This window comes from Mesorhizobium sp. CNPSo 4684 (genome assembly GCF_057784315.1).
Genome location: NZ_JBWLUX010000024.1, coordinates 1 through 57671, shown reverse-complemented (window position 1 = coordinate 57671; position 57671 = coordinate 1). Strand labels below are relative to the sequence as shown.

The following is a 57671-nucleotide window of genomic DNA, read 5'->3' as shown; positions in this document are numbered from 1 at the left end:
CCTGGGCGAAGTTCTGCTTGAAATAGGTGTAGAGCAGCTTCGACTTGTCCGACATCGCCGAGATCGGCGTGTCGGTGCCCATCGAACCCACGGCTTCCTGGCCGGTGGTCGCCATCGGCGACATCAACAGCTTGGTGTCTTCCTGGCTGTAGCCGAACGCCTGCTGGCGATCGAGCAGGCTGACATCCTTGCGCAGCGCGCGCGGTTCAACCGGCTTCAGATCCTCCAGGATCAGTTGCGTGTTGTTGAGCCAGGTCTTGTAGGGGTGCCTGGTCGCGATCTCCGACTTGATCTCCTCGTCGGAAATGATGCGGCCCTTGGCGAGGTCGATCAGAAGCATGCGGCCGGGCTGCAGCCGCCACTTCTTGACGATCTTTTCCTCCGGCACCGGCAGCACGCCGGCTTCCGAGGCCATGATGACGCGGTCGTCGTCGGTGACGATGTAGCGCGCCGGACGCAGTCCGTTGCGGTCGAGCGTGGCGCCGATCTGGCGGCCGTCGGTAAAGGCGACCGCGGCCGGCCCGTCCCACGGCTCCATCAGCGCTGCATGGTATTCGTAGAAGGCCTTGCGGTCGGCATCCATGAGCTTGTTGCCGGCCCAGGCTTCCGGGATCAGCATCATCATGGCGTGGCTGAGGCTGTAGCCGCCCTGGAACAGGAATTCGAGCGCATTGTCGAAGCACGCAGTGTCGGACTGGCCGTCATAGGAGATCGGCCACAGCTTCGAGATGTTGTTGCCGAACAGTTCGGAATCGACCGAGGCCTGGCGCGCCGCCATCCAGTTGTTGTTGCCGCGCACCGTGTTGATCTCACCATTATGCGCGACCATGCGGTAGGGATGCGCCAGCTTCCACGACGGGAAGGTGTTGGTCGAGAAGCGCTGGTGGACGAGGATTAGCGCCGTCTCGAAACGCGGATCCGACAGATCCTTGTAGTAGGCGCCGACCTGATAGGCCAGGAACATGCCCTTGTAGACGATGGTGCGCGCCGACAGCGACACGCAGTAGGCGCCGATATCCCTGTTGTTGTTCTCGGCATAGATGCGGCCGGAGATGACCTTGCGCAGCAGGTACAGCCTGGCCTCATACTCCTCGTCGTCGGTAATGTCGGCCGTGCGGCCGATGAAGACCTGGCGATGGAACGGTTCGGAGGCCGCGATATCGGGCGCCTTCGACAGCGATGAATTGTCGACCGGCACGTCACGGAAACCGAGCAGCGGCAGCCCCTCGGACTGCGCCGATTCGGCGATGATGTCTTCGACATGAGCGCGCAGTGCAGCGTCCTGCGGCATGAACCAGTGGCCGACGCCGTATTGGCCCGCCGCCGGCAGTTCGACGCCCTGGGCCGCCATCTCCTCGCGGAAGAAACGGTCCGGAATCTGCACCAGCACGCCGGCGCCGTCGCCCATCAGCGGATCGGCGCCGACGGCGCCGCGATGCGTCAGGTTTTCGAGCACGAACAGCCCGTCCTTGACGATCTGGTGCGACTTGACGTTCTTCATGTTGACGATGAAGCCGACGCCGCAGGCGTCATGCTCGTTGCGCGGATCATAGAGACCCTGCGCGGCCATACCATCGGTGGTTCGGCCGCCATTGGTCAGGCCAGTGGTAATGGATGGATTTTTAACGACTGCCGCTTTCGTCTGCGCGGCCTGGCCGGTAATCGCAGATGGCGTCAGTTCCGTCATCGTCCTGTCCTCCGTTCCGGCCCCTGTCACTTCTTGCGTTTGGGGCGCTGGTCTACCTTGGGAAGCGACTGGCTTCCGCTCTCATTCTTGCGGCACGTCTTGCGAAATCCTTGGCGAACCGAGCGATGCGCCGCCGGCTCGTATCCGGTATCGTACAGGCCACAGCCGAGCCGTCTACCCGTCGCTCGCGGCAACGGCCGGAGTGGCCCAAATGATACGCCAATCCAGCCTGACTTGTGCGACAAAATAAGACAGCACTACTGTCCTAAATTTTTATGGCAGAAATCCCGGGCACACACAAGACCGATTCACAAAAATCTTGGACGTTTGGCGACAGAAAATTACGCGACGCGCCGTCGAAACGAAAACTTCGGTCCCTGCACGCCTTCGTGATCAGCCGCTGGCTTTACCGCTTTTTCAGCTCTTGGCCCTTGCACGTCAAACCCCGAAGCAGCCATGGTCGCGCTCCTTTTCGCAATCAGACATGGACTTTCCGAATGTTCTTTGCATCCGACAACTGGGCGGGCGTCCATCCCGATATCTCGGCCAACCTGACCCGCCATGCTGCCGGCATCGCCACCGCCTATGGCGATGGCGACCTCGACCGCGCCCTCTACAAGCGCTTCAACGAGATTTTCGAGCGCGAGGTCGCGGTCTTCTTTGTTGCCACCGGCACGGCGGCCAACGCGCTGTCCATGGCGTCGTTGAACCGGATCGGCGGCGTCGCCTTCTGCCATGCGGAAGCGCATATGAATGTCGATGAATTCGGCGCCACGGGTTTTTACACCGGCGGCGCGCGTATGTCGCCCGTCCCGGGGCCTCTGGGGCGCATCAATCCGCAGGCGCTCGACCGGGCCATCAAGCGCTATTCGCGGGATCTCGTCCCTGCCGGCCAGCCGATGGCGGTGACAATCACCCAGGCGACCGAAGTCGGCACCGTTTACACCGTCGACGACGTCAAAGCTGTCTCGGAGGTGGCTCGCCGTCACAAGCTGCCGCTGCATATGGACGGCGCGCGCTTCGCCAACGCCGTCGCGGCGACTGAGATCAGCCCTGCCGAAATGACCTGGAAGAGCGGTGTCGACATCATCTCCTTCGGCGGCACCAAGAATGGCTGCTGGATGGCCGACGCGGTCGTCGTCCTCAACCCCGACGTGGCGCGCGACCTGCGCCTGCTTCGCCAGCGCGCCGGGCAAACCTTCTCCAAGGCGCGCTTCATCTCGGCCCAGTTCGAGGCCTATTTTGCCGACGATCTGTGGCTGAGGATGGCGCGCCACGCCAATGCGATGGCCGCAAGGCTGGCCGCGGCGATCGAGGACGCGCCGTCCGGCCGGCTGGCCTGGCTGCCGCAGGCCAATGAAGTGTTCGCCATTCTCGACCGCAGCAAGGCGGAAAAAATGCTAGGCGACGGCGCCAAATTCTACGAATGGGGCGTGCCGCAAAGCTTCGACGGCCACCTCGGCGACAATGAAGCGATCTACCGCTTCGTCGCCAGCTTTGCCACGACCGCTGAGGAGGTCGACCACCTCGGCCACACGATTGCCTGAGCTTTTCCGATGACCAAGCCACCTCTAGGCTCGACCATGCGGCTGGTTCGCCCGGCGCCAAACGTGCTGGGCTTTTACGATGGTCGCATCGACGGCGTTCGCGCCTGGTCGGACGAGCCGAACTGGCTGGACGACGGTGCCTATGCCCTCGGCATCTGCACCTATGCCGTTGTCGACGGGCCGCACGCGCTTGTCTATGACACCCATATTTCACTGCCCCACGCGCGCTATATCAGGCAGACGCTCGAAGCCATGGGCGTCAGCTCGATCCGGGTCGTGCTCAGCCACTGGCATGACGATCATATTGCCGGCAATGAGGTGTTTCAGGATTGCGAGATCATCGCCAACGCCCTCACCGCTTCGGCGCTGGCGAACAACCGGGCCGAGATCGAAGGCGGCATTCCGCCGATCAAGCCTCTCGTGCTGCCGAACAGGACCTTCGAAGGCAGCCTCGACCTCACGGTTGGATCGATCGCCGTCGAGTTGCGCCAGGTCGAAATCCACAGCCATGACGGCACGGTGCTGTTCATGCCCGAAACCGGCCTGCTCCTGGCAGGCGACACACTCGAGGATCCGATCACCTATGTCAGCGAGGCGGATCGTCTGGCGCAACATCTGGTCGATCTCGAACGCATGTCCGGCTGGCCGATAGACTGCATCCTGCCCAATCACGGTTCGCTCGAAGCGATCGAACGAGGCGGCTACGACAAAGGCCTCATCGCCGCCACGCAAGCCTACGTCCAAAAACTGCTCCGCTGCCGGCACGAGCCCGATCTGGCGAAGCAGGATTTGAAAACCTTCGGCGCCGACATGTTCGCCGCCGGTGCGGTAGAGTACTTCGCGCTATACGAACCCGTTCATCGGCAAAACGTCGAGGCCGTGCTCGCAACCGGCACCGGCCGCTAGGCCAAGAAAGGCCGCACCAACAACTCCAGGCCAAGCAGGATCAAAAAAATCAGGAACCAGCGCCGGAATGTCGCCGGGCTGATCCGCTGCCGCAGCAACTGTCCCAGCCACATGCCGAGCAGCGCCGGCAGGACCGCCAGCGACGACATCGCGATATGCTCGACCTGGAAGGCGCCATGCGAGGCAAGGCCGGCGGCAAGCGCGATGGCCGATACGGTAAAGGAAAGACCGAGCGCCTGGATCAGGTCCTCGCGGTTCAACCCCAATGCCTGGATGTAGGGCACCGCAGGGACGACGAACACGCCGGTGCCGCCGGTAACGAGGCCGGTAAGAAAACCGACAATGGGCGACGACCACCGCTCGGCCGACATCGGGACCGTCAATTGCCGCGCCAGCAGCGTATAGACGGCATAGACGATCAGCGCGGCACCGAGGCCGGCGGTCGTCCATTTGACGTTGTCGCTGGCCAGCAACCATGAGCCGGCCAGCGTGCCGGTGACGATGCCGATCATCATCAGCCATAGCCGCTTGAGGATCGAGGCAAAGCTCGGTCCGGCGAACAGCTGCCAGAAGTTGGTGACGAAGGAGGGCACGATTAGCAGCGAGGCCGCGGCGACCGGCGGCATGATGGTGCCGAGCAGGCCCATTGCCAGCGTCGGCAGGCCCATGCCGGTAACGCCCTTGACGAGGCCGGCGAGCAGGAAGGTGGCGGCAACGGTGGCTGTCAGTGTCAGCGAGAAATCAGACATCGCCCTTCATGGGAAGACAGCGCCTGTTCCAAAAGAGCCAGAACTCCCGGTTCTGGGTGACACAGATTCCGCGCAACAAAAAAAGCGGCGCCTCGCGGCGCCGCTTTCGTCTCGGGAGGAGACGCTTCTATTTCTGGGCGTTACCCACGTCCCTTGGGCGTGACCCGCCGTCTTGATTACGCGGCGTTCTTGGCCTCGATCTGCTTGGCCTTCTCGGAGCTCGCGGTAATCGCGATCTTACGCGGCTTCAGCTCCTCGGGGATGTTGCGGGTGAGATCGACGAAGAGCAGGCCATTCTTCAGCGTGGCGCCCACGACCTCGACATGGTCGGCAAGCTGGAAGCGGCGCTCAAAGGAACGCGAGGCAATGCCGCGATAGAGCAGTTCGGAGCCTACGCCATTGCCCTCTTCCTTGCGCTCGCCCTTGACGGTCAGCACGTTGCGATGGGCTTCGATCGAGATCTCTTCATCCGAGAAGCCGGCAACCGCCATCGAGATGCGATAGGCGTTCTCGCCGGTGCGCTCGATATTGTAGGGCGGATAGGTCTGCGCACCATCGGGCTGGGCCAGCGAGTCGAGCATGGTGAACAGGCGGTCGAAGCCGACGGTCGAGCGATAGAGCGGGGAAAAATCAACGTGACGCATGAGGTGTTCTCCTGTTGAGCAACATGGTTTGCGTGTGGCCGTTACGAAACCCTGAAAAAGGCGTTCCGGGTGGACCAGCAGCCCCGACATCGGCGGCTGCATCAAACATTTGGGGAGCGCAAAAGCGCATTTCAAGGATTTTTGAACAGCTGTGAATTGAGGCGTCGATGAACGGCAGATGAACCGCCGCTTCGGCGCCCGTTCAGCCGGCCGGCGCTAGAGTGCAGCCAGGATCAAGAACCAGGCGGCGCCGGACCAAGGCGCCGCGACGAGGCCGAACCGGGTGCAACGTCCCTTCCTCCCGGATCGACAGAGGCCGGAAGCACGCCGCCGCAGGCTGCTTCCGGCCTTACTCGCTGTTCGTCCGCCCCCTTGGCGCCCCTCCCTTTGCTTTTCATCCATTGGCGTCTATCACCATGCCGACGCCCTGCCGGGCGAGACACCACCAAACGCAAGCGCCGAATGACGGACCTCTTCCACCCCACGCCAGGCAATCCGCCGCCGCAAAATATCGCCGGCGGCTTCTTCACCACGCGCGACGGCAAGAAGATCCGCTACGGCCTTTTTGCCGCGGTCACCCGGCCGCTGAAGGGCACGGTCGTCCTGCTGCCCGGCCGCAACGAGTGCATCGAGAAATATTTCGAGACCATCCGCGACCTTACCGATCGCGGCCTCGGCGTCGCCACGCTCGACTGGCGCGGCCAGGGCGGTTCGGACCGGCTGATCCGTGACCGGCAACGCGGCTATGTCCGCTCCTTCTACGACTACACCGGCGACCTTGAACAGTTCTTCGAGGACATCGTGCTGCCCGACTGCCGCGGCCCGTACTACATCCTCGCCCATTCGGCCGGAGCCGTGATTGCGCTGCTCGCCGCGCCGTCGATGGTCAACCGGGTGCGCCGCATGGTGCTGATCGCGCCATTCCTGACGGTGCCCGATTTTCCGCTGTCTGTAAAAACGGTGCGCCGCGTCTGCTCGCTCTTGTGCTTTCTCGGCCTTGGCCGGCTCTATGCCGCCTGGGGGCCTAGACCCAGGCAGACCCTGCCCTTTGCCGTCAACAAGGTGACATCGGACCCTGGGCGCTATCAGCGCAACACGAAAATCTACGAGGACTATCCACAATTGGCGCTCGGCGGCCCGACGATCCGCTGGCTGCGGGCCGCCATCAAGGCAAGCGAAGCCATCAGCGAGCCGGACTTCATGGCGAAGATTCAGGTCCCCCTCCTCATGATCGCCGCCGGCGCCGATCAGGTCGTCTCGACCAAGGCCGTGGAAGCCTACACCAGGCGTCTGCGCGTCGGCTCGCTGCTGATGATCGATGGCGCCAAACATGAGATCCTGCAGGAAGCCGATGTCTATCGCGAGCAGTTGCTCGCCGCCTTCGACGCCTTCATTCCAGGCCAGGACGACCCCACTGCCTGATGCCGCCAGCGCCGCAGGTTGCGACGCCTTGAGCTTACGCCTGCTGACAGCCTTCTGTCAGGAGGACCGCCCGGCAGCGCCAACCGCACACAAAGAGCTAAAGATTCTGACAGCCGGTGCCGCCCCGGAATGCTCATCTCTCCGCGTCGAACTGAACGTCAAGGAGATGACATCATGACCGAGAAGACCTGCGCTGCCTGCGATTGCCAGCTGGACGCCAACCCGATCCGCGTCAAGGTCGGCGGCAAAACCGTCGAGGTCTGCTGCGAGGAATGCGCGATTGCATTGAACGAAGCCGGCGCCTCGGTGGCCGGCGCCTCAGTCGTCGGCAACAGGGAGGCATGAGCGATGCGCCCCGATCATGCAATGATGGTGCACTTGGCACAGGCACCCACAACCCAATCCGCGACCTTCTGGCGGTCCTTGCAAACACAAGGCATCGCGGCGGCCAATTGGGTCGGCCGTCAGTTGGAGAGACGTCGAAGCCGGCTTGCCTTGCTCGAAATGACCGACGAACAGCTCAAGGACATTGGCCTGTCGCGCGGAGAGGCCCACACGGAATATATGCGCCGCTTGTGGGACTGAGCCAGGCCGTTGCGAAGACGCTGACAGGTGAAGTCTCCTGACAGGTCTGGGCAGGCCGATCGCCTAAAGTGCCGGGACAGCTTTCGGCGCAAAGGGGAACGCAGCGCCATGTCGCAGTTCACGGTACAGACGCTCCTGGACACCGGTACCGTCAGGGTAAGGGACGTCGTCTAAGAGCGAAGAGGAATGCACCGCCGCCACCCATCTGGTGTTTCCCTATCGCGGTGTCTTCGTGCGCCATGTCGGCCGCAACGATGCGGTCGCCGAAGCCAACCAGCTGCTGTTCTTCAATGAGGCCGAACCCTACCGGATCAGCCACCCGGTCGAGGGTGGCGATTCCTGCCTCGATCTCGTCATCGAGGAGGCGCAACTGCAGGAACTGACGCCGAAGGAGCAATTGCGCTCGGGCAGCGCGTTGGCGTTTCGCCGCCAGCGCCGCCGCATCGACCCGCGGGCCCAGGCGCTGGTGGCAGTGCTGCGCCACAGCCTGAGCCGCAACATTGCCGAAATGCTGGAGGCCGAAACCCTGGCGCTGACGCTGGTGCGGCGTTCTCTCGGCGAACGCACCTCGCATGCCGCAGGTGCCAGCGCCGGCCGGCAGAAGCTGGTCGACCGCGCCAAGCTCGTCCTGTCTTCGGATCTGTCGCGGCGCTGGACGCTCGCCGAGATTGCCGCCGAAGTCGGCGTCTCGCCGGTTTATCTCACACAGGTTTTTCAGCAGGTCGAGGCGATGCCGCTCTACCGCTATCATCTGCGCCTGCGCCTGGCGCGTGCGCTCGACCTTCTTGGCCGCTACGACAATCTGACGACGCTCGGCCTGGACCTCGGCTTCTCCAGCCACAGCCATTTCAGTTCGTCATTCAGGCAGGTCTATGGACGAACGCCGGCGGAATTCCAGCGCTCGATCAAGCCGCGCTGACAGGGACAAAGTATCAGCCGCGCAGGGCCGCCATCGCCGCCGCGTGAAGTTCCGGCGTCGCCGCGGCCAGTATGTCGCCGCCCTTCTCCGCCGGGCCGCCTTCGAATGTGGTGACGACGCCGCCGGCCTTTTCGATGATCGGGATCAGCGCCACGATGTCGTAAGGCTTCAGTCCGGGATCGGCGACGATGTCGACGCTGCCCGAGGCGATCATGGCAAAGGCGTAGCAATCGGCGCCGTACCGGGCGAGCTGGATCTGCTTTTCAAACTGATCGTAGCGCGTGCGCGCTTCGCCCTTGAACAGCGCCGGCGTGGTGGTGAACAAGGTCGCCTGGTCGAGCTTCGTCGTCTTGCGGGTCGCGAGCTTCCGCGGTCCGCCGGGGCCCTCATAGTGGGAGCCGGAAGCGTTGGCGTAGAACAGCTCACCGGTGAAGGGCTGGGCCATCATACCGGCGACGGCGTCGCCGTCGACCGTGAGACCGACCAGCGTCCCCCATACAGGCAGGCCGGAGATGAAGGCGCGGGTGCCGTCGATGGGATCGATCACCCAGACATGCCGGCTGGAGACGTTCTCGCTGCCGTGCTCTTCACCCAAAATGCCGTGATCGGGATACTCGGCCGATATCAGCGCCCGGATGGCGCGTTCCGTCTCGCGGTCGGCTTCCGTGACCGGATCGAAACTGCCTTTTTCCTTGTTGGCCACCGCGCCCTGTGCGCGGAATCGCGGCAAGGTTTCAGCCGCCGCCGCTTGCGCGATCCGGCGCATGAAATCGATGCTGATGTCCACCTGATTCTCCCGCATTGCAGAGTGCCCAACCCGGTCTGCCGGCACTTTCCCGCCAAAACAAGCCGGTTTATCGATTTATCACTGAGATAAGTGTTGCAGAAATGTCGCATCGGCGCTGTTCAAACGCAATTTCCACATCAGAGTGAATTAAATAAGCCCGAATTCGATTGACATTTGTGCATCGCACAATAAATTTGTTCTCGGACAGGTTTTCCTGTCCATGCCCTCCTTGGGCGTTTCCTCCCTAGACTTCGACCGTGTCGTGCAAACGATGCGGTCTTTTTTTACGCCGCCGCATGGCTGGCGCGGGATTTCATGAATAGCCGACGCTCCGGCGTCATTCGGCAGCCAGCGGCAGGTCGATGAAATGGTGGTCGGGCATCGCCATCAGATCCGCCGAAAAGCGCGCCATGTCGTCGGCCAGCGCATCGAAACCAGCCGATTTCTGGAACGTCCGCTCATTCATGTAGAGCCCGCGATTGACTTCGATCTGCAGCGCATGCAGATGGCGCGCCGGCCGGCCGTAATGCTCGGTGATGAAGCCTCCGGCATAGGGTTTGTTGTGGGCGACGGTATAGCCCATGCCGATCAGCAGGCCGATCGCCGTCTCGGTCAGCGCAGCCGTTGCCGAGATGCCGAAACGGTCGCCGACGATGAAGTCCGGCCGCAGGCCGCTGTCGCCCACCCTGATGCTCGCCGGCATCGAATGGCAGTCGATCAGCACGGCATAGCCGAACCTGGCATGGGTCCTGGTCAAAAGCCGCTTCAGCGTCTCGTGATAGGGCTTGTAGACGGCCTCGATGCGCTGCACAGCCTCCGCCAGCGGCAGGCGGCCGGAATAGATGTCGAGCCCCTCGCCCACCAGCTTGGGCACGGTGCCGAGCCCGCCAGCGACGCGGGCCGAGCGGATGTTACAGAAGGACGGCACCGGCTCGGCGAACATGCGCGGGTCGAGTTCCCACGGTTCGCGATTGACGTCGAGATAGGCGCGCGGAAAATTCGCTGCCAGCATCGGCGCGCCGAGCGCCACCGCGCCGCCGAACAACTCGTCGACATAGCAATCCTCGGAACGGCGGATGGCGTTGCGGTCGAGCCTGGCCATGGCCAGGAAGCGGTCGGGATAATAGCGGCCGCTATGCGGTGAGTTGAAGACGAAGGGAACGCGCTGCTCGGCGCCCGATCGGATTTCGAAGGGTGGAACGACCGAAAAATCCTCGGCTGCCGTCGTCAATTTGAACGAACCCGGAAACAGCAATGCATCATGATGGGAAACTGCCACCTCATCGGCCGCATGTCCAGCATTTCGGCATGTCAGGACCCCCGTCAAATCAGGATTAATGCCGCCAGTGTTCACTTGATGTTTACCGTCACCTCCTCATATACAGGATGGTTAACGGGTTTGCCGGACGGCAGGCTTGGGTGGGTGATTCGGACGGGATAAGATGGCACGCATTCTGCTGGCGGAAGACGACGACGACATGCGCCGGTTCCTGGTCAAGGCACTGGAGCGGGCCGGCTACCATGTCAGCGATTTCGACAATGGCGCCAGCGCCTATGAGCGGCTGCGAGAAGAACCGTTCTCCCTGCTGCTGACCGACATCGTCATGCCGGAGATGGACGGCATCGAGCTCGCCCGCCGCGCCACCGAGATCGATCCCGACCTCAAGGTGATGTTCATCACCGGTTTCGCGGCCGTCGCGCTCAACCCCGATTCCAAGGCGCCGAAAGACGCCAAGGTGCTGTCGAAGCCCTTCCATCTGCGCGATCTCGTCAATGAGGTCGAAAAAATGCTGCAGGCCGCCTGAAGCACTTCGGGCGCGATGCCGCCGTTCGTCTGGCGGCGCGACAAAACGAACCTTTCTTTCCCTTTTCCGGCTATTGACGCGCTGGATCAAAAATGGTGTATGCGCGGCTTCGGATGGGCGTGTAGCTCAGCGGGAGAGCACTGCATTGACATTGCAGGGGTCACAGGTTCAATCCCTGTCACGCCCACCATCCAGACCAAAGCTTCGTCTTAGTTGATCCGGCATGCGCGTCAGCGATCCTTGCGGAACGGCATCGTCGCCGGTCATTGCTTCCAGAACATCCATTTCGGCTTCTTGCGCTTTAGTGCCCCGGTCGGGATGATCGTTGCCGGAAAGCTGCTCTGGTCGCCGGCCTCGGCGAGAAACAGCCGCCGCCAATCATCGTTTTGCGCGTCGCGTTGCTGCTCCATGTCCACATCCCCCGTCGATGGTACGGGTGCGGCCAGACCCAGCCGAGTGCCTATGCGTTGGCACACATTGTCGACTTCGTCGCCAATGTCTTCGTAGAAGACTCGCAACGGCTCGATTCCGGTTCGGGCGAAATAGGCCGCCCAGCGCCCGTTGCTGGCAACTATCTTGGCCAATGACGCCTCGATCGCCCATCTTGAATATAAGGCATCTTTCATGGGTTCCTTGCCGCTGCTCCAAACCCCATCCTGCATGGCCCTGGCGAGCGAGATTGCCTGGCCGAGCAGGTCCTTCCTCTCAAGATGAACCCATATCGGATCGGGGAACCATTCCGAGAGACGAATGTCTTTTTGGAGTCTGTCGAAATGCTCCGGGAAGAGCTTGAAGGCCACCACACCGTTGTCGGTTCTGCCTTTCTCGGCCGCCAGCAGACAGCGTTCAGCCGTAGCCACATCAGGCGTGTCCCAATGTCGAAAATACTCGGTGGGGTTGCCTAGCACGCCAGTGCTGCGCAGCTTCCTGCAAAAAAAATTGCTCCCGCTACGTGGTGTGCTGGCAATGATAAGCGTCTTGTGCGGACGCCTCCAACTGGCAGGCGGACTGATCGACATGGTAGACAGATACCAACGAGGTCATTGCCGAGTCCACTTGCTAAATTAGAGGCGCAAGAACCCCCCCCCCCCCCCCCCCCCCCCCCCCCCCCCCCCCCCCCCCCCCCCCCCCCCCCCCCCCCCCCCCCCCCCCCCCGCCGCAGCATTGTCCGTACTGGTCGAGGTTCGGCTTGCCCTTGTCGCATTCCCTTGGAGGTACCGTCTGACACCCGCCAGCACCGAAACGGCGATGGCGGCGAGAAAGACGTTTCTTGAATTGATAAAGATGGACGTTCTCCTTGATGGACGGCGTTTGCTACACGGCGCTTGGTCGCGGGCGGCAACGAAATGGTTCACGGGCAAACTGAACTTGCCGGCAAAGCCTTCGGGGCGCAGGCCGGCGAGCGGGCACGACAATGCCTGGGACAAATTTTCAGTCGTGACGCCCGGGCGCGATGGCTTTAAGGCTGGGGACAGACGCGATGTTCGGGGGGAACAATGCGAGTGACGACATCGATGATCTCAGACCACTGGCGCGCTCGCTTCGGCGGGTGGCCATGACGTCAACTCCGGCGGAGCGGAAGTCGACCTGGCAACGCATCTACCTCGAGCTCAAACGGGCGAGGAAATATCTCCAATCGCCAGGTTCAAGCCTTGGCGGCGTGCTGGTTGCGGCAAAGCGAACGCTCGAACACAGGCGCGATGTCAGGCTTCGCATCAGGGCGGCGCGTCACGCATACCCTGCCTTGCCGATTGCGCCGGCGAAGGACAGCTTCATGCTCGTCCGCATCATTGGCAACGATCTCGAGCCACGGCACCGCAAAGGCCAGTCCTTCGACAATGCCAGCTTCATCCTCGACAATGAGCCTGCCTTTCCTGACTGCGACAAGTTCTGGATCGTCAATCGGATAGCCGATCCGGATGAGGAGGCCCGCATCGTCAGGCTGCTGGAGGGCCGCGGCCAGAGCTTTGTGCGCATCCCTTTCGACCTCGAGGCCTATGGCCGGATTGCGTGGGACATCGACAGGCTGGCGGCAAAGGAACTCCGGTTTTCCGGCAAGAGCGGCCAATCAGTTGAACTCACGCCGGCGCGCTACGAAACGCTCATCAGGCACAGCAAGAACCGCTATCTGATGAACAACAACGGCGCCCGCAACAAGGCGCTTGAGATCGCCCGCACGCGGGCGAAGTGGCTGATGCCGTGGGACGGAAACTGCTATCTGACCGAGCAGGCATTCCGGCAGATACGCGGGGCAATCGAGGCAAGGCCGTATCTGCCCTATGTCATCGTGCCGATGGCGCGCATTGTCGAAAACCTGGCTCTGCTCGACGAGAATTTCAAACCGCCGGCCAGGGAAGAGCCCCAGATCATCTTTCGCGCCGATACGACCGAACTGTTCGACGAAGATTATGCCTATGGCCGCCGGCCCAAGGTCGAAATGCTGTGGCGGCTCGGCGTTCCCGGATCATGGGATCGCTTCCGCGACGACCCGTGGGATTTCCCACGTCCGTCGCTGGCTCCCGATGCCGGGCTTTTCCACAAGGCCGGCTGGGTGGCGCGCCTGGATTCCGGGCGCTCGCATCTGGAAATCGGCAAGGCCGGTTTCGTCGCCCGCTGGAGCAGCCGCGACGAAGCCATCGTCGATATGATCGACCGCTGCGATGCCCTGGCGACCGCCGCCAGGCTCGACCCGTCGCGCCTGGTTTTTTACGACGACGCTGTTCTTGCAGCAGTATCCCAAGGCAATGACGTCGAGCTTCGCCGCCATCTCGAAACTGCCGCGAGCGAGGTGCTCGCCCGCGCTCGTCGCACCGATCTCCATCAGGCGGGCGATCCTGCCCGCCTGCGCCATGTCCTGCACGACGCCACCGTGCTGGCGCTGGCGGCGGCCCTGCTCGGTGAGCAGCGCTTTGCCGCCGATGCCGCGCAATGGATCCGCACATGCTTCATCGACACAAGGATGAACCCGTCTCGCGCAAAGCAAGGTGTCTTCGAGCTCGGTGGTCTCCACTTCTTTCTCGATGCCGTCCGCCTTGTCGAGCGGGCCGGGGCGCTGACCGGGCGGGAACGGGAGGACTTCCGGACCTGGCTTGGTACCTACGGCAAATGGCTAGCCACCGTACCGGCGACAGAGTTTGGCAAGCACGGTGTCCTCAGTGATCTTCAGCGTACATCGATCGCAATGTTTCTGAACGACGGCGCAACGCTGGCCAGGGTCCGCCTCCACACCCGCGAAAGGCTGGCAGCGGAGATCGCACCCGACGGCTCGTTTTTGAACGAAACGTCCAGCCTGCACGACGCCATGTTCGCCTTGCAGGGCTGGACAGCCCTGGCGCGGGTCTTGTCCGCGGTCGGCGACGGTTTGTGGCGGCACCAGGCTGCCGAGGGACAGGGCCTGGTCACGGCGCTGCGCCGGTTTGCAGCCGATATCGGCAGGCAAGATATTGAGACCATCGATCGGGATCTGGCTCGGCCACTGCTGTTGGATCTCGCATGCCACGACCCCGCGACGCCAGCGCTTGATGTCAGCCCCGGGAGATCGCTTTTCCATCCCGACCAGGGCATCGCACCGTTCTGGGTCTGGCGAAGGCAGTGATAGACTAGATCCTGATCCCGGCTTTCCAGAGCCGCAGCCGCGCTTTCAACAGCGGGCTGGATTCACGGGTCGCGATCGGCCGGATGTAACGCCTGATCGTCCTGAACAATGCATTGGCCGGTTCGGCAGCCTGCGATCTGGCGATCATCTCAAGCGCCTGTTTCAGTTCGCCAAATCCGTCATGCAGAATATGGGCCGCACAGGCCGTGGCATAGGGATGACCGGCCTTCGCCGCGGCAAAAAAGGACGCGAAATCCTTGCCCATGGCGTGGCCGTGCACTGTCTTGCGCGACAAGGCCAAAAGCATTGGCAGCGGTGCCTTGGGACGCGCCTCGAATTGCGCCGTCATGCGCGACTTCAAAATGGCTTCCCCTGAAGCGTAGTCCTTCTCGCGAAAATAGGAGGCCACGATCTTCAGCGCATAGGCGTCGTTTTCAGGATCGAGCGCGTAGCCTTTGCCGAGAATGTCCCTTGCCTGCGCCGGGCTGATGTCGTCCTCAATGTTCAGGAACGCCGACAGATAGCCGAACGCCGCTTCGAATGGATGGTAGTCGGACTGATGCCGCTCCAGCTCTTCGAGCATGAGTTGCGCCGCCAGGGGCGGGCTGAACAGCGCCGTGGTCCTGGTGCGTGGAATGCCGCTCATCACCGACGACACGGATGCGAACACGCTGCTGCCGGCGTAGATCCGCTGGCAACGCGCCAGAAGACCCATCTCGAAAAATGCCCTAAGCGTCTCATCCTCGAATTCGTTGGCGCCGAAATCGTCGGTCAGCAACGCGCCGGTTTCCGACCTCAGATAGTCGAGCGTCGCACGATCCTGGCCAACCAGCAGGGTCGCAATACCCTGTGACGCGAGCTCGGCCACAATCGCCTTGGCCAGCGTGGAAGGGATTACCTTGCCGTTGAAATTCAGCATCGAACGGTATTTGCCGCGAACGATATCGCCGCTGCGCAGATGCAGCCCGGCCATTTGCCCCGGAAATTGACAGGACTGGGCCGCGTGCAGCGCATGGTCCACCGGCTCGGCAAAGCCGAGAGTCCTGATCGTTTCGGATGTCGCGATCCGCTTTCCCTTGTCGCGAAAAGACTCCAGAACGTTGAAGTCGTTGCAGAGCCAGCCCCGAAAGAAGCTTCGGCCGGCTGATGCATTCAGGCTTGCGCGGGTGAATTTCCCTTTCTTGAGAACCTCGAGATCCGTCTCTCTGATCTTTTCGCCCAGCCAGTGTTTCTCGATGAATTCGGGATTAAATATTTTGTCGACCGTATCGACGATGTGAAACGTCTTGTCCGAGACGGCTCTCTTCCAGGTGAATCCGAAGTGGTGGCCTGTCGCATCGGCAAGCGCCTTCGCATTGACCATGGCCAGAAGCCGGCCGCCTAGCCCGTCATCCCTGGTCGCGGCAATCAACTTTGCATGCTGAGGATTGGGATCAGGCCGCGCCGAGGCGGACGTCACCCTTCTCAACATGGCTGAGAAACCACGCATATGTCTGTTCCAATCCACTGCGAAGCACGTAGCGCGGGCGCCATCCCGTTGCAAACAGCCGCGACACATCCATCAGTTTGCGCGGCGTGCCGTCCGGCCTGGTCGTATCGAAGGCGATCGTAGCCTCGACGCCGGCGACGGATGCGACGGTTTGGGCAAGCTCGGCAATGGTGACATCCTCCCCCGAACCGACATTGACGTGGCCGTCGCCGGTATAATTCTTCAACAGCCAGACCAGCGCATCGGCAGCGTCGTCGACATGCAGGAATTCGCGCCTCGGCGTGCCCGAGCCCCAAACCTCGAGGCTGGTGGCGCCGCTCAGCGCCAGCGCATGCGCCTTTCGCATCAGAGCCGGCACCACATGGCTGCTCTGAAGGTCGAAATTGTCGCCTGGGCCGTAAAGGTTGGCCGGCATCGCCGAGATGTAATCGACGCCGTACTGGCGCCGATAGGCCTGGCACAGTTTAAGCCCGGCGATCTTGGCGATCGCATACCATTCATTGGTGGGCTCGAGCGGGCCGGTCAGCAGTGCATCTTCCGGAATCGGCTGCGGCGCGAGCTTGGGATAGATGCAGGACGAGCCGAGAAACAAAAGCTTGCCGACCTCGCTGCGAAAGGCGCTGTCGATGACATTGCTCTGCATGACCAGGTTGTCCTGCAGGAAATCGACCGGGAACCGGTCATTGGCCAGGATGCCGCCAACCTTGGCGGCCGCCATCACCACCGCATCCGGCCGGTGCTCGGCCATCCAGCGCCGCACGCAGGTCTGGTCGAGCAGGTCGAGCCTGTCGCGCGATACGGTGAGCACCTCGCAATCCTCGCCCGCCAGCCGTCGCACGACGGCCGAACCGACCATGCCGCGATGCCCGGCGACGAAGACACGCTTGCCTTTCAGCTCAAATGTCACGTCCATCGGCCTGCCTCACGCGGAGCGGCTGTTCTGCCGCGTGCCGCCGGCCGCGCGCGCCAGATCGGCCTGCACCATTTCCGCCACAAGATCCCTGAACCCGGTCGTGTGCGACCAGCCAAGTCTCGCCTTGGCCTTGGCGGGGTCGCCGAGCAAAAAGTCGACCTCGGTCGGCCGAAAATAGCGCGGATCGATACGCACCAGGACCGTGCCCGAGCCGGCATCGACACCAACTTCGTCGACACCCTCGCCTTGCCAGCGGATGCTCCGTCCGGTCTCGGCAAAGGCCAGGTCGACAAATTCGCGCACCGAATGCGCCTCGCCGGTCGCCAGCACGAAATCGTCGGCTTCGCTGTGCTGCAGAATGCGCCACATGCCTTCTACGTAGTCGCGCGCATGGCCCCAGTCACGCCTGGCGTCGAGATTGCCGAGATAGAGCGTGTCCTGCAGGCCGTGTTGGATCGAGGCGACGGCTCGCGTGATCTTGCGGGTGACGAAGGTTTCGCCGCGCGTCGGGCTTTCGTGGTTGAACAGGATGCCGTTGGCGGCGAACATGCCGTAGGCTTCGCGGTAATTGACCGTGATCCAGTAGGCGTAGAGCTTGGCCGCGGCATAGGGCGAGCGCGGATGGAACGGCGTCGTCTCGCTTTGCGGGACCTCGCGCGCCTTGCCGTAAAGCTCCGAGGTCGAGGCCTGATAGAAACGCACCGATTTTTCCATGCCGAGGATGCGGATCGCCTCCAGCAGCCTGAGCGTGCCCAACGCATCGGCATTGCCGGTGTATTCGGGCGTCTCGAAACTCACCTGGACATGGCTCTGGGCGCCGAGATTGTAGATCTCGCTCGGCCGCGTCTCCTGCACGAGGCGAATAAGATTGGTTGCGTCGGTCAGATCGCCATAGTGCAGGAAAAAGCGCGCACCGCGCTCGTGCGGATCGACATAGATGTCATCGACGCGCTCGGTGTTGAACGAGGACGAGCGGCGTTTGACGCCATGGACAATATAGCCCTTCTGCAGAAGCAAATCTGCAAGATAGGCCCCGTCCTGCCCGGTTACACCGGTGATGAGCGCCACTTTTTCCGTCATTGCCGCATTCGTCCGCATCTAATCCCGGCAACGGAATACAGATTTGACGCGAGAACGCAAATCCCCCACACGGGGGATACTTTTCAGTCAACGATTGCGTTGTGCTCAGACACCCGCGACCGCGCAGAAATGCTTCATCCTGGCCAACGCAAGCGCGGGATCGGCGAGCAAGCCTGCCTGGTCGGCAAGGCGGAAGATATCGGCATAGTGCAGGATACCGCGCGCCGACTGCATGCCGCCGACCATTGTGAAATGATCCTGATGGCCGTTGAGCCAGGCCATGAAGACAATGCCGGCCTTGTAGTACTCGGTCGGCGCCTCGAAGATTTTGCGCGACAGTGGCACCGTCGGCGCCATCAGCGCGTCATAGCCGGTGCGGTCACCGTCAGCCAGTTTCGACAGGGCGGCATTGGCGACCGGGGCGATGGCGTCGAATATGCCGAGCAAGGCATGCGAGTGACGTTTCCCGTCGCCTGCGATCAGTTCAGGGTAGTTGAAGTCGTCGCCGGTGAACATGACGACGCCGTCAGGCAACCGGTTGCGCAGGGCGACTTCCTTGCCGGCATCGAGCAGGGAAATCTTTATCCCCTCGACCTTGCCGGCATGGCGCTCGATGATGGCAACGACGGTGTCGAGCGCAGCCTCGAAATTTCCGTTGCCCCAATAGCCCTTCAACGACGGATCGAACATGTCGCCCAGCCAATGCAGGATGACCTTGCCGGCGGCCTGACTGAGGATGCGGTCGTAGACCCTGATATAATCATCCGGGCCTTTGGCGACCGCCGCCAGCGCCCGGCTGGCCATCATGATCGCCTTGCCGCCCTGCCCTTCGATGAAGGTGAACTGTTCCTCATAGGCGGCGATCACGTCATCGAGCGTCCTGGCAGCCGCCGGCATCAGATGATCGGTGCCAGCGCCCGATGCCAGATCGGCGCCTTCGACACTGCGCGCCTCGGCGATCGAGCGTCGGATCAATTCCTTGGCGTTCGTCCAGTCGAACCCCATGCCGCGCTGCGAGGTGTCCATCGCTTCGGCGATGCGGAAGCCGAGTCGCCACAGATGGTGGCGAAACGCCATCGTCCTGTCCCAGTCGACCACAGGCTTCGACCACGGATTGGTCATGGCGAAAGGATCGGCGACGACATGCGCCGCGGCATAGGCGATGCGCGGGAAAACAGCACCTATTCTGGGCTCCACCGGGTCGCCCACGAGCTTGTAGCTGACGCGGCCGCCATTCTCCGCAGGCAGGGCGATGTCCATGGCAACCTCCGTTTCCGGCATCCTATAAATGGAACGTTCCAATAAATCAAGAACCTTTATGATTCCGGAGATTGAACCGGTCCAAATGCCGAAAAGGGGCCAAGAGCCTTGCCGGGCAGCACATCCATCAATTTTTCGATCTTCCCCAGAATCCCGATTGACTCTCGTTTGGCACAGCGATTAGAACGTTCCAATAGATTTTCCAATTCAAGCGGAGGAAACCGCCCGTATGGCCAGCCGGCCCAAGGCAACGATCCTGGACATCGCCCGCGAGGCCGGTGTGTCCAAATCGACGGTGTCGCTCGTGCTGCAAGGCTCAGGGCTGATCCGGCCTGAAACCGCGCTCAAGGTTCGCAAGGCGATCGAGGATGTCGGCTATGTCTACAACCGCGGCGCCGCCAATCTGCGCAAGGCCCACTCCAACGTCATCGGCATGGTCATCAACGATCTCACCAACCCCTTTTTCGCCGAGCTGGCGGTCGGCATGGAGCGTGTCTTCCAGTCAGCCGGCATCGTGCCGTTCATCGCGAATACGGCGGAGAATCCGGTGCGCCAGGAGGAAGTGCTGAAGTCGCTGATGGAACAGGGCGTCGCGGGCCTGATCGTCTCGCCGGCGCGCGGCACGACCCCGGGCGCCTTCCGCCGCCTCGAGACGGCCGGCGTGCCGGTGGTCTTCGCGATGCGCCGCCTGCCGGACAGCCGCATCCCTGTGATCGCGCCCGACAATCATCGCGGCGCGTATCTCGCCGCCGCCCATCTGATCGGCAAGGGCCATCGCTGGCTGGCTTTCTTCGGCGGCACCTCCGATCTGGTCGTCTATCAGGAGCGCCTGGGCGGTTTTCGCGAGGCATGCGAAACGCTTGGCATTGCCAGGCGCGACGTGCTTGTCGTCGAAGGCGAGACCAGCCGCAGGGGCGGCATCGCCTGCCTTGAAACCGCCCTTGCCATGCCCGAGCCGCCGACGGCGGCGCTGTGTTTCAACGACGCCGTTGCCTTCGGCGTCATGCTGGCGCTGCGCAAGCGCGGGCTGGAGCCCGGCGCGGATTTCGCCGTTGTCGGTTTCGACGACGTGGTCGAGGCCGAGCACTACATGCCGGCGCTGACAAGCGTCTCGGTGGACACGGCAGGCCTTGGCGAGCGCGCCGCGCATGTCATGCTGAAGATGATCCAGTCGCGCACCACACGTGCCGAGGACCATATCGGCGCCGTCAATCTGGTCGTCAGGGAAAGCTGCGGTCCCGATCGCCGCGCCCGGAACATGCCTGCAGGAATGGGAGACGCCGCATGAGCGTCAGATGGGGATTGATCGGCGCCAGCACGATCGCCAGACAGTTCATGATCAACGCCATCCGTGCGCAAGAGGGTGGCGAGATATCAGCGGTGATGAGCTCCAGCCCGGAGCGGGCCAAGGCCTATGCCGCGGAAAACAGCATTCCGCTCGCCGTCTCGACACTCGACGACCTGCTCGGCGCCGGCATCGACGCCGTCTACATCTCGACCACCAATGAACTGCATCTCGAACAGGCGCAGGCCGCGATCAAGGCGGGAAAGCATGTTCTGTGCGAAAAGCCGCTGGCGCTGACCAGCGCCGATGCGCGCACCATGGTCGCCGCCGCCAAGGCAGCCGGAATCGTGCTTGGCACCAACCATCATCTGCGCAATGCCGGCGCCCACCGCACCATGCGCGATACCATATCAGCCGGCCGCATCGGCAAGCCGATCGCCGCGCGTGTCTTCCATTCCGTCTACCTGCCGGAGAACCTGCAGGGTTGGCGCATCACCAAACCTGAGGCCGGCGGCGGGGTGGTGCTCGACATCACCGTGCACGATGCCGACACGCTGCGTTTCGTGCTTGGCGACGACCCGATCGAGATTTCCGCCTTCACCCAGTCGGCCGGCATGGCCGGCAGTGGGCTGGAAGACGGCGCCATGTGCATCTGGCGCTTCAAGTCCGGCGTCATTGCCCAGTCGCATGAAGGCTTCACCACAAAGTTCGCCGACACCGGCTTCGAAGTGCATGGTTCGGAAGGCTCGTTGATCGGCAAAAATGTGATGACGCAAAAGCCGGTCGGCACGGTGCTGCTGCGCACAGCCAAGGGCGAGGAGGAACTGAGTTTCGACCACGAAGACCTCTACGTCCGGTCGCTGCGCCAATTCCACGCCGCCATCAGCGGCAAAGGCCAGCCCTCCGCCACCGGCGAGGACGGCGTCTGGTCGCTTGCGTCAGCCGAAGCGGCGTTGCAGTCGGAGAAATCCGGCAAGGCGGTCGCAATCGATCCCAAGCTCGGGAGCGCCAAGTGAGCAAACTCGTTTCCGCCGCGGAAGCCGCCGGCCTGATCAAGGACGGCATGACAGTATCCGTCTCGTCATCGAGCGGCCTCGGCTGCCCGGATGCGGTGCTGGCCGCCATCGGCGAGCGCTTCGACACCGAAGGCCATCCCAAGGGTATCACCACGCTGCACCCGATCGCCGCCGGCGACATGTACGGCATCAAGGGCATCGACCATCTGGCCAAGCCCGGCCTGTTGAAGCGCACGCTGTGCGGCTCCTACCCCTCAGGCCCCTCCTCGTCCGAGCCGCCGCAGATTTGGAAGATGATCGGCGACAATTCGGTTGCCGCCTACAACGTCCCATCAGGCATCCTGTTCGACATGCATCGGGAGGCCGCCGCCAAGCGGCCGGGCGTGCTGACCAAGGTCGGTCTCGACACTTTCGCCGATCCGCGCCACCAGGGCTGCGCCATGAACGCGGCCGCCAGCGAGCCGATCGTCTCGGTGCAGCAGTTCGACGGCGAGGAATGGCTCTATTTCCGCTCGATCGTACCCAACATCTCGATCATCCGCGCCACCACCGCCGACGAACGCGGCAACCTCACCTATGAGCATGAAGGCGCCTATCTCGGCGGCCTCGAACAGGCGCTCGCTGCCCGCAACAATGGCGGCATCGTCATCGCGCAGGTCAAGCGCGTGGTCGAGAACGGCACGCTGAAGCCGCATGATGTGCGCGTGCCCGGCGTTCTGGTCGACCATATCGTGGTCGCGCCGGATCAGTTGCAGACGACGCTGACGCCTTATGATCCGGCGATTTCAGGCGAGATCTTCCGGCCGCTGTCGAGCTTCCGCAACGCCGAGATGAACGTCCAGAAGGTCATCGCACGCCGCGTTGCCATGGAATTGCGCGACGGCATGGCCGTCAACATCGGCTTCGGCATCTCCGCCAACGTGCCACGCATCCTCCTCGAGGAAGGCCAGCACGGCAAGGTCACCTGGGTGATCGAACAAGGCGCTGTCGGCGGCGTGCCGCTGCTCGACTTCAAGTTCGGCTGTGCCTCGAACGCCGAGGCGATCATGCCCTCGCCGCACCAGTTCATCTATTTCCAGGCCGGCGGCTTCGACGCCTCGCTGCTGTCGTTCCTGCAGATCGACCGCCACGGCTCGGTCAATGTCTCCAAGCTGTCGGCACGGCCGCATGTCACCGCCGGCGCCGGTGGCTTCGTCGACATCACGGCGCGGGCGAAGAAGATCGTCTTCTCCGGCTTCTTCAATGCCGGTGCGAAACTGTCGCTGGCCGAAGGCGGCATCCGCATCGACGCCGAAGGCAAGGTCAAGAAGGTGGTCAACGAGGTCGAGCACATCTCCTTCTCGGGAAAACGCGCCGTCGCGCAGGGACAGGACATCACCTATGTCACCGAACGCTGCGTAATGAAGCTGACGCCGGACGGCCTGATGGTGACGGAACTGGCGCCGGGCATCGACCTCGAGCGCGATGTGCTGGCGCAGTCCGAGACACCGCTCGGCGTCGCCAACGACCTCAAGGTCACGCCGACGGCCCTCTATCAGGATCGGCCGATCGGCCTGTCGCTCAATGGCGGCGCTTCGCTCGGAGGCGCAGATGGCTGAACGCCTCGTCAGCTTCGAGCAGGACGGCGCCATCGGCATCGTCACGCTGCGTCGGCCGGAAAAGTTCAACGCGTTGGACATTCCGATGTTGCGGGCGCTTGAAACAGCGCTCGACGAAGCCGAGATAGCTGACGGCGTGCGCGTCGTGCTCGTCCGCGGCGAAGGCAAGGGCTTTTGCGCCGGCGGCGATGTCGAGGCCTGGGCGCAAATGAGCGCCGCCGATTTCCAGGTGCAGTGGGTGCGCTATGGCCACCGCGTCTTCGACCGACTGGCAAGGCTCAGGCAACCGACCATTGCGGTGCTGTCCGGCCATGCGCTGGGCGGCGGGCTGGAATTGGCAGTCGCCTGCGACTTCCGCGTCGCCGAAACGCAGGTGAAGCTCGGCTTCCCCGAAACATCGATCGGCGTGGTCCCCGGCTGGTCCGGCACACAGCGCGCCGTGCGCCGCCTCAGTGCGCAGGTCGTGCGCCGCATGGCGCTTGGCGGTGAGGTCTTTGCCGCCCCCGACGCGCTTGCCCTCGGCATCGTCGACCGCGTGGTGGAGACCGGCCAGGCGCTGGCAGAGGCCAAGACGTGGGCCGAAAAAATCGCCGAGCGCGGGCCGCTCGCAACCGAAGCCGCCAAGCTGATGATCGCAGTCGCCGAAGGCGAGGAAAGCGCTGCCGCGACCGAGGCGCTGGCCAGCGGCTTTATTGCCCTGACCGGCGACCTCAAGGCCGGCGTCGGCGCCTTCAAGACGAAGCAAAAGCCGGCCTTTTCGAGATCCTAGAGAAAGTATGATGAACGCACCGCTCAACATTTCCATGCCGACTGAGGCGTCCAAGGCGCCAAAGGCTTACAAGCTCCTGATCGACGGCAAGCATGTCGATGCCCGCGACGGCCGTACGCTGGAGCGCAACAGTCCCGGCCACGGCTTCACCGTTTCGCGCTATGCACAGGCCGGCGCGGCCGAGGTGGAAGCGGCGATGCAGGCGGCGCACAAGGCTTTCGAGACCGGCCCGTGGCCGCGCATGAAGGCGGCTGAACGGGCCGCGATCCTGCTCAAGACGGCTGACCTCATCGAAGCCCGGTTGGAAGACATCGCCCGGCTCGATGCGCTGGAATCCGGCAAGCCGATCGCCCAGGCACGCGGCGAGATTGGCGGCGCCGTCGACATCTGGCGCTATGCCGCTTCGCTTGCCCGCACGCTGCATGGCGAGAGCTACGCCAATCTTGGCGACGCCATGCTGGGCGTGGTCGTGCGCGAGCCGATCGGTGTCGTCTCGATCATTACGCCGTGGAATTTCCCTTTCCTCATCGTCAGCCAGAAACTGCCCTTCGCGCTTGCCGCCGGCTGCACGGCGGTGGTGAAGCCCAGCGAAATGACCTCGGCCTCGACCTTCCTGCTCGGCGATATCCTGATGCAGGCCGGCCTGCCTGCCGGCGTCGTCAACATCCTGGCCGGTCTCGGCGCCGATGTCGGCGCACCGATGGTCAGCCATCCCTTGGTCGAGATGGTGTCCTTCACCGGCTCGACCCGCGTCGGCAAGATGACCATGGCTGCAGCCGCGCAGTCGCTGAAGAAAGTCTCGATGGAGCTCGGCGGCAAGAACGGCCAGATCGTCTTCCCCGACGCCGACCTTGAAGCGGCCGCCGACGCCGCGGTGTTCGGCGGCTTTTTCAACGCCGGCGAATGCTGCAATGCCGGCAGCCGGCTGATCGTGCATGAGGCGATCGCAGACGATTTCCTCGCCGCCGTGAAGGCCCTCACCGCTAAAGTGACGGTAGGCGATCCGCTCGACGACCGCACCAAGGTCGGCGCGATGATTTCGTCGGACCATCTGGCCAAGGTGGCCGGTTACGTCACGGCAGCTGCAAGCGGTGGCAGCAATATCTACAGCGGCGGCAAACAGCTGGCCTCGAATGCCGGCCAATATCTCGATCCGACCATCATTCGCGGCGTCACAGAAGACATGGCCATTGCGCGTGAGGAAGTGTTCGGACCGGTGCTGTCGGTGCTGACTTTTGAATCGATTGATAAGGCGTTGCACATCGCCAACAACACGCCCTATGGTCTGTCGGCGGGTGTGTGGAGCGCCAGCATCGACACTTGCATGTCGGTGGCGCGTGGTGTGCGTTCGGGGACGGTTTGGGTGAACACATTCATGGAAGGCTATCCCGAGCTGCCTTTCGGGGGCTACAAGCAGTCCGGCATCGGACGCGAACTCGGCAAACGCGCTGTCGAGGACTATACCGAGGAAAAAACAATCCAGTTTCATCGCGGCCAGCGCACCGGTTGGTGGGTCGGCTGAGTTTGGAAGAACCCGGCGGGCATCCGTCGGTTATGTGAATGCAACAAGGGAGGTAGTAGATGTTGCGCAAACTGCTTATCGGAACGGCTCTGGCGACGACCTTTGCTTTCTCGGCCCATGCCGAGGACGTCAAGGAAGTCCAGATGCTGCATTGGTGGACGTCGGGCGGCGAAGCGGCTGCTCTCAACGTCCTCAAGGGCGACCTGGCCAAGGAAGGCTATGCCTGGAAGGACGTGCCGGTGGCCGGCGGTGGCGGCGACGCCGCCATGACCGCGCTGAAGGCAATGGTCGCGGCCGGCAATTACCCGACGGCGTCGCAGATGCTCGGCTACACCGTGCTCGACTATGCGGCGGCCGGCGTCATGGGCGACCTCACCGAGACGGCGAAGAAGGAAGGTTGGGACAAGTCGGTTCCGGCAGCCCTGCAGAAGTTCTCCGTCTATGACGGCAAGTGGGTCGCGGCTCCGGTCAACGTCCACTCGGTCAACTGGCTGTGGATCAACAAAGCGGTGATGGACAAGATCGGCGGCGCCGAGCCGAAGACCTTCGACGACTTCGTCGCCCTGCTCGACAAGGCCAAGGCGGCTGGTGTCATCCCGCTCGCTCTCGGCGGCCAGAACTGGCAGGAAGCCACCATGTTCGACTCGGTCGTACTGTCGACCGGTGGACCTGAGTTCTACAAGAAGGCCTTCAACGACCTCGACGACGAGTCGCTCAAATCCGACACGATGAAGAAGTCGTTCGACAATCTTGCCAAGCTCGTCACCTATGTCGATCCGAACTTCTCGGGCCGCGACTGGAACCTTGCCACGGCCATGGTCATCAAGGGCGACGCCCTTGTGCAGGTCATGGGCGACTGGGCCAAGGGTGAGTTCAACGCCGCCAAGAAAACGCCGGGCACGGACTTCCTGTGCTATCGGTTCCCGGGCACCGACGGCTCCGTGATCTACAACTCCGACATGTTCGGCATGTTTAACGTTCCGGACGATCGCAAGGCCGCCCAGGTCGCATTGGCCACCGCCACCCTGTCGAAGAGCTTCCAGTCGGCCTTCAACGTCGTCAAGGGCTCGGTTCCGGCCCGTACCGACGTTCCGGACACCGACTTCGACGCGTGCGGCAAGAAGGGCATCGCCGACCTGAAGGCTGCCAATGAAGGCGGAACGCTGTTCGGCTCGCTGGCCCAGGGCTATGGCGCGCCTCCGGCGGTCGCCAATGCCTACAAGGACGTCGTTTCGAAGTTCGTCCATGGTCAGATCAAGACCTCGGACGAAGCCGTGACCGAACTGGTCAAGGCAATCGACGACGCCAAGTAAGCCTAAAAACACCTTCCCCGCTTCGGCGGGGAAGGTTTCACCTCAGGATTGGCCGGCCTGAACACCATGCCGACCAAAGACCCGTATGCACGGGGCCGCCTTGCCGCCTGACGCCAGAGCACGGACGACCCGAAACGGGAGGAGCCTCATGAGCAGTGTAGCGACAACCCAGATCAAGCTGACGCCGGAGCGGTCGCGCCCCTCGGTGCGCTCGCGCCTGCAGGACGCGCTGCCGAAGATCGTGCTGGCGCCGAGCTTCGCCATCACCATCGTGTTCGTTTACGGCTTCATCCTGTGGACGATCTATCTGTCCTTCACCAATTCCAAGACCTTCCCGTCCTATGTCATCACCGGCTCGCGCGCCTATCAGCGCCTGTGGGGCTGGACCTTCGACACCGACCCGCCATCGAGCTGGTACACGTCGATCACCAATATGGGCATTTTCGGCTTTCTCTATATCGCCATCTGCCTAGCGCTCGGCCTGTTCCTGGCCATCCTGCTCGACCAGAAGATCCGCGGCGAAGGCGTGTTGCGGCCGATCTATCTCTACCCGATGGCGCTGTCCTTCATCGTCACCGGCGTTGCCTGGAAATGGTTCCTCGATCCCGGTCTCGGCCTTGAGCAGACCCTGCATCAATGGGGCTGGACGAGCTTCCATTTCGACTGGATCAAGAACAAGGATTTCGTCATCTACACCGTGGTCATTGCCGGCGTCTGGCAGGCCTCCGGCTTCATCATGGCGATGTTCCTGGCCGGGCTGCGCGGCATTGACGGCGAGATCATGAAGGCGGCGCAGATCGATGGCGCCACAACCTTCCAGCTCTACCGCCGCATCGTCATTCCGCTGCTGCGGCCGATCTTTCTGTCGGCTTTCATCGTGCTCGCCCATCTCGCCATCAAATCGTACGATCTGGTGGTGGCGCTGACAAGCGGCGGGCCCGGCGGCTCGGCCTGGCTGCCGTCCAACTTCATGTATGAGTACACGTTCAAGCGCAACGAAATGGCCGTCGGCTCGGCCAGTGCGGTGATCATGCTGATGACCATCGTCGCCATCATCGTGCCCTATCTCTATTCGGAACTGCGGGAGAAGCCGCGATGAGCGCTGTCGCCACCCCTGCCCGCCCCACTGCTTCCCGGCAGGCCTCCGGCGGCATGAGCACCAAGACCCTCAACCGCATCGTCATCTACGGGCTGCTGGCGCTGTTCGCGCTGTTCTATCTGATGCCGCTGTTCGTCATGCTGGTGACGTCGTTCAAGACCATGGACGAGATCCAGAACGGCAACATGCTGGCACTACCCAAGGCGCCGACCTTCGACCCGTGGCTGAAGGCCTGGGGCGAGACCTGCGTCGGCCTCACCTGCGCCGGCATCAAGGGCTATTTCTGGAACTCCATCAAGATGGTGGTTCCGGCCGTGCTGATCTCGACCATGCTCGGCGCGCTCAACGGCTATGTGCTGACCAAATGGCGCTTTCGCGGCGCCACGCTGGTGTTCGGGCTGATGCTGTTTGCCTGCTTCATTCCGTTCCAGTCGGTGCTGTTGCCGATGGCGACCATCCTGGGCAGCATCGGCCGCTTCGGCGTGACGTTGCAGAACTCGATCGGAACGAGCTTCGGTCTGGGCAATTCGACAGTCAACCTCGTCTTCGTCCACGTCGTCTACGGCATTGGCTTCACCACTCTGTTCTTCCGCAACTACTACGAGGCGTTCCCGAACGAGCTGATCAAGGCCGCACAGGTCGACGGCGCCTCCTTCTTCCAGATCTTCCGCCGCATCATGCTGCCGAACTCAATGCCGATCTTCGTCGTCACCGTGATCTACCAGTTCACCAACATCTGGAACGACTTCCTGTTCGCCTCGGCCTATGCCGGCACCGGCGACTCCATGCCGATGACGGTTGCGCTCAACAACGTCGTCAACACCTCGACCGGTGTCGTCGAATACAATGTCAACATGGCGGCCGCGATGATCGCGGCGCTCCCCACCCTTCTCGTCTATGTCGTCGCCGGCCGCTACTTCGTGCGTGGCCTGATGGCGGGCGCGGTCAAAGGATAATCTGATGGCTTTTCTGGAAATTGCTGGTCTGAAGAAGCGTTTCGGGAATGTTGAGATCCTGAAGGGCATCGATGTTGAGCTCGAAAAGGGCGGCTTCCTGGTGCTGGTCGGTCCGTCCGGCTGCGGCAAGTCCACGCTGCTCAACACCATTGCCGGCCTGGAACAGATTACCGAGGGCGAGATCCGTGTCGACGGCCGCGCCATCAACGATCTGCATCCTTCCAAGCGCGACATCGCCATGGTGTTCCAGAGCTATGCACTCTATCCGAACATGACGGTGGCCGGAAACATCTCCTTCGGCATGGAGATGCGCGGCGTGCCGGCCGACGAGCGCCAGAAGGCAATCGACAAGGTGGCCAAGGTGCTGCAGATCGGCCACCTCCTGCAGCGCAAGCCGAGCCAGCTTTCCGGCGGCCAGCGCCAGCGCGTCGCCATGGGCCGGGCGCTGGTGCGCGACCCCAAACTGTTCCTGTTCGACGAGCCGCTGTCCAACCTCGACGCCAAGCTGCGCGTCGACATGCGCATCGAAATCAAGCGCCTGCATGCCACCACCGGTACCACTATCGTCTACGTCACCCACGACCAGATCGAGGCGATGACGCTGGCGACCAAGATCGCCGTCATGCGCGACGGCGAGGTGCAGCAGTTCGGCACCCCGGCCGAAATCTATAACAACCCCAGCAACCTGTTCGTCGCCGACTTTATGGGCTCGCCGGCGATGAACCTGATCCCGGCGACCATCGCCACATCGGGCAACGCGCTGTCCGTGGTGCTGCAGCGCGAGGCGCGCGAGCCGATCACGCTGCCTATGGCCAATGCACCTGCGGGTCTCTCGGCCTTCCAGGGCAAGCCGATCATCTTCGGCGTCCGGCCGGAAGCGCTGACCGATCCGGAAGGCGCCGAACGCAACGCTTCCAACATCGCCACTGCCGACCTGCACATCGAGGTGGTCGAGCCTGCGGGCTCCGACACGTTCGCGGTGACCAATCTCGGCGGCAAGCCCGTTGTGGCGCGGCTGCGCGCCGACGCCAACATCCAGCCGGGCACCAGCACGCCGCTGGCCTTCAACCTGACCAAGGCAGTGTTCTTCGATCCGGCGACCGAGAGCCGCATTCGCTGACGGCTATGACAAATCCTGATATCGTCATCATCGGCTCTGGCATCGGCGGCGCCACGATCGCCTCCGGTCTGGCCGGCAACGGCGCCTCGATCCTGATGCTGGAGCGCGGCGAACCCTTGCCGGCAACGCCGCATGCGCGCGACACGCGCTCGATCTTCGTCGACGGCCACTACCGTCCCAAGGAGATGTGGCGCGAGGCCGGCGGCGCCGCCTTCAACCCCGGCAACTATTACTATGTCGGCGGCAATTCGAAGTTCTATGGCGCGGTGCTGATCCGCTACCGCAAAGAGGATTTCGCCGCCATGGAGCACTTTGGCGGCGTCTCGCCGGCCTGGCCGTTCTCCTATGACGAATTCGAACCCTGGTATTCGAAAGCCGAGCAGCTGTTTCGCGTCCGCGGCACGCTGGGCGAAGACCCGACCGAACCGTTCCACTCAATCCCCTATGCCTTCAAGCCGGTGCCCGACGAAGCGCCGATCGCCCGCGCCCGCGCGGAACTGAAGGGGTTGGGCCTGCACCCGGCGTCGCTGCCGCTCGGCGTCGACATCGACACCTGGCTGAAGGAGGGCAAGACCGGCTGGGACGCCTTTCCGAACACCGGCCAGGGGAAGATGGATGCCCAGACGGCGCCGCTGGCGGCTGCACTCAAGGACACCAACATCCGGCTGGAGACCGGCTGCTATGTCGAATATCTCGAAGCGTCGCCCGACGGCAAAACCATATCGGCCATTCACTACCGTCAGAATGGCGAGCTGAAGAAGGTAGCGCCGAAGCTGGTCATCCTCTCCGCGGGCGCTGTCAATTCCGCCGTCATCCTGCTGCGCTCGCAGTCATCAGATGGCAAGGGCCTCGCCAACCGCTCCGACCAGGTCGGCCGCAATTTCATGAACCACAATTCCAGCGCCATGCTGGCGATCGATCCGCGCCGCAGGAACGACAGCGTCTACCAGAAGACGCTGATGCTGAACGATCATTATCTCTCCGACGGCAAGGGCGGCAAGCCGCTCGGCAATGTCCAACTGCTCGGCAAGATCGACGGCAACATGTTGAAGGCCAACGTCAAGCGAGTGCCGAAATTCGCGCTGGATTTCATGGCCGGCCATGCCGTCGACTGGTATTTGATGTGCGAAGACCTGCCCGATCCGGAAAGCCGCATCATGGTCGATGGCAAGGACATCGTCATGCAGTGGCGGCGCTCCAACATGCAGTCGCTCGACGGGCTGACCAAGGTGATGCGCGAAAACTTCCGCGCCTGCGGCTATCCAATCGTGCTGTCGCGCCCCTTCGACAAGCGTACGCCGTCGCACCAGTGCGGCACGGTCAAGATGGGCGACGATCCGGCGACCTCGCCGCTCGACCCGTTCTGCCGCGCTTTTGATCACCGGAACCTGTTCGTCGTCGACGGCAGTTTTCTGCCGAATTCGGCTGCGGTAAACCCGGCACTGTCGATCGCCGCGCAGGCGTTGCGGGTGGCTGATCACATCCGCAAGGTGGAGCTTGCCGCATGATCGGTCAGCGCCGCCCCTCATCAGCCTGCCGGCACCTCCCCGTAAGCGGGGAGAAGACAGCTGGCCGCAACCCCGGCGCTCCTGCGGCGATTGGCGAAGCCTGCGATGAAGGCGTCCTTCTCCCCGTCACTATACGGGGAGAAGTGCCCGGCAGGGCGATGAGGGGCGGCGCTGACATTCGAAGGGACATATCCCCATGACCCGGCCCTCTGCCATCGTCACCGGCGGCGCGCGCGGCATTGGGCTGGCCTGCGCCGAGGCGTTGGCCGATGCCGGCTTCGACATCCTGGTCGCCGATCTTGCCGAACGAGCGCCGGATGGTCTTGCCGCCGACATCACCGCACGCGGCGCCAAGTTCGCCTACATCAGATGCGACATCGCCAACCTCGACGGTCACGCCGCGTTGGTCGACGCCGCCACAAACGCCTTCGGCCGCATCGACTGTCTCGTCAACAATGCCGGCGTCGGCGCCGTGGTGCGCGGCGATCTGCTGGAGCTGAAGCCGGAGAATTTCGACCGTGCGCTGAACATCAATCTGCGCGGCACCGTCTTCCTCAGCCAGGCCATCGCCAAGGCGATGCTGGCGGCACCGGGTGATCATCCGCGCTCGATCATCACCATCACCTCGGTCAGCGCAGAAATGGCCTCACCGGAACGCTCGGATTACTGCATCTCGAAAGCTGGGCTGTCCATGTGGGTGAAGAACCTGGCGCTCAGGCTCGCGCCGGAAAACATCGGCGTGTTCGAGTTGCGCCCAGGCATCATCCGCACCGAAATGACGGCGGGCGTGACAGCCAAATACGACGCGCTGATCGATGGCGGCCTGGTGCCAGCAAAGCGCTGGGGCGAAGCGTCCGACATCGGCGCTGTGGTGGCGACGCTTGCCGCCGGTAAGCTCGGCTTTTCCACCGGCTCGATCATCAATGTCGACGGCGCGCTGTCCGTGCCGCGATTGTAAGGGTGATGCCATGACCGACTACATCATCGTTGGCGCCGGCCCGGCCGGCTGTGTTCTCGCCAATCGGCTGAGCGAGGATCCGGGCAATTCGGTATTGCTGCTGGAAGCAGGCGGCAAGGACTGGCATCCGCTGATCCACATGCCGGCGGGCTTTGCCAAGATGACCAAGGGCATCGTGTCTTGGGGCTGGTCGACTGTGCCGCAGAAGAACATGAAGGATCGCGTCTTCTGGTACACACAGGCCAAGGTGGTCGGCGGCGGCTCCTCCATCAATGCCCAGATCTACACACGCGGCAACGCCCGCGACTACGACGCGTGGGAGAAGGAAGAGGGCCTCGCGGGCTGGGGCTATCGGGACGTGCTGCCCTATTTCAAGCGGGCCGAGAACAACCAGCGCTTCGCCAACGATTTTCATGGCGACCAGGGGCCGCTCGGCGTGTCGAACCCGATTTCCCCGCTGCCGATTTGCGAGGCCTATTTCCGTGCCGGCCAGGAGATGGGCATCCCCTTCAACCCGGATTTCAACGGCGCTGCCCAAGAAGGCGTCGGCTATTACCAGCTGACCCAGAAGGACGCCCGGCGTTCATCCGCTTCGGTCGCCTATCTGAAGCCGATCCGCGCCCGCAAGAACCTGACTGTCAGGACCGATGTGCTGGTGACCCGCATCGTCGTCGAGAAATTCCGCGCCATCGGCGTCGAGATCGTCGACAGGCCGGGCGGCCAGAAGACCATCCTGCACGCCGAACGGGAAGTGATCGTCTCGTCCGGCGCCATCGGTTCGCCGAAGCTGTTGATGCAGTCGGGCATCGGCCCGGCCGATCACCTGAATTCGGTCGGCGTGACGCCGGTGCATGATCTGCCCGGCGTCGGCTCCAACATGCAGGACCATCTCGATTTGTTCGTCATCGCCGAATGCACCGGTGATCACACCTACGACAACTACGCCAAACTGCACCGCACGGCATGGGCCGGCTTGCAGTATCTGTTGCTGAAGAAGGGACCCGTCGCGTCCAGCCTGTTCGAGACCGGCGGCTTCTGGTACGCCGATCCGACAGCCGCATCGCCCGACATCCAGTTCCATCTCGGCCTCGGCTCCGGCATCGAAGCCGGCGTCGAGAAGCTGAACAACCCGGGCGTCACCTTGAACTCGGCCTTCCTGCGCCCGCGCTCGCGCGGCACGGTGCGGCTGAAGAGCGGCGATCCGGCCGACCACCCGCTGATCGATCCGAACTACTGGTCCGATCCCTATGATCGCGCGATGTCGATCAAGGGGCTGAGACTCGCACGCGAAATCATGCGGCAGAAGGCGCTTGCCCCTTACGTGCTGCGCGAAGTGCTGCCCGGCCCATCGCTCGCCAGCGATGAAGAGCTGATCGATTATGCCTGCCGCACCGCCAAGACCGATCATCACCCCGTAGGCACCTGCCGCATGGGCCATGACGATATGGCCGTGGTGACACCGGACCTGCGCCTGCGCGGCATTGAAGGCTTGCGCGTCTGCGATGCCTCGGTGATGCCGCGCGTGCCCTCTTCCAACACCAATGCGCCGACCATCATGGTCGGCGAAAAGGGCTCGGATATTATCCTTGGCCGCGAGCCGCTGCCGCCGGCGGTGTTTTCCGGCAATCGCGCCGCATAGTCATTCGGGAGAGCCACTCAATGATCAGGCATTGCGTCTTCGTCAAATTCCGGGGCGATGTCCCCGACGCCGAGCGGTCGGCGATTCACGCCGACCTCGAAGCGCTGCGCCAGGTAATCGACGGCATGGACACGGTCCATTTCAGCGCCAATGTCAGCCCGGAGCCGTTCGCGCGCGGTTTCAGCCATGGCTTCACCATCGACTTCCGCGATGCTGCCGCCCGCGACGCCTATCTGGTGCATGAGGCGCATCAACGCGCCGGCGCCCGATTGGTCGCTGCACTCGAAGGCGGCACCGACGGGCTGATGGTATTCGATCTCGATATCTCAAAAAAGTGACCGTCGTCTTTTCGAAAGCCGGCTGATCGCTGTTCTCTTTTGCGGGCCGAGGGACATATCGTTTCCTGGGGGATGCATTGGAGCAACGTCGTGACCCTCACCCCGCAACAGAAGAAAACCGTCCTTGCCTCCTTCCTCGGCTGGACGCTCGACGCTTTTGATTTCTTCCTTCTGACCTTCCTGCTCACCGACATCGCAACCGAATTCAACACCGACGTCCCCGCGGTCTCCAAGGCGCTGTTCCTGACCTTGGCAACGCGCTTTGTCGGCGCCTTCTTCTTCGGCATGCTGGCCGACAGATACGGCCGCAAACCCATCCTGATGCTCAACATCGTCAGCTATTCGGTGATCGGCGCGCTCGCCGCCTTCTCGCCCAATCTCGGTATCTTCCTCGCGCTGCGTGCTCTGTTCGGCATCGCCATGGGCGGCGAATGGGGGCTCGGCAGTTCGCTCGCCATGGAATCGATCCCACCGAGCGCCCGCGGCATGGTCTCTGGCATCCTGCAATGCGGCTACCCCACCGGCTATCTCTTGGCTGCTGTGGTCTATGGTTTGCTCTACCAGCAGACCATCGGCGGCTACACGATCGGCTGGCGCGCCATGTTCCTGCTCTCCTTCCTGCCGGCGCTGATCGTGTTCTTCATCCGCTCGCACGTGCCGGAATCGCCGGCTTCGTCGAGGCGCAGAAATCCGTCAAGCCGGGGCTCCTTGAAACGCTGCAGAAGCACTGGGGCGTCGCCGTCTATGCCGTGGTGCTGATGATGTTCTTCAACTTCTTCAGCCACGGCACGCAGGACCTCTACCCGACCTTCCTGAAGAAGCAGCATGGCTTCGACCCGCATACGGTGAGCTGGATCACCATCGTCGCCAATATCGGCGCCATCGTCGGCGGCCTGGCGTTCGGCGCGCTGTCGGAACGAATCGGCCGCATCAATGCAATCACACTGGCCTGCCTGATCGCCCTGCCGGCCATCCCGCTCTGGGCCTACAGTTCGACGCCCTTCATGCTGGCCATCGGCGCCTTCGTCATGCAGGTCGCGGTGCAGGGCGCCTGGGGCGTCATTCCGGTGCACCTCAACGAGCTCTCGCCCGGTGCGGTGCGGGCGACCTTGCCCGGCTTCATCTACCAGGCCGGCAATCTCGCAGCGTCCTATGGCGGCCCCTACCAGGCCGGCATCGCCGAGGCACCCGGAGGCAGCTATGGCTATGCGCTGGCGCTGTTTGCCGGCGTGGTCGCCGTCTGCATCATCGTCGTCATCCGCTTCAGCCCGGAACGGCGCGGCCAGGTGATGACGGTGCTCGGCTGACGGCGACTAGCCAAGCCGCAACGCCACGACCCCGGCAACAATGCTGAGCGCGGCAGCACCGCGCCAGCCCGTCATCTTTTCGCCCAGCGCGAAGACCGAGATCATCATGGCGAACAGGATCGAGGTCTCGCGCAGCGACGCCACCGAGGCGATCGGCGCCTTGGTCATCGCCCACATGACGATCCAGTAGGCGGCGCCGCTGAGCACGCCGGTGAACAGCCCGGCCTTCCAGTCACGCGCCAGAACGGGCAGTGCCTTGGGCCCGCGAAAGATGAGGCACAGCACCAGCGCGCCAAAAGCGTCGCAGATGAACAGCCATGCGGCGTAGCTCTGCGCCGTCGCCGCCAGCCGCGCGCCGCTGCCGTCGGAGAGCGTGTAGCTGGAGATAAAGATCGAGGTGCCGAGCGCAAAGCCGACCGCGCGCAGATTGAACCGCTCCAGATGTACGCCGCCGCGAAACGACATCACCAGCGTTCCGGCCGACAGCAGCAGGATGCCGAGGATGGCGAACGGCGCCGGCATCTCCTGCACCACGACAATGCCGCCGAGCGCGGTCAGCAGCGGCGCCGTACCGCGCGCCAGCGGATAGGTCTGGGCGAAATCACCCGCCTTGTAGGCGCCGATCAGGAAGGTCCGGTAGCCCATATGGAAGATCACCGAGGCGATGATGTAGGGCCACACGTCGGCCTTCGGAAACTCGACGAAGGGTAGCACGAACAGCGCGGCAAACCCCATGCCCAGCGTCATCAGAGTGATCGACAGGAAACGGTCGAGATGCACCTTGACCAGCGCATTCCAGATCGCGTGCATGGCGGCCGCTGCAAGCACCGCGAAGAAGACGAACAGCGTCATGGAGGGCTCACCGACCTCCCGAGCCCAGGGGCGTTTCGAGATCGATGTCGACCCGGAGGGGGAAGTGATCGGACGCCACCTCGCCGACATCGGCGCTGACCGATCGCACGCGGTCCGCGAACATGCCGCCGACGAAGCAGTGATCGAGCCGGCGCTTGGCCACCTTGCCGTCGATGGTCTTCACATGGGTGTGGAAATCAGCGGTCGGCCCGCTGGCAACGGACGCCGCATCGACGAAACCGTCGAGATAAGCGGCACCGCGATGATAGGGCGTGCTGCCGACGATGCGGCTGTATTCAGCACTCCCCGGCTCCATGTTGAAATCGCCCATCCAGATCGCCGCCATCGGATTTTCCGGCTCGACCTCACCGCTGGTCCAGCTGCGCGCAGGCTCGTCATCGATGCCGCTCCACGGTCCGCCCTCGGACGGCGCGCGGCGATGTTCGGCAAGCAGATAGTCGATCTGCTCCAGCCGCTCGTCCGCCGCGATATGGGCGAGATGCAGCGACAGGAATCGCACCGGCCCGGCCGGCGTGCGGATCATGCATTCAAGCGCGGCATTGCGGGTGTTGAGCGGCCTCAGCGTGCGGCGCATCGGCAGCGCGTGCAGGCGCGACCAGACGATCGGCAATTTCGACAGCAGCATGGTGCCGAACTGCCGGCGGCGGTTGACGATGCGGCCATGGCGCCGCTCGCTGGCGTCCATGTCGAAGGCCGGGCCGTAAACCCAATGATAGTCCGGCAGCAGCCTGGACAGGATCTCCGGCTGGTCGTCCTCATTGCTCCGCTGCCAGTGCCGCTCCACCTCCTGGAGCGCAATGATGTCTGCACCACCCACAATCCGCGCCGCGCGCGTCAGATCGTATCGGCCATCGCTGCCGAACCCGTACTGGATGTTGTAGCTGACCAGCTTCATTGCTTACCCGGCTCACTTTCGCTGATGGCAGTAGCGGTTCGGCAGATTGGTTGCAATGTGCACGAGAATGGAAGCGGTTTGTGCCAGAAGCCTCCCCGCCTTTGCTGCGCGATCATGCACCGATTCCCGCCCGGCTCGGTATCCTCCGCACGCCGGAAAACGCCGCGAGGCGTCCCGTGGAAAGTGATGGCGCAAAAAGGAGGCGCTAGTCGGTCGTCAGCGGTTGGAACCGGCCCGCCGGCGATGCGGCCAGTTCCGCCCAGTCGATCTCTTCCTCCAGCCGGTGATAGGCCTCGTCGCCGATCGTGCCGTTGCGGCGCAGCTCCTCGAGCGTGTCGCGCTGGCGGTTGATGGCATAGAGGCGCAACCGGTCGTATTCGGTGGCGGCTTGGGCGTCGTCCGGGTTTTCCGCGATCACGCGCTGAGCTTCATACTGTTCTCGCACGACGGCAGCCGCCGCCGAGGTCTTGCGGCTGAGCACATCGAGTGCGGCCTGCATGACGGCGACACGCGCCTGCGCCACCTCGTTGTCGACCGTTCTGTCCGGGGCGAAGTTGATCCAGCGCAGCAGCGGCTTCAGGGTCATGCCTTGCAGCACCAGCGTGCCCAGCACCACCGCAAAGGCGGCAAGCACGATCGGGTCGCGGTGGGGAAAATCGGCCGGCAGGGCAATGGCCACGACCAGCGTCACCAGTCCGCGCATGCCGCACCAGCCGACCAGCACGGCGCCGCCAAATGTCGGCAGATCGCGCCTTGCCTCTTTGCTGCCGAGGCGGGCAAGCCATCGGATGATGGCGACGTAACTCCCAACCCAGACCAGCCGCGCCACGATGACGACGACCAGCACGGTTCCGGCAAAGAGGAAGGCTTCGCCCTGCCCCTCGCCGGCAAGCCGGCCGACGATCGAGCGAGCCTGCAGGCCCATCAGCACGAAGGCCAGCACGTTGAGCACGAACACCGCCGATTCCCAGACCGAATAGGTGCTGACGCGGCGTCTGGCCGACATGCGGCGGGGTGCCCTGCGCGCAATGGTGATGGCGTAGACGACGATGGTGATGATGGCGGAAAGGCCGAGCTTGTCTGCGATGATCCAGACGGCAAAGGTTCCGGCAAACTGCACCACCGTGCTGCTCGCCGCGTCCTCGATGCGGCCAAGCGTCAGCAGCGAGATCCGGCCGAACACGTAGCCCGCGACCAGACTGCCGATCGTTGCCAACAGGATCACCGGGATGGCGTTGCTCAGCATGATCGTGCCGAGCGCGGCCGAAACCGCCAGCCGGTAGATCAAGAGTGCGGTGGCATCGTTGAGCAGGCTCTCGCCCTGCAGGATGGCGGTGATGCGGTGCGGCACCTTGAACTGGCTGAGAACGGCAGACGCCGCCACGGCATCCGGCGGCGCGACAATGGCGCCAAGCGCAATTGCCGCCGCGATCGGCAGGCCAGCCATCTTCCAGCCGACGAGGGCAACCACCACGGTGGTGAAGACAACGGCGCCAAGCGCCAGCAGCGCCAGCGACAGCCGGTAGCGTTTCAGGTCGCGCAGCGAGGTGTCGTAGGCAGCGTCGAGGAGCACCGGGGCGATGAACAAAGCGAGCGCCAGTTCCGGGTCGATCTCGATCGTCGGCGCGCCTGGCACGAAGGCAATCGCGACCCCGGCCAGAGCCAGCAAGGACGGATAGGGAATCTCCAGCCGCCGCGACAGCGCCGTCAGCGCGACGGCAGCCAGAAGCAGGACAAGGGTCAGTTCGAAAAGAGCCATGGCCCATCGTAGCGGCGAAGCGGCATCGTGGGCAGTGGCTGGATGGCAAGATGCTGTTGATTGTACAGCACGCTCGGGTCTGGCCTGCAGCCGCTCATCGCACCGGCTTGAATCGACCGCCTCAGTTTTCCTGAGGATGCTGCTTTTATTAGTGCAGCACCAGCATATCGCTCGACGAGAACGATATCTCGGCCTTCTCGCCGACTGCCGGCGGCGGCGTTGCCGGGCTGTTGAATGTGTCGAGCGAGACCGTGTTACCGCCGATACCGACGCGAACCCGGATGACCGAGCCGAGGAAGTGCACTTCGGAAATTTCGCCTGACAGGCTGGAGTCACGGCCAGGCTGGCGCCCCAGCGAAATCGCCTCCGGCCGCAGCGCCAGAGACAGCATGTCGCCGGACTTCGACCCGTTGAGCTTGCCCTTGAGCGAGACCTCCTGGGTGTTGACCTGCACCGTGCCGGCCGCGGCATCGGTGACCTTGCCTTCGAGCACGTTCAGCGTGCCGACGAAATTGGCGACGAACTTCGTTGCCGGGCGGTTGTAGATTTCGAACGGCGTGCCGACCTGCTCGGCCTTGCCGCCATACATCACCGCGATACGGTCCGAGATCGACAGTGCCTCTTCCTGGTCATGGGTGACGAAGATGGTGGTGATGCCAAGCTTCTTCTGGATGGAACGGATTTCCTCGCGCAGCGACACGCGCACCTTGGCGTCGAGCGCCGACAGTGGTTCGTCGAGCAAGAGCAGCTTCGGCTTCGGCGCAATGGCGCGAGCCAACGCGATGCGCTGCTGCTGGCCGCCGGAGAGCTGGTAGGGATAGCGATCCGCCATCTGCGGCAGCTTGATGATGTCGAGCATCTCGGCAACGCGGGCATCGATATCTGCCCTGGGCATGCCGGCGACCTTCAGTCCAAAGCCGATGTTCTGCGCCACCGTCAGGTTGGGGAACAGCGCATAGGCCTGGAACACCATGCCGACATTGCGCTGGTTTGGCTTCAGCCTCGTGATGTCCTTGCCTGCAACGACGATCTTGCCCGCCGACGGCTCTTCGAAACCGGCGACCATTCGCAGAACGGTGGTCTTGCCGCAGCCGGACGGCCCGAGGAAGGAAACGAACTCGCCCGGCTCGACATCGAGATTGAAATCCTCGACCACAGTTGTGGAGCCGAAGGATTTTCGCACATGCTGGATGGAGAGGAATGGTTCGGCCATGGCTTTTTCTTTCGATCAGTACTTTGTCGATCAGTTCGGGCGGTTCGCCGATCTCGGCGCGAACCGGGACAGGATCTGGATCAGCGACATGCAGCCCCAGGTGATGGCGAAGGCGATGATGGCAAGCGCCGCCGGCTCATAAGCGCGGTTGGCGCCAACGTTTTGCAGATAGGGGCCGAAGGCGGGTCGGTTGAGCAGGCTGGCCATGGTGAATTCGCCGATGACGATGGCGAAGGTGAGGAAGGCGCCCGACAACACCGCGATCAGCACATTGGGCAGGATCACTCGACCAATGATCGTGCCCCAACCGGCGCCAAGAATCTGCGCCGCTTCCGTCAGCGTCCTGACATCAATGGTGCGAAGGCCGGTATCGACGGCGCGGTACATGTAGGGCAGCGCCAGCATTGCATAACCGATGACCAGCAAGGCATTTGTACCCATGTCGGTCGCCAGGAACGGCAGCGGCGAATTCGAACCGTACATCCTGATATAGCCGAAGACGATGACGATGGCCGGAATGACCAGCGGCAGCAACGTGATAAACTCTACGATCGGCCGCAGTTGCGGCAGGCGCAGCCGAATCCAGTAGGCGGCGGGCACCACGATCAACACGCCGAGAATGATGGTGAAGACGGCGGCGAGCACCGAGTAGCCAAAGGTCGCCTGAAAACGAGGGTCGCCAAGTACGATCTGATAGGCATCGAAGGAATAGGCGCCGCGCCGCATGCGCATGGAAAATTCCACGGTTGCGATCAGCGGAATGAAGAAATAGGCCGCGCCCAGCGCGAAGACGACCCAGGCCCAGAATTTGCCGGACTTCATTTCAGCCACCTCTCCGAACGCGTCCGGAACCAGATGTAGAAGACATTCGCGAGCCCGGTGATGACGATCATGCCGAAGGCGATCGCATAGCCGAGATGAGCATTGTGCAGCACGTCGCCGCGGATCTGCGCATAGAGCAGGATCGGCACGATGTTGAGGGAGGAGCCGGTCAGCGCATAAGCGGTGGCGATCGCGCCGAAGGCATTGGCGAAGAGCAGGATGACCGTGCCGAGGAAGCTCGGCCAGATCACCGGGATCACCACCATGCGCCAGTATTGCGCCTGGGTGGCGCCGAGCGTCGCGGCGGCCTCGCCCCATTCCTTCTTCAAACCGTCGATCGCCGGCGTGATGATGACCACCATCAGCGGGATCTGGAAATAGACATAGGTCAGCGTCAGGCCCCAGAACGACAGGATGTTGAAGCCGTGAGCGTAGATGTTGAGGCCGAACACCGTGTTCAGAAGCACCGTAGCTAGACCGAGCCGTCCCAGTGTCGCGAGGAAGGCGAAGGCCAGCGGTACGCCGGCGAAATTGGAAGCAACGCCGGAAAAGGTTAGCGTTGCCGAGCGTATCCACTCCGGCAGGCCGCCGCGCACGATCGCGATGGCGATGGCGAGCCCGGCGAAGGCACCGATCAGCGCCGAGGAAAGGCTGACCTTGAGCGAGATCCAGTAGGCGGCGACAATCGATGGCTGCGCCAGCGCCGCTATGTTTTCGAACGTGAACTCGCCGGCATCGTTCTGGAATGCGCCCAGCATCAGATAGAGCGTGGGCAAGATCAGGAACATGATTGCGAAGATGAAAAATGGCGCGACACCGAGCCATTGCGTCGGCAGTCGCAATGCGCGCGCCTCGCTGGGGGGCGCGGTCTTCCCGGCGACTGCGTGATCGGAAAGCGAGAGATCTGTCATGCGCCGGCTACCGTCTCCGAGGAAAACCGGGCGGCCGCGAGGCCGCCCGGTTGGCTTCAAGCCTTACTTGACGTTGGCGCCGACGACGGCATCCCAGTTCTTGGTGACGGCTTCCTTTGCCTTGCCCTGCTCGTCCAGCGTCGGGAACACCGCCGCAGCGTAAGCCTCAGCCGGCGGCAGCTTGGCCATCACGTCCGCCGGGAGCTTGCCGTTCTTGGCAAGATCGTTGAAGCGGATCGGGTGGCAATAGCCTTTCAGCCAGCCGATCTGGCCTTCGTCGGAGTAGAGATACTCCAGCCACAGCTTGGCAGCGTTCGGATGCGGTGCGAAAGCACTGATCGCCTGCACGTAGACGCCAGCAACGACACCCGTCTTCGGCACGACGACGTCGACGGGCGGATTGCCCTTCAGCGTGTCGCGACCGGCAAGTGCATTGTAGTCCCAGGTCACCAGGATCGGCGTCTGGCCTTGAGCCAGGGTCGCCGGCTTGCCGATGACCGGCACGAAATTGCCGGCGGCATTGAGCTTCTTGAAGAAGTCGAGGCCGGCGGTACCGGCAGCTTCGCCGGCAGCCGCGCCGCTGGAAAGGCCAGCCGCGTAGACGGCCTGGATGGCCTGGTTCGAGGCGCGCGGGTCGCCTGCAAGCGCCACGGTGTTGGCGAATTCCGGCTTCAGCAGGTCAGCCCAGTCAGCCGGTGCTTCCTTGACGAGATCCTTATTCACCAGGAAGGACAGCACGCCGTAGTAGTCGCCGGTCCAGAAACCGTCGGCATCCTTGGCGCTGTCCGGGATCGAGTCCCAGGTCGACACTTTGTAGGCCTGGATAAGGCCGTCGGCCTTGGCGGTCGGGCCGAAGGACAGGCCGACATCGATCACGTCGGGAGCCTGCGGGCCCTTGTTGTCCTTGTTGGCCTTGATCGCCTCGACCTCGTCGCCGGAGCCGGCATCGGGATTGAGCTCGTTGACCGTGATTTCCGGATACTTCGCCTTGAAACCGTCGATGACGGCGCCATAGCCACACCAGTCATGCGGCAGCGCGATGGTGGTGAGCTGGCCTTCCTTCTTTGCCGCGGCAACCAGTTCATCCATGGACTGGGCCGACGAGATAGCAGAGGTCGCCATGAGGGCGACGGCCGATAGGGAAAGCACTTTCCCCGTAAACTTGAACATGTGTTCTCTCCGTTGAACTGGCGTCGCTGGACGCCTGCGATGCGGTATCTTTTTCATGTGACAGCCAGATGAAAGCTTTTTGAAACTGGCCCCCGGCGGCACGAAAAGTTAACTCTTTTTAACGGGCTGTAGCAATTAGCCTCCACTTAATTTCCCGGCTAATGGTTTATTGCCTTGCCCTTTGCCCCCTTGCCCTTTCCTTTCCCCTCGTTTCCAGATCACTTCCGGCGCCCCAAGCGGCCTCACACAGTGCCGGCTATGGCGTTCTCAAGCAGCGTCAGCGCCGCCTTCTTGGTAAGCTTGACCGGATTGCCGCCGGCGGTCGGATCGACCACCGCCATGTCGGCGATCAGCCCCTTGCGCTTCTTGTCCATGTCGAGCCCCTTGATCAGACCGGGCAGCGCATGCGGCACCTTGAGCTCCTTGCGCAGCTTGATGATCGCCTTGGCGAAACCGTCGAAGCCGCCCTTGATGCCGCAATAGGCGGCAAGCCGGGCGATGCGCTCCTCGATCGAGTCCCGGTTGAAGGCCAGCACGTAGGGCATGAACACCGCATTGGTCATGCCGTGATGGGTGTCGTAGAGCGCGCCGATCGGATGCGACAGCGAATGGATGGCGCCCAGCCCCTTCTGGAAGGCGGCGGCGCCCATGGCGGCAGCGCTCATCATATGGGCGCGGGCGACGAGGTCCTTGCCGTTGGCATAAGCCTTGGGCAGGTTCTCGAACACCAGCCGGATACCTTCGACGGCAATGCCGTCGGCCATCGGATGATAGCCCGGCGCGCAATAGGCTTCCAGGCAGTGTGCCAGAGCATCCATGCCAGTTCCGGCGGTGATGAAACCGGGCATCCCGACCGACAGTTCCGGATCGGCAATGACGATTGCCGGCAAAAGCTTCGGATGGAAGATCACCTTCTTGGTGTGCGTCGCCTCATTGGTGATGACGCCGGCACGGCCGACTTCCGAGCCGGTGCCTGCGGTGGTCGGCACGGCGATGATTGGCGCGATGGCATCCGAATTGGCGCGCGTCCACCAGTCGCCGACATCCTCGAAATCCCAGACGGGCCTCGTCTGCCCGGCCTGGAAGGCGATCAGCTTGCCGAGATCGAGCGCCGAACCGCCACCGAAGGCGATGACGCCGTCATGCTTGCCTTTCTTGAACACGGCAATGCCGGCGGTCAGGTTGGAATCGACCGGGTTCGGCTTCACCTCGGAAAACACGCCATAGGGCACCTTGGCGTCGTCGAGGATTTTCAGCGTCGAAGCGACGACCGGCAGTTTGGCCAGCCCCGGATCGGTGACGAACAGCGGCCGCTTGATGCCGGTCGCTTCCAGCACCTCGGGCAATTCCTTGATGCGCCCGGCGCCGAAGCGGACTGTGGTCGGGTAGTTCCATTTGGAGATCAGTTTGGACATGTCTTGTCTTTCAAAAATCAGATGGCTTCACGCAGATGGAAGGATTTCGGCCTGGTCAGATTGTCATAGCCGAGCGCCGAAAGGGCAACGCCCTTGCCGGTGTCCTTGACACCGGTCCACACCAGCGCCGGATCGAGATAGTCGCAGCGGTTCATGAACACGGTGCCGGTCTCGACGCGGTCGCCGATCGCGATGGCGTGCTCAGTGTCGCGCGTCCAGATCGAGGCCGTCAGCCCGTAGGGGCTGTCGTTCATCAGCGCGATCGCCTCCTCGTCGTTGCGCACCTTCATGATACCGACGATCGGGCCAAAGCTTTCCTCGCGCATGACGCTCATCTGGTGGTCGACGCTGGTCAGCACTTCCGGCGCCAGGTAGGGCGAGCCGGCTTGGTCATTAGCCACCTTCATATTGATATGTGCTAGCGCGCCTTTGCGCAGCGCCTCGGCCTTCTGCTCGCGGATCAGGTCGGCAAAGCGCGCCTGCGCCATCGGCCCCATTGTCGTCGCCTGCTCCAGCGGATTGCCGACGACATAGTTCTTGGTCTCGGCAATGAAGCCTTCGACGAACTGGTCGTAGACCTTTTCATGCACATAGACGCGCTCGATGCCGCAGCAGCACTGGCCGGAATTGTAGAAGGCGCCGTCGACCAGATTGGCCACCGCATGATCGAGCTTTGCGTCGGGCAGCACATAGGCCGGATCCTTGCCGCCGAGCTCGAGGCCGAGTGTCATGAAGGTGCCTGCCGCCGCCTTCTCGATGGCGCGGCCACCGCCTACCGAGCCGGTGAAATTGACATGGTCGATCTTGCCGGAACCGAGCAGTTTTTCCGTCTGGGCGTGGTTGAGCACGACATTCTGGAACACACCCTTTGGCAGGCCAACCTTGTCGAAGGCCTGCTGAAAACGTTCACCGACCAGCAGCGTCTGCGCCGCATGCTTCAGGATGACGGTATTGCCGGCCATCAGCGCCGGCACAATAGTGTTGACCGCGGTCAGATAAGGATAGTTCCACGGCGCGATCACCATGACGACGCCGAGCGGATCCTTCTTCACATAGCGGCGAAAGCCGTCCTTCGGATTGGAAGCCGGCACGGATTTCAGCGCAGCTTCAGCAATCTCGACCATGTAGTTGGTGCGTTCCCTAACGCCGCCGAACTCGCCGCCATAGCGCACCGGCCGGCCCATCTGCCAAGCGATCTCCGGCACGATCTCGTCGGTCATGGCGACCAGCGCTTCGAGCATCGCCAGCATATACTTGCCGCGCTCGACGATCGGTGTCAGCGCCCATTTCTCCTGCGCCGCTCTCGCGCGCTCGACCGCGGCATTGATCGCCTGGTCGGTCGCGATCGGCCGCTCGGCATAGATCGAATCATCGATGGGGGATTTGAGTTTGACCGTTTCGGTCATCGTTTAAGTCCTCGCACTTCTTTAAAATCGAAAATCATCTGGCTTTGCGCTGCCCCTCATCCGCCTGCCGGCACCTTCTCCCAGTATAGCGACGGGGAGAAGGGAAAGCTCCAACGTCGACGCCCCCTCTCCCCGTTCTTCACGGGGAGAGGGTAAGGGTGAGGGGCAGCGCCGACGTTTCGCAGGCTACCCTAGTACCGCTCGAACCCCCTGTGCAGTTCCCAATCCGTAATGCGGCGGTCGTATTCGAACTGCTCCCACTTCGCGGTGTGGACGTAATGTTCAAGCACGTCGTCGCCGAGCGCCTGCTTCAGCATCTTCGACTTGGCCAGCGTCTCGGTGGCGTCCCGAAGCGTCTTCGGAATCTCGGGCAGGCGCGAGGCCTGATAGGCATCGCCGACGAACGGCTTCTGCAGCTCCAGCTTCTCATCGATGCCGGCGAGGCCGGCGGCGATCAGCGCCGCAAAGGCGAGATAGGGGTTCAGGTCGGCGCCGCCGATGCGGCATTCCATGCGGATGCCCTTGGTGCCCTCGCCGCACAGGCGGAAGCCGGCGGTGCGGTTGTCCTCGCTCCACATGATCTTGGTCGGCGCGAAGGTGCCGGCCTGGAAACGCTTGTAGGAGTTGATGTAGGGCGCAAGGAACCAGGTGAACTCCTTGGCGTATTTCAGCTGCCCCGCCGCCCATTGCTGGCCGAGCGTCGACAAAGTCCAGTCCGCCTTTTTGTCGAAGAACAGCGGCGTCTTGCCGTCGGCGCTCCACAGCGAATTGTGGATGTGGCTGGAATTGCCGGCGAGCCCGTAATTGTACTTCGACATGAAGGAAATCGACTTGCCTTCGGACTCGGCGATTTCCTTGGCGCCGTTCTTCAGGATGACGTGGCGGTCGGCCATGTCGAGCGCCTCGGCATAGCGCACATTGATCTCTTCCTGGCCCGGACCCCATTCGCCCTTCGAATTCTCGATAGGGATGCCGGCCGCTTCCATCTCGTTGCGAAGCCGGCGCATGACGCCTTCTTCCTTGGTGGTGATGCCGATCTGGTAGTCGCCAATATAGGGCGAGGCGGTGTCGAGGCCCTGCCAGTGCTTCTTGCGGGCGGAATCGTAGGTCTCGTTGAACAGATAGAATTCAAGCTCGGAGGCGAAGTAGCCGATATAGCCGCGCTCCGTCAGCCGCTTGACCTGCTTCTTCAGGATGGCGCGCGGCGAATGCGGCAGGTCGTCATGGGTGTGGTGGTCGAGCACGTCGCAGATCACGAGTGCTGTCTTTTCCAGCCACGGAAGGCGCCGCAGTGTCGCCAGATCCGGCTTCATGACGAAGTCGCCATAGCCCTTCGACCAGCTTGCCGCCTTGTAGCCCGGCACCGGCTCCATATCGATGTCGGCGGCGAGCAGATAGTTGCAGCCATGTGTCTCGTCATGGGCGGAATCGACGAAGTACTGTGCCAGGAAACGCTTTCCCGCGAGCCTGCCCTGCATGTCGACGATACAGGCCAGCACCGTGTCGATCTCGCCATTGGAGACCGCTTTCTTCAACTGATCGAACGAAAAAATTCCGGCCATTCCTTTGGCACTCCAGCGCTGGTCGATTGAGAGGGGTAAACGAAACCATGGCCGGCAGAACGCCGGCCATGGCCTTGGCTGATGTATCAGTGGCCGGTTTCGCCGACCGCCTGTTCGGCTGCCTTGATGGCTGCCTGGCGCGCCGCGATGATGTCGCCGAGCGGTGGGCCTTGGAAGCGATTGCGTTCGAAAGCGAACCAGATAATCGCCGTCAGGATGAAGAAGCCGACGGTGATGTAGAGCGCCCAGTCGTTCGGCGGCTGGATGCCGATGACGAAGATCAGGATCATCGAGATGATCGAGAGAACGCCGAACAGCATGAAGATGCCGCGGCCCATATTCCACGGCCCCATCTTGTCCCATTTCGGCGTTCCCCAGGCCAGCATGCCGAGCACGATCGGCACGGTGAAGGACAGGAACAGGAAGATGACGGTGCAGGACACGACGATGGTGTAGGCGGAGGTGCCGGCAACCGAAACCAGCGTCGATCCCCAGACGAACAGCACCGACAGGATCGATGCCGTCCAGATCGCCGCCACGGGCGTGCGGTAGGTCGGGCTGACCTTGGCGAGCGCCGCCGAGCCGGGCAGGCCGCCGTCACGCGAGAAGGCGAAGATCATGCGCGAAGCCGAGGTGACGGTTGCGAGGCCGCACAGCAGCTGGGCGATGAACACGACGAGATAGACGAACTCCTTGAGCCCCGTGCCGACACGCTGATCGAAAGCCCAGAAGAACACGTTCCAGCCCTGCTTGGCGGCGTCGTCCATGTTGGGGATCATCAGCACGAAGGCAGCGAGGAACAGGTAGCCGAACAGAGCCGACCAGATGACCGACATGACCATGGCACGCGGCACCGATGAGGCCGCCTTGATGGTTTCCTCGGAAGTGTGCGCCGAAGCATCGTAGCCGGTGATCGTATAGATCGGCAGCAGGAGGCCAAGCGCGAACACCCAGGCGTTCGATACGGACGGCCAGACGCTGGCACCGGCTTCGCCCGAGTAGTTGTGGAAGGTGAAGAGCCGGCTGAAATCCCAGGTCTCGGCGGAGAACAGGCAGACGACCGCGATCAGGATCGAACCGAAGAAGATCAGATAGCCCGAAAAGTCGGTCAGCTTCGCCGTCAGCTTGATGCCGAGATGGTTGATCAGCGCCTGGGCGCCGGTGATGATAATCAGAAAAATCATCTGGTTGGTGAGCGTGCCCTCGATGCCGAGCGTCGGCCCAAAAGCGCCGATGAAGAACGTCCAGGTGCCGACATTGATGGCGCCGAGCACGGTGATCAGGCCGAGCAGATTGAGCCATGCCGTCACCCAGCCGGTGCCGCGATTGCCGAGGATCGAACCCCAGTGATAGAGGCCGCCGGCCGTCGGATAGGCCGAGCTGATCTGCGACATGGCGACCGCAAAGGTCAGCGAGACGAAGCAGCCGACCAGCCAGCCGATGCCGATGCCGATGCCGCCGGCGCCCGACGTTGCCTGCGCCAGCGAATTGATGCCGCCCGACAGGATGCAGATGATGGAAAAGGAAACCGCGAAATTCGAGAAGCGGCTGAGCCGCCGCTCCAGTTCCTGGGCATAGCCCATGCTGTGGAGGTGCTTTACGTCCTCCGCCTTGTCGACGTCTGAATAACCCGGTGCTGCCATTTGAAGTCCCCTTTGCGTTCTTAGCTGGCCGGCCCTGCCCCGGTCGGCTTGCGCCGGCCGGAGCATGTAGTCTTGCTGTTAGCCCGCCGTCTGGCCAACGGCTTTTTCCGCAGCCGCGATCTCCAGCGCGCGGCGAGCAATATCGGCGCCGATCGGCGGGCCCTTGAAGCGGCGCGACTCGATGCCGAACCACAGAACCACGAGCAGAATGATCAGGCCGATGGCATAGTTGATCAGGATGTCGAATGGCGGCTGGATGCCGGCATACATCAGGACCAGAACGCCAAGCACCGTGATGACGGCGAATGGCTTGGACCAGATGCCAAGGCGGAACGGGCCGAATTCGGTCCAGGTCTTGCCTTCCGCAAGCAGGCCAGCCGCCACCGGCATGGCGTAGGACACATAGAGGAACAATGCGCAGCCGGCGGCCAGTGCGGCGAAAGCCGGCGAGTACAATGTCGCTGCGACCGCGAGCACCGCTCCGAGCCAGATCGCCGCCACCGGCGTACGCCATGTCGGGCTGACGGTTTTCCACACCGACGAACCGGGCAGGCCGCCGTCACGCGCAAAGGCAAAGATCATGCGCGAGGTCGACGTCAGTCCGGCGAGCGCGCAGATGAAGTTCGCCAGCACGATCGCGATGGCAATGATGCTCTTCAGCCAGAACGGTGCCGGCAGGTTGTTGAAGAGATTGAACCAGGCATTGGCGCCATCCTTGGCCGTTGCTGCCAGATCGGGGCTGGCCAGCACGAACGACACCGCCATGACGAAGCCGAACACCAGCGACCACAGGACCGAATGGATCATGCCGCGCGGCACCGCCACGCGGGCATTGTGGGTCTCTTCGGATGTGTGGGCCGAAGCGTCGAAGCCGGTGATCGTGTAGAGTGGGTAGAGCAGGCCGATCAGGAAGGCGACCAGTGCCGTCCGTGCGGTGGGAACGTATCCGGCGCCTGGATCACCGGTATTGTTGACGAAGGTGGTGAGCCGCGAGAAATCCCAGCTTGCGCCCCAGATCAGGAACATCGCGGTCAACACGACGGCGACGACCAGAATGAGGTAGCCCGAGAAATCGGTCAGTATGGTGGTGAGCTTGATGCCGAAATGGTTGATCAGCGCTTGTGTCACGGTGATGATCACAACGCCGATCACCTGCTCCTGATACCCCCAGGCCGATACGTCGTGACCGAACACGCCGGACCAGACAAGGTCCTTGAAGAGAGCATAGACACCGACATTGACCGAGGCGACGACGAAGATCAGCCCGAGCAGGTTGATCCAGGCCGTGGCCCAGCCCCAGCCGCGGCCGCCAAGAATTGACGACCAGTGGTAGAGACCGCCGGCGGTTGGGTAGGCCGAGCCAATCTGCCCAAGCGACGCGGCCACGACAAGTGCGAAGACGCCGCCGATGACCCAGCCGACAGTCGCCTCAAAGCCACTGCCGGTAGCCATGGCCAGCGGGAAGGACGTGATGCCGCCCGCCAGAATACAAATGATCGAAAAGGAAATTGCGAAGTTCGAGAAACCGCTCATACGGCGAGCCAGCTCCTGGGCATAGCCCATGCTATGAAGGGTTTTTACGTCCTCCGACCTCTCATGGTCTGATGTATCCGGTCCTGCCATTTTCGTCCCCTGTTGTTTCTAGCTGGCCGATTGAACTGACTTTCCCATTGCGTGTCGTCTGGAACCCTTGGCCTCCTCAGGTTCCAGATTCGAAAAAATGCCGGTGAGCAGATCCGCCCATTTCCGCTGCCCGGTCTCGCCGGAAATTTCGTCGTTGCGGATTTCGATCATTGCGCAGGCCAGGCCGCGCGAGCGCGCATGGCGCTCGAGGGTGAAATAGACGCGGTCGGCAGGCGAATAGGGTTCGTTGATGCCGACGGTGACGCCGGAGAGACGCTGCAGCGCCGCTATCAGCGGCGACGCCAGCCTGCGATCGTCATCATGGATGATGCCGATATGCCAGGGCCGGTTCTTGCCCTTGTAGACCGGGGTGAAGGAATGCACCGACACCAGCCGCGTTTCCTGTCCGCGCGCCAGCCGATCGTCAATGATGTTTGCGATCGTGTCGTGGAACGGTCGCCACGACAAAGCGATGCGCTCGGCGCGCTGCGTGTCCGACAGGCCGGCATTGCCTGGAATGATCGTCGTCTCGCTGACCGGCGGCACCAGGTCGGGCGCATCGAGCGGACGGTTGCAGTCGATCACTAAGCGCGAGATCCGTGTCTCGATGAGCGTCGCATCGAGCGCGGCTGCCATGCGGCGGGCCACAGGCAACGCGCCCGGGTCCCAGGCGATGTGGCGGAAAAGATCTTCGGCGGGCAGGCCGAGCGTGCCGAATTTGGCCGGCATAAAATTGGAAGCGTGGTCGCAGGTCAGCACAAAAGGGCTGAATCCGCCGGGATTCGTCACCCCTACGGTATCAGACGATGCAAGGCCGGCGGGCCGTGCTCTCTCCATACTGCCGTCCCCTGGGGAGCGCTGTATCTTATGTTACGTATTTTGCCTCATTGCGTCCCTGTGGATGATTTCATACAGTTTATCCGGCTTTGTCAAACGCGATTTCGGGGAAGCGGTGTAGACATCGCCAAGGGTGGGGAAAACCATGATTTCCAGCATTGCCGAACTGATCTCGGACCGCATCGGCACGATGCCGGCCGGTGAGCGCCGGGCTGCGCAGACGCTGATTGCCAACTATCCATTGATCGGGCTGAAGACGGTCGCCGAATTCTCGGCCGCCGCCGGCGTATCGTCGCCGACGATCCTGCGCTTTGTTTCCCGGCTCGGCTTCCAGAACTATCCCGAATTCCAGTCGGCGCTGCAGGACGAACTGGCGGCGCAATTGCAGTCGCCGGCATCGCGCACGCTCAACCCGGCGTCCCCAAGCGGTGCGATATCGCCGATGCTGGAAGCGACGCTGGACAACATGCGCGAGACCTTCCGGCATCTCTCCGACAGGCAACTTGCCGACATCGCCGCCAGGCTTGCCGAGCGGCGCGGCAAGACCTTCCTGATCGGCGGCCGCTTCACCGATCCGCTGGCGCGCTACATGGCCGCCCATCTCGCCATCATCCAGCCCGATGTCTACCACCTTGCCGGCCAGGAAAGCATCTGGCGCGACCGGCTGATCGACATGGGCAAGCGCGACGTGCTGGTGATCTTCGACATACGGCGCTACCAGGACAGTCTGGTGCGCTTTGCCGAGACGGCGCACCAGCGCGGGGTGCAGATCATTCTGTTCACGGACCAGTGGCTGTCGCCAATCGCCCGCTTCGCCCGCCATGTCATCGCCGGACGCACCGCCGTGCCGTCAGCGTGGGATTCCTCAGCGGCATTGTTCGTTGTCGCCGAGACACTGATCGGCGCCGTCACCCGGCAGCTCGAGGCCGACAGCGCCAAGCGTATCCGCGACCTGGAAGGACTGCGCTGACAGCCTCAATCCCGGCCTCAGGCGCGCAACGTTACGCAGATTTAATGTGCATGGCCGCGGCAGAATTGCCATAAAGCCATGATATTGCCGTGGCTTCGCACATGCCGGATGCGTCGCTGCGCGTTTTTTGCTTGGGGAAACCGGTCGATTTTGCCTACCGGAGTGCCGATGGCCGCCTGGAAACAGATCGTTTTTGCGCTTGTGATCCTGGTCGCGGCTGTCCTCGCCTGGGCGCGCTTCTTTCCAGGCGCGCCGGAGGTTCTGGCACGCTGGGGCATCGACTGGGCCTATGCCTCGGCACCCGCCACGACCGGCGCGGTCGACACGCCGAAACAGGCAGGCGGCCGCAACGCCGCCGGCCGGCTGGCAAATGTCGTTGTCTTGCCGGCGGGCACCGCAACCATCAACGATCGCTTGCAGGCGATCGGAACAGGCCGCGCCAACGCTTCGGTGACAGTCAACCCTTACAGCTCAGGCCGGCTCGTTGAATTTCTGGTCCAGTCCGGCACCCGCGTCGACAAGGGGCAGATCATCGCCGTCCTCGATTCCGAAACCGAGGTGATCGCGCAGGATCGTGCCAAGCTCGCTTTGCAGGATGCCCAGGCCAAACTCGAGCGGGTGAAATCACTGAGGGCCTCCAATGCCGCGACACCGGTCGCCGTCGCCGATGCCGAAGTGGTGCTTGCCGGCGCTAAACTGGCGCTCAGCGATGCCGAACTCGCCTTGCGGCGCCGCTCGATCGTAGCACCCATCGCCGGCACGGTCGGCATCCTGCCCATATCGGCCGGCAATTACGTGACCAGTCAGTCGGCGATCGCCACGCTCGACGATCGCTCTTCCATCCTGGTCGAGTTCCTGGTGCCCGAGCGCTTCGCCGCCGCCGTCAAGGTCGGCGCGCAGCTGACGGCGACACCGATCGCCAATCCGAGCAAAGCCTATACCGGCACGGTGTCGGCCATCGACAACCATATCGACGAAAAGAGCCGCACCCTTCTGGTCAAGGCGGCGATCGCCAACCCTGCGGATTCGCTGCGCGCCGGCATGTCGTTCGGCATCACCATGCGCTTTGCCGGCGACACCTATCCGGCGGTCAGCCCGCTGGCGATCCTGTGGGGCTCCGACGGCGCCTATGTCTGGCAGGTCGAGGATGGCAAGGCCAGGCGCGTTCCCGTGCGCATCATCCAGCGCAACACCGAGACCGTGCTGATCGATGCCGAGATCGAGGATGGCGACATGGTGGTCACTGAAGGCACCCAGAGCGTCAGCGAAGGCGGCGAGGTCCGCATAGCTGGCAAGGCCCAGCGCGCCGCCAACGCCGCCGAAGGCTCATGACCGCAACCGCCAACGCCGTCAGCGAAACCGGCTTCACCGCGCTCTTCATCCGCAGGCCGGTCATGGCCTTCGTGCTCAACACGCTGATCGCGGTTGCCGGCCTTGCCGCCTTCTACGGCGTCGAGATCCGCGAACTGCCCGATGTCGACCGCGCCGTCGTCACCGTGTCGACGGCGTTCGAAGGTGCTGCCGCCGAAACGGTCGACCGTGAACTGACCGACACGATCGAGGGCGCGGTCGCGCGTGTCTCCGGCGTCAAGTCGATCTCGTCGACCTCGTCCTTCGGCCAGAGCCGCGTCACCATCGAGTTCAATGACGGCGTCGATCTGAACGTCGCCGCCTCCGATGTGCGCGACGCCGTCGGCCGTGTCGCCAACCAGATGCCGGACACCGCCGATCCGCCGCGCATCGTCAAGGCCGACGCCAACTCCGATCCGGTGATGCGGCTGGCCGTCACCTCCGATAGCATGTCGGTGCAGGACATGACGGTGATCGTCCAGGACCAGATCGAGGACGAGCTGGCCGCCGTTCCGGGCGTCGCCGACGTCCAGGTCTATGGCGATCGCGACAAGATCTTCCGCATCGATGTCGACCAGAACAAGCTGGCGAGCCTAGGCTTCACCGTCGCCGATTTGAGGGCGGCACTTGGCTCTGTGGCCTTCGATTCGCCGGCCGGTTCGATTACCACCACCAACCAGGACTTGATCGTTCGCACCACAGCCGATGTGACGACGCCGGAAGAGTTCGAAAACATCATCATCGGCGGCACGACGCGCATCCGCGACGTCGCCACCGTCACGCTCGGCCCCGACATCGGCCAGACCTCATTGCGCTCCGACGGCAAGACAGGCATCGGCCTTGGCATCATCCGCCAGGCGGAATCGAACACGCTGGATATTTCCACCGGCGTGAAGGCGGCCGTCGCCACGCTGCAGGAGAACTTGCCCAAGGGCATGTCGATCAAGATCACCAGCGACGACGCCGTCTTCGTCAACGGCGCCGTGCACGAGGTCGAGATCGCGCTCGGCCTGTCGATCTCCATGGTGCTGATCGTCATCTACATCTTCCTGCTCGATTGGCGCGCGACGCTGATCCCCGGTCTGTCGATGCCGGTCGCCATGATCGGCACCATCGCCGCGATCTATCTCGCCGGCTTCTCGATCAACATCCTGACCTTGCTGGCGCTGGTGCTGGCGACGGGCCTCGTCGTCGACGACGCCATCGTCGTCTTGGAAAACATCGTGCGACGGCGCAATGAAGGCATGGGACCGCGTGCGGCGGCAGTGCTCGGCGCCCAGGAAGTGTTTTTTGCCGTCATCGCCACGACATTGACGCTGGTCGCCGTCTTCGTGCCGATCTCCTTCCTGCCCGGACAGACCGGCGGCCTGTTCCGCGAATTCGGCTTCGTGCTCGCTATGTCGGTGCTGCTCTCCTGCGTGGTAGCGCTGACGCTGTGTCCGATGCTGGCGTCGCGCATGCTGACCGGCGCATCGCTCCACAACGAAGGCGGCCATGGCATTGGCGCGCGCATCGGCGGCGCGCTGAATTCAGCCTACAAGCGCGGCCTGCATGCCTGCCTCGGCGCGCCCTGGATCGTGCTTCTGGTCGCGGTGCTGTTCGCCGCCACCGCCTTTACCTTGTTCGGCACCATCCGCCAGGAGCTGACGCCGAGCGAGGACCGCGCCGTCGTGCTTCTGCGCATCAACGCGCCGCAAGGCGTCAGCCTCGATTACACCGCGCAGCAGATGCAGAAGATCGAGCGGCTGATCCAGCCGCTGCGCGATTCCGGCGAGATCGTCTCAACCTTCGAAAGCGCCGGCCAGAACGGCGCCTACAACTCAGGCTTCATGGTGATGACACTGGCGCCGTGGGACGAACGCGCGCGCAGCCAGCAGGAAATCATGGCCGAGATTACCCAGCTGACCCGGCAGGTGCCATCCGTGCGCATCTTCCCGGTGCAGGCCAACAGCCTCGGCATCAGAGGCGCCGGCAACGGCCTGCAATTCGCGCTGGTCGGCAATGACCGCAAGGCGCTGGGCGACGCGGCGGTAAAGATCATCGCGCAGATGCAAGCCGACCCGCGCTTTCAGAACCCGCGCCTTTCCGTCGACCCGACGCAGCCGCAACTGGCGGTGGCCATCGACCGCGAGCGCGCCTCCGATCTCGGCATCGACATCACCGGGCTTGCCAACACGCTGCAGGCGATGCTCGACGGCAACGATGTCGTCGACGTCTATATCGCCGACCGCAGCTATCGCGTGAAGCTGGTTTCGACCACCAACCCGATCAACGATCCGACCGATCTGGAAAACATCTTCCTGAAAACCGCCGACGGCCGCTTCGTGCCGATGTCGACCATCGCCACGCTGACCGAGCGCGCCGTGCCGCCGTCGCTGACCCGCGAACAGCAGCAGCCTTCGGTGGCGATCACCTCCAATCTGAACGGCAATTTCGCACTCGGCGATGCGCTCGGTGTCGCCGAGCAGATCGCCACGCCGCTTCTGCCGCCGGGCAGCCGCATCCTGCCACTGGCGGAAGCCGCGACGCTCGGCGAAACCAACAGCGCCATGGTCACCATCTTCGGTTTCGCGCTGGTCATCATCCTGCTGGTGCTTGCTGCCCAATTCGAAAGCTTTGTCAGCGCCGTCATCATCATGGCGACGGTGCCGCTCGGCCTCGCCTGCGCGATCTTTGCGTTGCTTTTGTCAGGCACCAGCCTCAACGCCTACAGCCAGATCGGCCTGGTGCTTTTGGTCGGCGTCATGGCCAAGAACGGCATCCTCATCGTCGAATTCGCCAACCAGCTGCGCGACCGTGGACTGGGTGTGCGCGAGGCGATCGAGCAGGCTTCAATCATCCGCCTGCGGCCGGTGATGATGACGATGATCTGCACCATCCTCGGCGGCGTGCCGCTGGTGCTGGCCGCCGGCGCCGGTGCCGAGGCACGCATCGCGCTTGGCTGGGTGATCGTCGGCGGGCTGGGCCTCGCCACGGTCTCAACGCTGTTCCTGACCCCGGTCGCCTACCTCCTGCTCGGCCGCTTCGTCACGCCGAAGACGCATGAGGAAGCGAGGCTGAAGCGCGAACTCGAGGAAGCTGCCTATACCAATGTAGAGCCGGCGGAGTGAGATTAGCCCTCCTCGCCCCGTTTACGGGGAGAGGATGCCGGCAGGCAGGTGAGGGGCAGCGCGGAGTTTCGAGGTTATCGCCTTGGACAGACCGCAGCAGCAAAGCCAGTCACTGACGTCGGCGCCGCCCCTCATCCGGCCCTTCGGGCCACCTTGTATCTACACGAGAGAGATTTCGTGGGATTGAAGCGATTGAGCCAAGGTCCGGGCGGCCGCCCGGACCTTGGCTTGGCGAAGTCGCCCGTACCACCTGAGGTTACAGCCGCGGGAGAGCTTGGGATCTTCGCCTTCGTCAC

At 63.1% G+C, this 57671-nt stretch carries 46 protein-coding genes, 1 tRNA gene and 3 pseudogenes (1 of these 50 running past the window's edge); 26 read left to right on the top strand and 24 right to left on the bottom strand.

The features are described 5' to 3' along the window. Nucleotides 1–1687 carry the 5' portion of a glutamate synthase large subunit gene (gene gltB / locus AC04SG_RS21870; protein ID WP_488552748.1) on the bottom strand. The gene continues 3062 nt to the left of window position 1, outside the view, so 1687 of the gene's 4749 nt are visible here — the first part of the coding sequence; the start codon lies at nt 1685–1687; its stop codon lies off the left edge, out of view. 497 nt (nt 1688–2184) lie between these two features. Between gltB and AC04SG_RS21865 the strand changes: the two genes are divergently transcribed. Then, the gene (locus tag AC04SG_RS21865; protein ID WP_488552747.1) at nt 2185–3234 is read left to right on the top strand and encodes a threonine aldolase family protein; all 1050 of its coding nucleotides are present in this window, start codon (nt 2185–2187) and stop codon (nt 3232–3234) included. A gap of 9 nt (nt 3235–3243) precedes the next feature. After that, nucleotides 3244–4140, top strand: a complete 897-nt coding sequence (locus AC04SG_RS21860; RefSeq protein ID WP_488552746.1) for an MBL fold metallo-hydrolase — start codon at nt 3244–3246, stop codon at nt 4138–4140. Here AC04SG_RS21860 and AC04SG_RS21855 read toward each other — a convergent pair. Both AC04SG_RS21855 and AC04SG_RS21850 read right to left on the bottom strand, forming a co-directional pair. Then, nucleotides 4137–4889, bottom strand: a complete 753-nt coding sequence (locus AC04SG_RS21855) for a sulfite exporter TauE/SafE family protein (protein ID WP_488552745.1) — start codon at nt 4887–4889, stop codon at nt 4137–4139. The genes AC04SG_RS21860 and AC04SG_RS21855 overlap by 4 nt on opposite strands. A 176-nt stretch (nt 4890–5065) precedes the next feature. After that, complete coding sequence (locus AC04SG_RS21850) at nt 5066–5533, bottom strand: Hsp20 family protein (RefSeq protein ID WP_488552744.1); 468 nt, start codon at nt 5531–5533, stop codon at nt 5066–5068. 462 nt (nt 5534–5995) lie between these two features. On the opposite strand from AC04SG_RS21850, the gene AC04SG_RS21845 reads away from it, so the two are divergent. The 4 genes and pseudogenes from AC04SG_RS21845 to AC04SG_RS21830 all read left to right on the top strand — a co-directional run bounded on the left by AC04SG_RS21845 (nt 5996) and on the right by AC04SG_RS21830 (nt 8459). Further along, complete coding sequence (locus AC04SG_RS21845) at nt 5996–6955, top strand: alpha/beta fold hydrolase (protein WP_488552743.1); 960 nt, start codon at nt 5996–5998, stop codon at nt 6953–6955. A gap of 174 nt (nt 6956–7129) precedes the next feature. Continuing rightward, the gene (locus AC04SG_RS21840; RefSeq protein WP_488552742.1) at nt 7130–7300 is read left to right on the top strand and encodes a hypothetical protein; all 171 of its coding nucleotides are present in this window, start codon (nt 7130–7132) and stop codon (nt 7298–7300) included. A 3-nt stretch (nt 7301–7303) separates the two neighbouring features. Further along, nucleotides 7304–7540, top strand: a complete 237-nt coding sequence (locus tag AC04SG_RS21835; protein ID WP_488552741.1) for a DUF1127 domain-containing protein — start codon at nt 7304–7306, stop codon at nt 7538–7540. Between the two features lie 108 nt (nt 7541–7648). Then, nucleotides 7649–8459 (top strand): annotated as a pseudogene (locus AC04SG_RS21830) (helix-turn-helix transcriptional regulator). 13 nt (nt 8460–8472) lie between these two features. On the opposite strand, the gene hisN reads toward AC04SG_RS21830, so the two are convergent. Both hisN and AC04SG_RS21820 read right to left on the bottom strand, forming a co-directional pair. Then, nucleotides 8473–9246 carry a histidinol-phosphatase gene (hisN, locus tag AC04SG_RS21825; protein WP_488552740.1) on the bottom strand — a complete coding sequence of 258 codons (774 nt, stop codon included), beginning with the start codon at nt 9244–9246 and terminating at the stop codon, nt 8473–8475. Nucleotides 9247–9583: 337 nt separating this feature from the next. After that, nucleotides 9584–10525: an N-formylglutamate amidohydrolase gene (locus AC04SG_RS21820; protein ID WP_181057444.1), complete on the bottom strand. Its 942-nt coding sequence runs from the start codon at nt 10523–10525 to the stop codon at nt 9584–9586. Nucleotides 10526–10688: 163 nt separating this feature from the next. On the opposite strand from AC04SG_RS21820, the gene cpdR reads away from it, so the two are divergent. Together cpdR and AC04SG_RS21810 are read left to right on the top strand one after the other, a co-directional pair. Then, nucleotides 10689–11051, top strand: a complete 363-nt coding sequence (cpdR, locus tag AC04SG_RS21815) for a cell cycle two-component system response regulator CpdR (protein ID WP_023671195.1) — start codon at nt 10689–10691, stop codon at nt 11049–11051. Nucleotides 11052–11166: 115 nt separating this feature from the next. Next, a tRNA-Val gene (locus AC04SG_RS21810) sits at nt 11167–11241 on the top strand. A 73-nt stretch (nt 11242–11314) separates the two neighbouring features. On the opposite strand, the gene AC04SG_RS21805 is transcribed toward AC04SG_RS21810, so the two are convergent. Together AC04SG_RS21805 and AC04SG_RS21800 are read right to left on the bottom strand one after the other, a co-directional pair. Then, on the bottom strand, nt 11315–11911 hold the full coding sequence (locus tag AC04SG_RS21805) for a Stf0 family sulfotransferase (RefSeq protein WP_488552808.1): 597 nt from the start codon (nt 11909–11911) through the stop codon (nt 11315–11317). A 21-nt stretch (nt 11912–11932) separates the two neighbouring features. Further along, a pseudogene (locus AC04SG_RS21800) lies at nt 11933–12070 on the bottom strand (Stf0 family sulfotransferase); the annotation flags it as partial. A gap of 536 nt (nt 12071–12606) precedes the next feature. Here AC04SG_RS21800 and AC04SG_RS21795 point away from each other — a divergent pair. Continuing rightward, entirely contained in the window at nt 12607–14646 is a 2040-nt protein-coding gene (locus tag AC04SG_RS21795) for an alginate lyase family protein (RefSeq protein WP_488552739.1), read from the top strand. A gap of 4 nt (nt 14647–14650) precedes the next feature. On the opposite strand, the gene AC04SG_RS21790 is transcribed toward AC04SG_RS21795, so the two are convergent. From AC04SG_RS21790 to AC04SG_RS21775, 4 genes are all read right to left on the bottom strand, one after another. Beyond that, nucleotides 14651–16135 (bottom strand): hypothetical protein, encoded by a 1485-nt coding sequence (locus AC04SG_RS21790; RefSeq protein WP_488552738.1) that lies wholly within the window; start codon nt 16133–16135, stop codon nt 14651–14653. Beyond that, entirely contained in the window at nt 16080–17048 is a 969-nt protein-coding gene (gene fcl, locus AC04SG_RS21785; protein WP_488552737.1) for a GDP-L-fucose synthase, read from the bottom strand. The genes AC04SG_RS21790 and fcl overlap by 56 nt, the downstream gene beginning before the upstream one ends. Nucleotides 17049–17057: 9 nt before the next feature. Beyond that, the gene (gene gmd / locus AC04SG_RS21780; protein ID WP_488552736.1) at nt 17058–18128 is read right to left on the bottom strand and encodes a GDP-mannose 4,6-dehydratase; all 1071 of its coding nucleotides are present in this window, start codon (nt 18126–18128) and stop codon (nt 17058–17060) included. A 105-nt stretch (nt 18129–18233) separates the two neighbouring features. Next, on the bottom strand, nt 18234–19388 hold the full coding sequence (locus tag AC04SG_RS21775) for a dihydrodipicolinate synthase family protein (protein ID WP_488552735.1): 1155 nt from the start codon (nt 19386–19388) through the stop codon (nt 18234–18236). A 229-nt stretch (nt 19389–19617) separates the two neighbouring features. Here AC04SG_RS21775 and AC04SG_RS21770 point away from each other — a divergent pair, with 229 nt between their 5' ends. The 14 genes and pseudogenes from AC04SG_RS21770 (at nt 19618) to AC04SG_RS21705 (ending at nt 35816) form a co-directional block, all read left to right on the top strand. Next, on the top strand, nt 19618–20676 hold the full coding sequence (locus AC04SG_RS21770; protein ID WP_488552734.1) for a LacI family DNA-binding transcriptional regulator: 1059 nt from the start codon (nt 19618–19620) through the stop codon (nt 20674–20676). Next, nucleotides 20673–21689, top strand: coding sequence for a Gfo/Idh/MocA family protein (locus AC04SG_RS21765; protein ID WP_488552733.1), 1017 nt, complete (start codon nt 20673–20675; stop codon nt 21687–21689). Before AC04SG_RS21770 ends, AC04SG_RS21765 begins: the two co-directional genes overlap by 4 nt. Next, nucleotides 21686–23287 carry an acyl CoA:acetate/3-ketoacid CoA transferase gene (locus AC04SG_RS21760; protein ID WP_488552732.1) on the top strand — a complete coding sequence of 534 codons (1602 nt, stop codon included), beginning with the start codon at nt 21686–21688 and terminating at the stop codon, nt 23285–23287. Before AC04SG_RS21765 ends, AC04SG_RS21760 begins: the two co-directional genes overlap by 4 nt. Further along, nucleotides 23280–24056, top strand: coding sequence for an enoyl-CoA hydratase/isomerase family protein (locus AC04SG_RS21755; RefSeq protein ID WP_436261267.1), 777 nt, complete (start codon nt 23280–23282; stop codon nt 24054–24056). The genes AC04SG_RS21760 and AC04SG_RS21755 overlap by 8 nt, the downstream gene beginning before the upstream one ends. Nucleotides 24057–24066: 10 nt before the next feature. Then, nucleotides 24067–25578: an aldehyde dehydrogenase family protein gene (locus tag AC04SG_RS21750; protein ID WP_477351241.1), complete on the top strand. Its 1512-nt coding sequence runs from the start codon at nt 24067–24069 to the stop codon at nt 25576–25578. Between the two features lie 59 nt (nt 25579–25637). Further along, nucleotides 25638–26891, top strand: coding sequence for an ABC transporter substrate-binding protein (locus AC04SG_RS21745; protein ID WP_477351039.1), 1254 nt, complete (start codon nt 25638–25640; stop codon nt 26889–26891). A 148-nt stretch (nt 26892–27039) separates the two neighbouring features. Then, nucleotides 27040–27990, top strand: coding sequence for a carbohydrate ABC transporter permease (locus tag AC04SG_RS21740; protein WP_027043147.1), 951 nt, complete (start codon nt 27040–27042; stop codon nt 27988–27990). Then, on the top strand, nt 27987–28946 hold the full coding sequence (locus AC04SG_RS21735; RefSeq protein WP_488552731.1) for a carbohydrate ABC transporter permease: 960 nt from the start codon (nt 27987–27989) through the stop codon (nt 28944–28946). Before AC04SG_RS21740 ends, AC04SG_RS21735 begins: the two co-directional genes overlap by 4 nt. 4 nt (nt 28947–28950) lie before the next feature. Further along, the gene (locus AC04SG_RS21730; protein WP_488552730.1) at nt 28951–30066 is read left to right on the top strand and encodes an ABC transporter ATP-binding protein; all 1116 of its coding nucleotides are present in this window, start codon (nt 28951–28953) and stop codon (nt 30064–30066) included. A gap of 5 nt (nt 30067–30071) precedes the next feature. After that, the gene (locus AC04SG_RS21725) at nt 30072–31574 is read left to right on the top strand and encodes a GMC oxidoreductase (RefSeq protein WP_488552729.1); all 1503 of its coding nucleotides are present in this window, start codon (nt 30072–30074) and stop codon (nt 31572–31574) included. Nucleotides 31575–31764: 190 nt separating this feature from the next. Further along, nucleotides 31765–32532 (top strand): 3-ketoacyl-ACP reductase, encoded by a 768-nt coding sequence (locus AC04SG_RS21720; protein ID WP_488552807.1) that lies wholly within the window; start codon nt 31765–31767, stop codon nt 32530–32532. 10 nt (nt 32533–32542) lie between these two features. Then, complete coding sequence (locus AC04SG_RS21715) at nt 32543–34171, top strand: GMC family oxidoreductase (RefSeq protein ID WP_488552728.1); 1629 nt, start codon at nt 32543–32545, stop codon at nt 34169–34171. Between the two features lie 20 nt (nt 34172–34191). Beyond that, a complete protein-coding gene (locus AC04SG_RS21710) occupies nt 34192–34509 on the top strand; it encodes a Dabb family protein (RefSeq protein ID WP_488552727.1) in 318 nt (105 codons plus the stop codon). Between the two features lie 90 nt (nt 34510–34599). Continuing rightward, nucleotides 34600–35816, top strand: a pseudogene (locus AC04SG_RS21705) (MFS transporter). 6 nt (nt 35817–35822) lie between these two features. Here the strand turns inward: AC04SG_RS21705 and AC04SG_RS21700 are convergent. The 13 genes from AC04SG_RS21700 to AC04SG_RS21640 all read right to left on the bottom strand — a co-directional run bounded on the left by AC04SG_RS21700 (nt 35823) and on the right by AC04SG_RS21640 (nt 51945). After that, nucleotides 35823–36668, bottom strand: a complete 846-nt coding sequence (locus AC04SG_RS21700) for an EamA family transporter (protein ID WP_488552726.1) — start codon at nt 36666–36668, stop codon at nt 35823–35825. A 7-nt stretch (nt 36669–36675) separates the two neighbouring features. After that, complete coding sequence (locus AC04SG_RS21695; RefSeq protein WP_488552725.1) at nt 36676–37584, bottom strand: endonuclease/exonuclease/phosphatase family protein; 909 nt, start codon at nt 37582–37584, stop codon at nt 36676–36678. A 205-nt stretch (nt 37585–37789) separates the two neighbouring features. Next, nucleotides 37790–39343: a cation:proton antiporter gene (locus AC04SG_RS21690; RefSeq protein ID WP_488552724.1), complete on the bottom strand. Its 1554-nt coding sequence runs from the start codon at nt 39341–39343 to the stop codon at nt 37790–37792. Nucleotides 39344–39491: 148 nt separating this feature from the next. Next, nucleotides 39492–40556 carry an ABC transporter ATP-binding protein gene (locus tag AC04SG_RS21685; protein WP_488552723.1) on the bottom strand — a complete coding sequence of 355 codons (1065 nt, stop codon included), beginning with the start codon at nt 40554–40556 and terminating at the stop codon, nt 39492–39494. A 30-nt stretch (nt 40557–40586) separates the two neighbouring features. Continuing rightward, a complete protein-coding gene (locus tag AC04SG_RS21680) occupies nt 40587–41378 on the bottom strand; it encodes an ABC transporter permease (protein ID WP_112559241.1) in 792 nt (263 codons plus the stop codon). Beyond that, a complete protein-coding gene (locus tag AC04SG_RS21675; RefSeq protein WP_112559240.1) occupies nt 41375–42289 on the bottom strand; it encodes an ABC transporter permease in 915 nt (304 codons plus the stop codon). Before AC04SG_RS21675 ends, AC04SG_RS21680 begins: the two co-directional genes overlap by 4 nt. A 63-nt stretch (nt 42290–42352) precedes the next feature. Next, nucleotides 42353–43459: an ABC transporter substrate-binding protein gene (locus tag AC04SG_RS21670; protein WP_488552722.1), complete on the bottom strand. Its 1107-nt coding sequence runs from the start codon at nt 43457–43459 to the stop codon at nt 42353–42355. A gap of 242 nt (nt 43460–43701) precedes the next feature. Beyond that, on the bottom strand, nt 43702–44874 hold the full coding sequence (locus AC04SG_RS21665) for an iron-containing alcohol dehydrogenase (RefSeq protein WP_488552721.1): 1173 nt from the start codon (nt 44872–44874) through the stop codon (nt 43702–43704). 17 nt (nt 44875–44891) lie between these two features. Beyond that, nucleotides 44892–46280, bottom strand: a complete 1389-nt coding sequence (locus AC04SG_RS21660) for an aldehyde dehydrogenase family protein (RefSeq protein WP_488552720.1) — start codon at nt 46278–46280, stop codon at nt 44892–44894. Nucleotides 46281–46471: 191 nt separating this feature from the next. Further along, nucleotides 46472–47842: a glutamine synthetase family protein gene (locus tag AC04SG_RS21655; RefSeq protein WP_477351025.1), complete on the bottom strand. Its 1371-nt coding sequence runs from the start codon at nt 47840–47842 to the stop codon at nt 46472–46474. A gap of 86 nt (nt 47843–47928) precedes the next feature. Next, nucleotides 47929–49485, bottom strand: coding sequence for an amino acid permease (locus AC04SG_RS21650; protein WP_488552719.1), 1557 nt, complete (start codon nt 49483–49485; stop codon nt 47929–47931). Nucleotides 49486–49563: 78 nt separating this feature from the next. Beyond that, a complete protein-coding gene (locus AC04SG_RS21645) occupies nt 49564–51108 on the bottom strand; it encodes an amino acid permease (RefSeq protein ID WP_488552718.1) in 1545 nt (514 codons plus the stop codon). Between the two features lie 18 nt (nt 51109–51126). Then, nucleotides 51127–51945, bottom strand: a complete 819-nt coding sequence (locus AC04SG_RS21640; protein WP_488552717.1) for an N-formylglutamate amidohydrolase — start codon at nt 51943–51945, stop codon at nt 51127–51129. Nucleotides 51946–52090: 145 nt separating this feature from the next. Between AC04SG_RS21640 and AC04SG_RS21635 the strand changes: the two genes are divergently transcribed. From AC04SG_RS21635 to AC04SG_RS21625, 3 genes are all read left to right on the top strand, one after another. Continuing rightward, nucleotides 52091–52915: a MurR/RpiR family transcriptional regulator gene (locus AC04SG_RS21635; RefSeq protein ID WP_192259035.1), complete on the top strand. Its 825-nt coding sequence runs from the start codon at nt 52091–52093 to the stop codon at nt 52913–52915. A gap of 168 nt (nt 52916–53083) precedes the next feature. After that, nucleotides 53084–54247 (top strand): efflux RND transporter periplasmic adaptor subunit, encoded by a 1164-nt coding sequence (locus tag AC04SG_RS21630; protein WP_488552716.1) that lies wholly within the window; start codon nt 53084–53086, stop codon nt 54245–54247. Beyond that, nucleotides 54244–57375: an efflux RND transporter permease subunit gene (locus AC04SG_RS21625; protein WP_488552715.1), complete on the top strand. Its 3132-nt coding sequence runs from the start codon at nt 54244–54246 to the stop codon at nt 57373–57375. Before AC04SG_RS21630 ends, AC04SG_RS21625 begins: the two co-directional genes overlap by 4 nt. Nucleotides 57376–57671 lie beyond the last annotated feature (296 nt).

Coding starts and splice junctions, on each gene's coding strand:
- AC04SG_RS21745 (WP_477351039.1), top strand. CDS start 25,638: ATGTTGCGCAAACTGCTTATCGGAACGGCTCTGGCGACGACCTTTGCT.
- AC04SG_RS21650 (WP_488552719.1), bottom strand. CDS start 49,485: ATGGCAGCACCGGGTTATTCAGACGTCGACAAGGCGGAGGACGTAAAG.
- AC04SG_RS21860 (WP_488552746.1), top strand. CDS start 3,244: ATGACCAAGCCACCTCTAGGCTCGACCATGCGGCTGGTTCGCCCGGCG.
- AC04SG_RS21660 (WP_488552720.1), bottom strand. CDS start 46,280: ATGACCGAAACGGTCAAACTCAAATCCCCCATCGATGATTCGATCTAT.
- AC04SG_RS21770 (WP_488552734.1), top strand. CDS start 19,618: ATGGCCAGCCGGCCCAAGGCAACGATCCTGGACATCGCCCGCGAGGCC.
- AC04SG_RS21795 (WP_488552739.1), top strand. CDS start 12,607: ATGACGTCAACTCCGGCGGAGCGGAAGTCGACCTGGCAACGCATCTAC.
- AC04SG_RS21635 (WP_192259035.1), top strand. CDS start 52,091: ATGATTTCCAGCATTGCCGAACTGATCTCGGACCGCATCGGCACGATG.
- gmd (WP_488552736.1), bottom strand. CDS start 18,128: ATGACGGAAAAAGTGGCGCTCATCACCGGTGTAACCGGGCAGGACGGG.
- AC04SG_RS21700 (WP_488552726.1), bottom strand. CDS start 36,668: ATGACGCTGTTCGTCTTCTTCGCGGTGCTTGCAGCGGCCGCCATGCAC.
- AC04SG_RS21790 (WP_488552738.1), bottom strand. CDS start 16,135: ATGCGTGGTTTCTCAGCCATGTTGAGAAGGGTGACGTCCGCCTCGGCG.
- AC04SG_RS21675 (WP_112559240.1), bottom strand. CDS start 42,289: ATGACAGATCTCTCGCTTTCCGATCACGCAGTCGCCGGGAAGACCGCG.
- cpdR (WP_023671195.1), top strand. CDS start 10,689: ATGGCACGCATTCTGCTGGCGGAAGACGACGACGACATGCGCCGGTTC.
- AC04SG_RS21835 (WP_488552741.1), top strand. CDS start 7,304: ATGCGCCCCGATCATGCAATGATGGTGCACTTGGCACAGGCACCCACA.
- AC04SG_RS21640 (WP_488552717.1), bottom strand. CDS start 51,945: ATGGAGAGAGCACGGCCCGCCGGCCTTGCATCGTCTGATACCGTAGGG.
- AC04SG_RS21690 (WP_488552724.1), bottom strand. CDS start 39,343: ATGGCTCTTTTCGAACTGACCCTTGTCCTGCTTCTGGCTGCCGTCGCG.
- AC04SG_RS21685 (WP_488552723.1), bottom strand. CDS start 40,556: ATGGCCGAACCATTCCTCTCCATCCAGCATGTGCGAAAATCCTTCGGC.
- AC04SG_RS21775 (WP_488552735.1), bottom strand. CDS start 19,388: ATGGACATCGCCCTGCCTGCGGAGAATGGCGGCCGCGTCAGCTACAAG.
- AC04SG_RS21840 (WP_488552742.1), top strand. CDS start 7,130: ATGACCGAGAAGACCTGCGCTGCCTGCGATTGCCAGCTGGACGCCAAC.
- AC04SG_RS21725 (WP_488552729.1), top strand. CDS start 30,072: ATGACAAATCCTGATATCGTCATCATCGGCTCTGGCATCGGCGGCGCC.
- AC04SG_RS21625 (WP_488552715.1), top strand. CDS start 54,244: ATGACCGCAACCGCCAACGCCGTCAGCGAAACCGGCTTCACCGCGCTC.
- AC04SG_RS21665 (WP_488552721.1), bottom strand. CDS start 44,874: ATGTCCAAACTGATCTCCAAATGGAACTACCCGACCACAGTCCGCTTC.
- AC04SG_RS21730 (WP_488552730.1), top strand. CDS start 28,951: ATGGCTTTTCTGGAAATTGCTGGTCTGAAGAAGCGTTTCGGGAATGTT.
- AC04SG_RS21735 (WP_488552731.1), top strand. CDS start 27,987: ATGAGCGCTGTCGCCACCCCTGCCCGCCCCACTGCTTCCCGGCAGGCC.
- AC04SG_RS21765 (WP_488552733.1), top strand. CDS start 20,673: ATGAGCGTCAGATGGGGATTGATCGGCGCCAGCACGATCGCCAGACAG.
- AC04SG_RS21680 (WP_112559241.1), bottom strand. CDS start 41,378: ATGAAGTCCGGCAAATTCTGGGCCTGGGTCGTCTTCGCGCTGGGCGCG.
- AC04SG_RS21670 (WP_488552722.1), bottom strand. CDS start 43,459: ATGTTCAAGTTTACGGGGAAAGTGCTTTCCCTATCGGCCGTCGCCCTC.
- AC04SG_RS21710 (WP_488552727.1), top strand. CDS start 34,192: ATGATCAGGCATTGCGTCTTCGTCAAATTCCGGGGCGATGTCCCCGAC.
- AC04SG_RS21655 (WP_477351025.1), bottom strand. CDS start 47,842: ATGGCCGGAATTTTTTCGTTCGATCAGTTGAAGAAAGCGGTCTCCAAT.
- AC04SG_RS21850 (WP_488552744.1), bottom strand. CDS start 5,533: ATGCGTCACGTTGATTTTTCCCCGCTCTATCGCTCGACCGTCGGCTTC.
- AC04SG_RS21715 (WP_488552728.1), top strand. CDS start 32,543: ATGACCGACTACATCATCGTTGGCGCCGGCCCGGCCGGCTGTGTTCTC.
- AC04SG_RS21645 (WP_488552718.1), bottom strand. CDS start 51,108: ATGGCAGGACCGGATACATCAGACCATGAGAGGTCGGAGGACGTAAAA.
- AC04SG_RS21855 (WP_488552745.1), bottom strand. CDS start 4,889: ATGTCTGATTTCTCGCTGACACTGACAGCCACCGTTGCCGCCACCTTC.
- AC04SG_RS21750 (WP_477351241.1), top strand. CDS start 24,067: ATGAACGCACCGCTCAACATTTCCATGCCGACTGAGGCGTCCAAGGCG.
- AC04SG_RS21845 (WP_488552743.1), top strand. CDS start 5,996: ATGACGGACCTCTTCCACCCCACGCCAGGCAATCCGCCGCCGCAAAAT.
- AC04SG_RS21755 (WP_436261267.1), top strand. CDS start 23,280: ATGGCTGAACGCCTCGTCAGCTTCGAGCAGGACGGCGCCATCGGCATC.
- AC04SG_RS21695 (WP_488552725.1), bottom strand. CDS start 37,584: ATGAAGCTGGTCAGCTACAACATCCAGTACGGGTTCGGCAGCGATGGC.
- AC04SG_RS21740 (WP_027043147.1), top strand. CDS start 27,040: ATGAGCAGTGTAGCGACAACCCAGATCAAGCTGACGCCGGAGCGGTCG.
- fcl (WP_488552737.1), bottom strand. CDS start 17,048: ATGGACGTGACATTTGAGCTGAAAGGCAAGCGTGTCTTCGTCGCCGGG.
- AC04SG_RS21630 (WP_488552716.1), top strand. CDS start 53,084: ATGGCCGCCTGGAAACAGATCGTTTTTGCGCTTGTGATCCTGGTCGCG.
- AC04SG_RS21865 (WP_488552747.1), top strand. CDS start 2,185: ATGTTCTTTGCATCCGACAACTGGGCGGGCGTCCATCCCGATATCTCG.